Raw genomic sequence first — 57671 nt, 5'->3', positions numbered from 1 at the left:
GGTGCCGCGGATTTCCGCGTCCTTGGCGCGGGCGTCGGCGGGGGTGAACGTCGCCGGACGGGTGTTGGGCATGTCGAACACCGTGGTGACGCCGCCCGCCACGGCGGCGCGCGACGCGTGCGCCCAGTCCTCCTTTTCGGTCAGGCCCGGCGTGCGGAAGTGCACGTGGGAATCGATCAGGCCGGGCAGGACGTGCCGCCCGGCGGCGTCGATTTCCTCGGTGCCGGACACCGTGCTCCCGGCGGGGAGCACGTCGGCGATTTTCCCGCCGGTGACGGCGACGTCGGCGAGGCGGACGCCGCCGGGGCCGGTCACCCGGCCGCCCCGGACGACGAGGTCGTAGTTCTTCACGCGGCCCATGGCAGGCTCACCAGCTCTCGGCTCAGGTCGTTGGTCGGGCCCATCAGCGCGACGGCGCGGGCGTCGCGGGCCATCCGGTTGATCGGGTTCGTCACCACGTATCCGGCGCTGCCGAGCAGCCGCGCGATCGCGGCGACGACTTCCTCGGCTGTCTGCGAGGCGTGGATCTTGCTGTGCAGCGTCACCTCGCCGGGGTCGGCGCCGTCGCGGCGGCCGGCCCGTTCGACCAGCGCGCGGGCGGACTCCACCTGCCCGCGCAGGTCCACCAGCCGGTGCCGGACAGCCTGCAGGTCGAGCAGCGATTTCCGTTGCGCCGCTTGGAAACCGAGGTCCCACGCGGCTTCGGCGATCCCGGCCGACACCGCGCCGAGGGTCGCCCCGGACTGCCGGACGCCCGCGATGATCGTGCTCGCGGTGTCGCGCGGCCCGAGCAGCGCTTCCGGTCCGAGGACGCAGTCCTTCAGCTCCACGAACCCGGTCGCCGACGCGCGCATGCCGACCAGGTCCAGGCTCAGGTCCGGTTCGATGCCCGGGTTGGTCGCGGGCACCAGGAAGAAGCTCTGCCCGCCGGATCCGTACGCGGCATCGTCGGACTCCCCCGCCGGCGTGCTCTGCGCGAGCACCAGATACACATCGGTGATCCCGGCGCCGGTGGTGAAAGCCTTGCCGCCGCTGACTGTCCAGCTGCCGTCGGGCAGTTCGTCGGCGACGGTCGAGAGGTTCTTCTTCGCCGCGCCTGCCCCGGATTCGCTCCACGCGGACGCGGCCAGCCACTCGCCGGAAGCGAGTTTCGGCAGCAGTTCCTCGCGCTGGGCATCGCTTCCCCATTCGGCGATCCGGCTGCAGACGGCCATGTGCTGGAACGCGATGATCGCGGTGGACGGGTCGTGCCGCGCGATCCGCGCGATCATCCGGTTCCCCGCCAAGGCGTCCGCCCCGGCCCCGCCGTATCGGCGCGGGACGACGAGGCCGGGCAACGGCGAGTTCCGCAGCGCGGCCAGCACCTCGGCAGCCGGGCGACCGGCCTCGTCGGCAGCCGCGGCGTGCTCGGCGAGAACGTCGACCAGTTCGTCGACGCCGAGGCGCACGGGCGTGGTCAGGTCGACAGCAGACACGAATCCTCCTTCAGGGCATGGGGATCGAACGAATCGATGGTCACCGCGCCGGTGAACGACACTGCCTTCTCCTGGACGCTGACCCAGGACAGCTCGCTGTCCTGTTCGTGGCCGGACACCGCGGCGTCCGAAATGGTGCAGCCGCCGGCCGTGCGGATGCGCAGCGACGCGGTGCGCCGGGTCTCGCCGCCGGCCAGTTGGAACGGGATAGTGCCGCGGATCCGGCGGGCCGCGCCGAGGCAAACAGCGCCGGTCAGCGCGAGCGTCGGATGCCAGGACGGCACGGAGACCGCACGCGCGGCCAGGCCGTTCTCGCCGTCCGGCAGCACCGCGGCCACCTTCGGGAACGCGCCGTCGACGGGATAGCCGTACTGGCGCGCGGCCGAGCGGCGGATCGCGCTCATCGTGCGGAACAGCGGCTGCCCGGCGGCGAAAAGCTCCTCCGGGGTGTCGACGCCAAGGTCGTGGCCGGACAGGAACAGGTACGGGTTCCCGACCGAGACCGCGGAGACCCGGATCGCGCCGTCGTCAAAGGGCAGGTCCGTGGTCGTCTCGCCGAACGGCAGCAGTTCACCGAGCGGCACCGCGGGGTGGTTGAGGAAGTGCGCGGTGAACGTCGTCCGGTCGCGGACGCATTCGTCGACCTCGCACACCACGTGGTCGTCGTTGTTGAGCACGCGCACCCGGACGCGGTGTTCGGGCGCGAGCCGGCCGATCCAGCCGAGCCTGCTGGCCACGACCACCGACGAGAGCACCGAGTGCCCGCAGCTGCCGCGGAAGTCGAACCGCGCCGGGTCGCCGGGAATGACCTGCACGAACCGGTAGTCGAGGTCGAACAGCGGATGCTCGGAGACCGACACGAGCGCGATCTTCGTGACCGCGGCGAGGCCGTGCTCGGCGAGCCAGGCGACTCCGTCGGACAGCGCTTCGGCGAGCGCTTCCTCGGACGCCGGCAGCCGTTCGGCGGGCAGCACCAGCGTGGAACTCGGGCTGCCGTGGGCATGGGCGATGTGGGCGAGCATCAGGCCGCGCTCCTTTCCCCGGCGCCGCCGCTCACCAGCTGCTCGCTCCAGATCCGGTGGATGAGCAGCGACCAGATGGCCAGCGCCGATTCGTCGTTCGGCCGGGCGGCCTGCGCGTCGAACAACCCGGCCACCGCCTGCGGATCGAGCTGCCCGCGATCGGCGAGCGACGGTCCGGAAAGCAGGTCGCGGGCGTAGCTGTGCAACGGTTGCCCGGCCGCGAGCATCGAGGTGATCGGCAGGGTGAACGGCTGTTTCGGCCGCTCCAGCACCGAATCCGGCACGAGGCCCCGGCCAGCCGAATAGAGGGCGCGCTTCACCTCCCGGCCGCGCACCCGGTGCTCGGCGGGCAGCCGCCGGGCCAGCCGGGTGACCGAGCGCTGGCAGAACGGCAGCCGCACTTCGACCGAGTGCGCCATGCTCAGGTGGTCGACGCGGCGCAGATGATAGGCGGGCAGCCGTTCGTCCACTTCGAACTCGGTGATCGCGGACAGCCGGTCCGGCCCGGCTCCGCGCAGCCGCCGGGTGATCCGGTCGGCCTCGGTTCCGTTGCGCCGCAACAGGTCCCGGTATTCGTCGGTGTACAGCCGGTCCCGCAGCGCGGCGGGCACTGCCGCGAGGGCTTCGACGTATCCGTTCGGCCAGTCCTCGGCGCCGCCGACCGCGTCGCTGATCCGGCGGTAGCCGCCGAAGATCTCGTCCGCGGCGTCGCCGGAGAGCGTCACCTTGAACCCCGCGTCGTGCACGCCCTGGAACAACAGGTACGTGCTCAGCGTGATCGGGTCGGCGTTGGGCTGGCCCAGGTGCCACACGACTTCGCCGAGCAGGTCCGGGAACGTCGCCGGGTCCGCTTCGATCTGGTGGTAGGTGGCCCCGCAGCGGGCGGCGACCTCGCGGGCGTAGGCCTTCTCGTCGAACGGCCAGTCCCCGGTGTAGGCGATGTTGAACGCGTGCACGTGCGGGACCTTCTCCGCCAGCAACGCCGTCACCAGGCTGGAATCGAGCCCGCCGCTGGTGATCGTCGAGATCGGGACGTCGGCCAGCGCGAGTCTGCGGGTTTCGGCGCGCAGCGTGTCGCGCACCCGGCCGCCCGCCTCGGCGAGATCGCCGCCTTCGACCGGGAACGCGCCTTCCGCGCGCCGCGAGATCTTCAGCCCGCCCGAGCGCGTGTAGACGGCGGTGGCCGCCCGCGGCAGCACCCGGACGCGGTCGAACATCGTCCGCTCCCCGAAGGGCGTTTTGGTGGTGAGGTAGCTGTCGAGCCCCTCGTCCCGCTGCTCCCAGTCCACGCCCGGGATGCTCAGCAGCGCGGGCAGCTCCGAGGAGAAGTACAGCTCCCGGCGTTCGGGGTTTTCGTGGTGGTACAGCGGTTTCATGCCCGCGTCGTCGGTGACGAGCACGAGCTTCGGCTCGGCTCGCAGGTCCAGCACCGCGATGGCGTACATCCCGTCGAGGTGGTCGACGAAGTCCAGGCCGTACTTGTGGTACAGCGCCGGGAGCACGTTGCCGTCGCAATGGTCGTGGAAGACGTAGCCCGCCGCGTGCAGATCGCGGCGCAGCACGTCGTGGTTGTAGATCTCGCCGTTGAAGACGACCTGGATCTCGCGGCCGAGCCGGTAGGGCTGCTCGCCGCCGTCGAGGTCCACAATGGCCAGCCGGTTGTTGCCCAGCGCCCAGCCGTCGCCCGCTGCGCTGAACCGGGCGTCCGGGCCGCCGTGCCGCTGCAGCGCCGAAACCGCGCGCAGATGGTGGTGCGCGAGGCTCCCGCCCAAGTGTCCGTAGATCCGGCACATGACTACTGCTTCACCTCCGCGGAAACGCCCGCACGGGCGTAGAGAACAGGGTCGAACGGCGTCGGGCCGCCGCACGTGGCGAACCGCGCCTCGGCCGATTCCGGATTGCGCGTGCCGTGCGGCACGCCGGGGGCGGCGAACAGCACGTCGCCGGGTGAGACGTCGTGCCAGCGGTCGATCAGGTACATCTGCCCGTCGCCCTCGAAAGCGATGAACGCCTCTTCGCTCTCCGGGTGCTGGTGGACGTTGAAAGTCTGGCCGGGGTCTTGGATCCCGCAGTGCAGGCACAGCCGCGCACTGCCGGTTCCGGGCCAGAAAAGGAAATTCATGACGGCGGTCTTCTCGTCGGCGGCGACCTCGCCCGTGCCGCTGAAGCCGTGCAACTGCGTTTCGGTGTTCCACAGGTCGTTCTCCAGCCGAGGGGCGGAGCCGGTGGGTTCGTTGCCCGCCAAGCGGGTTCGCCACACGTAAGCGGTCAGGCCGTCGTCGCCTGCTTCGAGTTCGAGCGTCCGCCCGGTCGGCGAGTGCAGGGCGGAACCGCGGGCGACTTCGGTGCGGTGGCCGGTGACGTCGCCGTGGCCGGAGCCCGCGAAGACGACCGCGACGTTCTCCTCCTCCAGCGCCCAGCCGAGGCGCCACGCCTTCCCCGGCGCGACCTCCACGACGAGCAGGGTCACCTGCTGTGCCCCCATGGCCGGGCCGACGGGCTCGGCGACGCGTCCCCAGTCGAACGGCGAGAAGACGAGGTCCGCGGCGCGGACGATCGTTCCCTGAATCTGGTCGACAAGCATCCCATGTCCAATCAGGTTGCCGATAATTGCCCAGTGACGGAAGCGGAATTGATCAACGCGATTCGATTCCGCGTTTCGCTTCCGGTGGCGACCGTACTGCCGACCACAGCGGACTGCAAAGCCGTCAGCGGGCCGGTCGAATCGGCGCAAATTACGCGGCGGTCATTGACTGTATCGATCCAGTAAATTTCCCGCTACGCCGAATGCCGGAACCGGGACGGCCACTGTTGCCCAGCGGGCATCCGAAACCACAGCGCAGAAATTTCCTGTGAGCGTGGCCACAGTTTGAAGCGACGAAACAATGACACGACAGGAAATTGCTCGCGAACTCCGTTGCCACCTAAGCGAAAAACCCATCCTGGGACCACATTGGACAGTTGGCGTTTCCCCTGAAACCGGCGCGCCAGAGAGTCCGGAGCCAGAACCTTACGACATGGCCGCCCATGATCGAAAATGAACTGGCAGAGTGCCAACAACCCGTCTGTCCGGACACGAAAAAGAGGCGATCATCTTTCGATGATCGCCTACCTGAACGGAAATGGAATTATTCCGGAATAGCGTTCAGCGCGGTGTCGACGACTTGGCCCAGCAACGTCTTGTCCCGGCAGACCGCGCTCATCACGCGCAGCCCCTGAATCATCGTCACCAGGAAATTCGACAACGCGGGGATATCGGCCCCCGGCGGCAGTTCGCCCATGCTGCGGGCCAGGTGCAGCGTTCCGTAGAAGGAGTCCTGCAGCGCCGCGATCGCGTCGCACACGATCCGGTTGGCCGCCTCGTCGTGCGGCACCCGCTCGGTGATCGCCATGACGAGCAGGCATCCCGGCCGGCCCGGCTCCTCCAGCGCGTCGTCGATCCGGCCGAGCAGCAGCTCGCGCATCACCTGGCGGATCGGCACCCGCCGCATCAGCGATTCGCGGGTGGCGTCGGTGGTCTGCCGGACGTACCGCTGCAGCGCGCGCTCGTAAAGGCCGTGCTTGCTGTCGAACGCGGCGTAGAGCGAGCCGCGGCCGAGCCCGGTCGCCTCGGCGAGGTCCTGGATCGAGGTGGCTTCGTAGCCCTTGCGCCAGAAGACCTCCATGGCCTGCTGGATCACCTCGTCGGTGTCGAACTCGCGAACTCGGGGCATGCCTCCACCGTAAGGAAGCTGGAACGACAGGTCAACAATAGAGCGCTTCATCTGGACTGAACGTTCAACTATAAGTATCGATGATTTTCCTTTTTTGTTGCTATACAAGGCTTCGACCTTCGCAGTCGCGCGTGATTGCCCGTCAATAGTTTGCCGAGCGTTCCAGATTTGGTACGGTCGAGACGACCGCCGGATGCGGTCCGTGTGCGACCGGTCCCGGTGCGCACCCTCCTGTGGCCGGCGGCACCGAAGAAGACAACCGCACTCGCCAGACAAGGAGAGTTCTCATGCCTCACGTGCAGCGCCGGTCGTCCGTCAGCGACGAATTGGCCTGGCAGATCGTCCGCGCCGCCGACGAGGCCGCGAAGGCGACCGACAAGCGGTTCGCCCTCGCGGTGGTGGACGAAAGCGGCAACCTGAAGGCGTTCCTGCGCCAGGACGGCGCGAAGCTCAACGCCGTGCAGGTCGCGCAGGACAAGGCTTACACGGCGGCGTCCTCGGCGATGCCGACGGAGAAGTGGTCCGAGGTGCTCGACGCCGACCCGGTGCTGCGCACGGCCGCGCCCACCGCGATCGACCGGCTGGTCGGCATGGGCGGCGGCCTCCCGATCGTGGTCGACGGCGAACTGGCCGGCGCGATCGGCGTCTCCGGCGCGCATTGGACCGACGACGTCAAGATCGCCGAGGCCGGACTGTCGGCGCTCGAGTCCTGATCATCGCCCGAACCCTCCGGGAGTCACGATGCCCATCGCCCTGTTCGTGCTCGGGCTGACGGTGTTCAGCCTGGGCACGACCGAGTTCATGATCGCCGGCCTGCTGCCGGAACTGTCCGGCGCGTTCGGCGTCTCCCTGCCGCAGGCCGGGCTGCTCATCTCGCTGTTCGCGGTCGGCGTCGTCATCGGCGCGCCGCTGATCACCGCCGCGACCACCAAGGTGCCGCGCAAGACGGCGCTCGTCGCGCTGCTCGCGGTGTTCATCGCGGGCGAGGTGCTCGCCGCCGCCGCGCCGTCGTTCGGCGTGCTGATGGCCGCCCGCGTGGTCACCGCCGTCGCGCACGGCTCGTTCTTCGGCATCGGCGCGGTGGTGGCGTCGAACCTGGTCGAACCGGGCAAGCGCGCCCGCGCCATCGCGATCATGTTCGGCGGCCTGACCATCGCCACCATCGCCGGGGTTCCGCTCGGCACGTTCGTCGGCCAGCATTTCGGCTGGCGCGCGACGTTCCTCGCGGTCGCCATCCTCGGCGTGATCGACCTCGTCGGCGTCCTCGCGCTGGTGCCGCACCAGCCGCGGGCGGGCCACCTCGGCCTGCGCCACGAGCTGGCCGCGTTCCGCAACCCCAAGGTGTGGCTGGCGCTGGGCACGACCGCGCTCAGCCAGGCCGCGCTCTACACCGCCTACACCTACATCGCGCCGTTGCTGACCGACTTCACCGGGTTCTCCGCCGGGATGGTGCCCCCGCTGCTGGCGCTGTTCGGCTTCGGCACGTTCCTCGGCAGCGTGCTCGGCGGCAAGCTCGCCGACCGCTCGCTGATGGGCACGCTGTGCGCGGGCCTGCTGCTGCTCGCGGTCATGCTCGGCGCGTTTTCCCTTGCCGCGCACAGCAAACCGGCCATGATCGGGACGCTGTTCCTGTTCGGGATCGGCAGCTTCCTGATCAACCCGGCGCTGCAGACGCGCGTGATGAACGAGACCGAAGGCGCGCCGACGCTGGCGAGCACGAGCAACATTTCGGCGTTCAACGTCGGCAACGCGCTCGGCCCGTGGCTCGGCGGCGTCGGCCTCAGTGCGGGCGCCGGGCTGCTTTCGCCGAGCTGGATCGGCGCCGGGCTGGCCGTCGCTTCGCTGCTCGTCGCGCTCGGTGCGGTGGGCCTGGACCGCCGGACGGGAAAGGAGGTGAACAGCGATGCCGGTCGTGCACGTGAACTGGTGGAAGGGAGCCGGTGAGGCCGAACGCCGCGAGCTCGTCGAAGAAGTGACGGGCACCGTTTCGCGGCTCGCGAAGTGTCCCGAAGCCGCGGTCACGGTCATCATCACCGATGTCGAAAAGGACCACTGGGGCCTCGGCGGGAAGCTCGCCGGAGACCTCTGAGCGGAGGCCGGGGCGGGCGGCCCGCCCCGGTCTCCCCTTCCGGGAGGAGCCATGAGCGGACGCGTGATCGGGCCGGACGACCCGCGCTACGCGGACTTCACGACCGGGGTCAACCAGCGCTACACCGCGAAACCGGCATCGGTGCACCTGCCGCGGAGCACCGAAGAGGTCGCTTCGGCCGTCTCCGGCGCGCGCGGACGGCTCGCGATCCGCAGCGGCGGCCACTGCTTCGAGGATTTCGTCCACCACGAGGGGGTCGACGAAATCCTCGATCTCAGCGGACTGTCCGAAGTGGACCACGCGCACGGCCTCTACTCCGTCGGAGCCGGGGCGCGGCTGCAGGACGTCTACGAACGGCTGTACCGCGGCTGGGGCGTGACGATCCCGGGCGGCATCTGCTACTCGGTGGGCGCGGGAGGACACGTCACCGGCGGCGGCTACGGCCTGCTGTCGAGGCGGGACGGCCTCACCGTCGACCATCTGCACGGCGTCGAGGTCGTGCTGGCCGACGGCAGGACGATCGTGGCCACCCGCGATTCGTCCGGGCCGGAGGCCGATCTTTTCTGGGCGCACACTGGGGGTGGTGGCGGTTCATTCGGCGTGGTGACGCGGTTCCTGTTCCGTGCACCGCTCGTCCGCCCACCGTCCGAAGTGCTCGTCGCGGCCTTGTCGGTGCCGTGGGCCGACCTCGACGAACGACGGTTCGCCCGGCTGCTCGGCGGCTACGCGCGTTGGCACCACGAACACCGCGCGCCGGACTCGCCGGGCGCGGCGCTGTCCAGCCTGCTGATGCTGAACCACCGTTGCAACGGGACGGTCGGCTTGGTGGCGCAGATCGACGCCGACGTTTCCGGTTCGGACAGGGTGCTGAACGAGTTCCTTTCGCACGTCCTAGGCGATCTCGCGACGACCGGATTCGCGCGGGCGGGCGAGTTCGGCCCGATGCCCGGACTCGCTCCTCCGCGGCGACTCCCCTGGCTGCAGGCGACACGGCTCCTCGGCACGAACACGCCGGTGCTCACCGATCCGACTTTGCGCGCCGAGCACAAGTCGGCTTATGTCCGGAGCACGCTGCCGGAGTCGCAGCTGCGCGCTGCCTACGAGTATCTGACCCGGGCCGACGTGACGAACCCGGAGACGATGCTGGTCGCGTTCTCCTACGGCGGGGCGATTTCCGCCGTTGACCCGGCCGCTACCGCGGTGGCTCAACGCGATAGCACGTTCAAGCTGTTGTACCAGGCTTTCTGGTCCACAGTGGACGCTGATGCGGCGAACATCGGATGGGTGCGGGATTTCTACCGCGCGATGTACGCGGAGACCGGTGGGGTGCCAGTGCCGGGCGAGGTGGCCGATGGGTGCTACATCAACTATCCGGACGCTGATCTGTCCGATCCGGACTGGAACGCTTCCGGAGTTCCTTGGCACGACTTGTATTTCAAGGACAACTACGCGCGACTGCAGCGGACGAAGGCGCATTGGGATCCGGGAGACGTGTTCCGGCATCGCCAGTCGGTTCGGCCTGCCTAGCGCGGGCCGAACCACCCGGCGAGGGCTGCGGCGAGGTCGGAGTCCCGGCCAGCCCACGCGACGTATCCGTCCGGGCGCAGGAGGATCGCCGGTTCGCCGAGGTCCTCGTCGTGTGCGACCACGTCGACGCCGTCTTTCCACTTCGCCGCCGTGTCCGCAGCCCCGGCGGCATCCGGGCCGAGCAGCAGTACCGGGCGCCCCGGATGCAGCAGTTCGGCGATCGTCCCCTCGCCGAGCGGGAAGTTCGGCAGGAACTCCCCCGTCATGCCGCGTCCGTCGCCGTAGCGCACGCCCTGTGCGCTGATCCGGTCGCTCAACAGCCGGTTGCCGTCCGAAGTGGACAGGAAGTCGGCGACCAGCGCGCGCAGCGGTTCGAACTCCGGCCCCGGCCGCATCAGCGCCGCCTGGGCGCGGGTGTTCTCGATGACGGCTTCGGCGACCGGATGCCGTTCCGCGTGGTAGGTGTCCAGCAACTCGTCCGGTGCCGTGCCCGCGACAACCATCGCGAGCTTCCAGCCGAGGTTGAACGCGTCCTGCAGACCGAGGTTGAGCCCCTGCCCGCCGAGCGGGGCGTGCACGTGGGCCGCGTCGCCAGCAAGCAGGACGCGGCCGCGACGGTAAGAGTCGGCGAGCCGCGTGAAGTCGCTGAACCGGCCGACGAACGTCGCGTCGGACATCGGCACGTCGTGGCCGAGGATGCGCGAGGCGGCCGCCCACAGATCCTCGAGACCTGCCGGGGCACCGCGTTCCGGGAGCGGCTCGGTGAACTCGTGGGTGAGGATCCGGCTGTGCCCCGACGGATTGACGTTGATCAGCGTCCAGCCGGTCGGGCCCTGCGTCCAGCCGCCGGGCACCCGCGCGGGGTCGCCGAGCCTGGCCAGGCCGAGAAGTCCGGCGAACGTGGCCGGATGGGCAGTCCCGGTGAACCCTGCCGCTTCGCGGACGATGCTGCGGGCGCCGTCGCAGCCCACGACGTAGTCGGCGGTGAGTTCGCCGTGGTCGGTGGAGACGTGGACCTGCTCGCCGTCGTCCCGGACCCCGGTCACGCGGTGGCCGCGCAGGATCGTGACGCCGAGAGAAAGGGCCTGCGCCTCGAAAAAGCGCTCGATGTCGGACTGCGCCTGCCCGACCATCGGCGCGCCTTCGAGAGCGGGCGATTCCAGCGTCAGCACCGGACGTCCGCCGAAGTGAAACGGGGTCTCGACGATGGCGCGCGGGTCCCGCCGCGGTGGCACGGGGAGATAACCGCGCCGCAGCAACGACTGTGCGGTACGCGCGTGCAACGTCCCCGCGCGTGGTTCGTCGTGCGTGGCAGTGAGTTTCTCGACGACGGTGGTGGGCACGCCGTGCCTGCCGAGTTCGGTGGCCAGCAGCATGCCGACCGGCCCGCCGCCGACGACGATCGCTCCGGGCATCTTCCCTCTCCTTCGCTGCGGAGCCGAAAGGTACGAGGTCGTAATGTCCGTCATTGTAGAGTACGAGGATGGAGCGTGACTTCGTCGACGACGTCCTGGACCAATGGCGCGCGCAACGCCCGGACCTCAACCCGGCCCCGTTGTCAGTGTTGGCCCGCTTGACTCGGATCGCGCGCCGGGTGACCCGCCGCCTCGACGAAACGCTGAAGGACTACGGCGTTCTCCACGCGGACCTGGACATCCTCGCCACCCTGCGGCGCGCGGGAGCGCCGTACGAGCTGACCCTGTCCGAGATCGCGCGCTGGATGCTCGCCGGCAACAGCACGATGACCAGCAGGCTGGACCGGCTGGTCGCGGCGGGCCTGGTCGACCGCAAGCAGAACCCGGCGAACCGCCGCACCGCGCTGATCCGGCTCACCCCGGCCGGGCTGGCTCTCGTCAACGAGGCGGTCGCCGTGGAACTGGCCGAGCAGGAGAAGCTGGTGAGCGGCTTGAGCGGCGAGGACCAGCGCGAATTGGCCGATCTGCTGCGCCGGTTGTGCCGTTCGATGGGCGAAATCCCGGACTGAGCGCTCAGGATCGCCGCTGGGCGATGTTGACCATCCACGTGATCCCGAACTTGTCGACGAGCGAGCCAGCCTCGTCGCCCCAGGACTGTTTCTCCCACGGCAGCGTCACGGTGCCGCCAGCGGAGAGCTTCTCGAAGCAGTCCCGGAGTTTGCCGTCGTCTCCCCCGAGGAAGAGCGCGACGTTGTTGCCCGGTTGGAAAGGCACCCGCTCCGGGACGTCCCACGCCATCACCGTGCAGCCGTCCGGCGTGCTGAGCACCGAGTGCATGACCTGGTCCGCATCGGAGCCGGGAGCCTCCGGCGAGCCGAAATCGCCGTACGTGCCCAGGTCCAGCTCGCCGCCGAGGACTTCGCGGTAGAACTCCATCGCCTGGCGGGCGTTCCCGGTGAAGGCGAGACACGGGTTGAGCTGGGATGCCATCTGATACTCCTTTGTGCGAGCGGAAGCCGAGCCTCTCAGGCGAATCACGACACCCTGTGTCGGGTATTCCGGAAAGTCCACTGTGGACCGAGGACAACCCCTATCGCGCCCCCTGAACCCCGGGAACCACCGGTATCCTTTCAGTTACCAGCAGTAACGTCGGCCGCATGAAAATAGGACTCAACATCGGTTATTGGGGCGCCGGCAACGATGCGACGAACCTCGAGCTCGCCCAGGAGGCCGACCGGCTCGGGTTTTCCGTCGTGTGGGTGGCCGAGGCCTACGGTTCGGACGCCGCGACCGTGCTGGGCTGGCTCGCCGCGCGCACCGAACGCGTCGACCTTGGCAGCGCCATCCTGCAGATCCCGGCCCGCCGCCCGACCATGACCGCGATGACCGCGGCGACCCTGGACAACCTCTCCGGCGGCAGGTTCCGGCTCGGGCTCGGGGTTTCCGGCCCGCAGGTGTCCGAAGGCTGGTACGGCGTCCCGTTCGGGAAACCGGTCGAGCGGACCCGCGAATACGTCGACATCGTCGGCAAAGCGCTGCGCTACGAACGGGTCCGCCACCAGGGCACGCACTTCCGGCTCCCGCTGCCCGGCGGACCCGGCAAAGCGCTGCCGCTGGCCGTGCCGCCCGCCCGCGAGCACATCCCGCTCTACCTCGCCGCCCTCGGCCCGCGGAATCTCGAACTCGCCGGCGAGATCGCCGACGGCTGGCTCGGCCTGTTCTTCTCCCCCGAACACGGCCACGAGTCCCTGGACCGGATTCGCGCCGGCCGCGAGAAAACCGGCGCCACCCTCGACGGGTTCGACGTCGCGACCACCGCCCCGCTCGCCGTCGGCGACGACTGGCGCCACGCCGCCGACCACGCCCGCCCCTACGTCGCCGGATTCGTCGGCGGCGCGGGCAGCCGCAAGAACAACTTCTACCGCGACCTCATGGCCCGGATGGGATACGAGGCCGCCGCCGATAAGATCCGAGACCGGTACCTGACCATGGACTACGCCGGCGCCATGGCCGCCATCCCGGCGGAATTCCTCGACCAGACCTCGCTCCTCGGCCCGAAGGAACGGATCGCCGACCGGATGAAAGCCCTCGCCGGGAGCGGCGTCACCACACTTGCGCTCTCCCCCACGCATCCCGATCCGGAAGCCAGCAAGAACGCCCTGCGCGTCGCCGCGGAAGCTCTCGACGCGTCCGGTGTCGGCGATTGATCCACAGTGGACACAACTCCGGAATGCGTTGCCATGCCGTGCGGCGTGACTCCAGACGAGGGCTGACCGACGTGCTGTGGCGGGGCTGAACCCGTCCAGCCGCGGCACCCCGAAGCGTCAAACGCCCTTCAGCACCCGGTCAAGCGCCGCCCGGCCAGCGGGTCCCCAGTGCGGCTTGCCGCCGGGAAGGCCGCGATCGCCGTTCTGTCCCATGAGGATCAGGAAAAGGCTTTTCATCGCGGCCAACCCGCGCGCACGCCGGATCGACGACTCGTCCGCCCGCGCGTAACTGTCGAAGAACCGCGAAGCCGTGCCGTCCGGCAGCAACACCCAGGCAGCGGCGAGGTCCCACGCCGGATCGCCCGCGAACAGGTCGCCGAAATCGACGACGCCCGAGAGCGTTCCGTCCGAGACCACGACATTCGCGGGATGGAGATCGCCGTGCACCCACACCGGCGGGCCCTCCCGCAAGCCGGCCTCGGCGGCGTCGGCCCAGACAGCACGGACGTCGGCGGCGAGGTCGTCGAGACCAACAGCCTGGAGGAATTTCTCGAAGCCGGCCGTGCAATCCCGGGGATGGGCTCCGCGATCCGCGGCGACCGGGGCCTCGGCGGGCGCGGGCACATGGAGCGCCCGGAGGAAAGCCGCCAGCGTGTCGGCCGCGTGGGCGCCGCGGCTGATCGCGCCGTGGTCGAGCGGTTCGCCGGGAACCCACGTCATCACGGTCCAGTGCTTGGGGAACCGCGCGGACGGTTCGCCGAACCGCACCGGCGTCGGCACCGGGAGCGGCAGACGCGGGGCCAGCACGGGCAGCCACCGCCGCTCCTTGAGCTGGAGTTCCGGCGTGGGGTCCATGCGCTGTACCCGGACAGCCAAATCGTCCCCGAGACGCCACATCTGGTTGCCCCAACCGCCCGGCACCTCGCGGATCGCCAGCCCGGCGAGGTCGGGGTGCTGCTCCCGCAGCAGGTCGCGAACCAGGTCCGCGGTGATCACGATTTCGGGACCGGTCATGCGACGGCACAGTACCGACCCAGCGCCAGCGACGAGCGGCACGGCCTGTATCGGAAGGACTAGTACCTTCGCGGCTTCCGCGCCCACAGCCGCATCGGCAAGCTCGCCCGCATGATCCGCTTCTCCCTCTCCAGACGGGCCCGCCGCTGGTCGATCGGCGTGGCCGTCGCGCTGGTTCTGGTCCTCGTCGGCGGTTACGTGCTGTTCCGGATCGCCGATTCCCGGACGTTCCAGTTCTTCGGCGGTCTCACCGCCCGCGTGGAAACCTCGGAGAAGGCGGTCGCGCTGACTTTCGACGACGGTCCCAGCCCGGCCGGGGTGAAGCCCGTCCTCGACGCCCTGGCCGCGCGCGGCGTCCACGCGACGTTCTACCTCATCGGATCGGAGCTGGCGGCCCATCCGGATCTCGGGCGCGCCATCGCCGCGGCGGGCCACGAGATCGGCAACCACACCTACTCCCACGAACGCATGGTGCTGATCACGCCCGGCCGCGCGGCGAGCGAGATCGAGCGCACCGACGCACTGATCCGCGCCACCGGGTACACCGGCGAGATCACGGTCCGCCCGCCGAACGGCAAGAAGCTGTTCGCGTTGCCCTACTACCTGCACGAGCACGACCGGAAGACGATCACCTGGGACGTCGAACCGAATTCTTTCCCCGAAATCGACCGCAGCGCCGCGGCGATCGCCGACTACACCGTGACGCACGCGCGCCCCGGCTCGATCGTTCTGTTCCACCCCATGTACGCCGGGCGCGAGCAGACGCGCGAGGCCATCGGCCCGGCCATCGACCGGCTGCGGGCGCTCGGCTACCGGTTCGTCACCGTGTCGCAGTTGCTGGCTCTGCGGGGCAAGGGATGACCGCCACGACCGTCCACCCGCCGTCCTCGGCGGGGCCCGCCTCGAGAGAACCTCCCCGGGCGGCGAGTTGGGCGCGCAGGCTCTCCAGGCCGTATCCGGCACCTTCCGTCGGCTGCCCGCGCTGGTCGTTGCGCAGAACGAGCCGGACGGACTCCGCGGTCACCTCGACGCCGATTTCCAGCCGGACCCCGGGGCCGTTGTGCCGCAAGGCATTGATGGCCGCTTCCGAGACGATCCGGTCGGCGAGGTCCCGCGCCCGGTCCGGAATCCGGTGCAGGGCGGGCTCTTCCTCGAGGACCAGGCCGGCCGCGGACAGCTCGGCGAGAACGGCGGCGACCCCCGGCCCCGGCCGCGACTCGCCGTCGTCCCGCAACTCACGGAGGGTTTCGCGGACCTGGCTCAGCGCGTCCCGCCCGGCGGCGAGCATCGCGTCCACCCTCGCGCGGTCCGCGCCGGTCAGCTCGCCGACGGCCAGGAGCGCCTCGGCCTGCACGAGCATGACCGTGGTGGTGCGCGCGAGCGTGTCGTGCAGCTGCCGCGCGGTCTGCGCGCGCCGTTCGGCGGCCAAGCGCTCCAGCCGGAACCGCGTGCGCTGCGTCGCGAACTCCGCGCGTTCGGCAGCGTGCCGCTGTCGCTCAGTGCCGAGCAACCACGCCACAACACAAACCGCGACGGTGAGCAGCGCGCCGTCGACCGGCCCCTTCGACACGGTCATCGCCGCACCGATCGCGGCGGCGGACAATCCGCCGAGTCCCCAACGCACCGAGGCGCGGCGCGCGCTCGGCACCGTGTACAACGCGATCAGCACCGGCACGTAGTCGATGTTGTGGGGTTGGGTCGTCAGCAGCCGGGCAAGCGTGGCCGCGGTGACGACGGCGAGCACCCAACCCAGAAACCGGCGGCGGAAAACCAGCGGCAGAACCTGCCCGGTCACGAGCGCGACGCCACTCCAGCCCACCGCGGGCGGCCAGGCCCCGCCCACCCCGACCAGAACGGCGACGAGGACGGCCGTTCCGAGGTCGAGCACCGTTTTTCGGTCACGGAACCAACGCACGAAGCGAGCGTAGACTGCCGTGGTGATCAGGGTCCGCGTCGTCGACGACCACGCACTGGTGCGGGAGGGCCTCGCCCTGATCCTCGACGCCCAGCCGGACATCGACGTGCTCGGCGCGCACCCCGACGGCGCCGGACTGCTCGCCGCGCTCGACGCCGCCACCGACGTCGTCCTGCTGGACCTCTACCTCCCGGGCATGGACGGAATCGAAGTCCTGCACCGGATCCGGCGGGGCGAAGGACCGAAGGTCGTCCTGCTCACCACGATCGGCCGCGCGAGCGAAATCCGGCGCGCACTGGCCGCGGGAGCGAGCGGATTCGTGCTCAAGGACAGCACCGGAACGGAACTCGCGGCCGCGGTCCGCGCGGCGCACGAAGGCATCACGGCCATGAGCCCAGCGGTGGCCGCGGCGCTGCGCAGGCCGGCCGCCGAGGGGGTCACTCCGCGGGAACGCGACGTCCTGCTCCTGCTCGGCCGCGGTCTGTCCAATCGCGACATCGCCGCCGAACTGGGCCTGGCGGAGCGCACGGTGAAGGTCCATGTCGGCAACCTGCTGGCGAAACTTCGGGTGGACAGCCGGACACAGGCCGCGCTGCTCGCCGAAGACATCCTCGGCAACCCGGCTTGGTCGGGCGGTTCCTGCTGATCAGCCCGGGCGGCATCCGTCCGATGTGGACAGTTCGCCGCCGGGAAGCGCCTGCCTCCGCGGGAGCCGCCCCTCCGCTCGGCGGTAGCGCCCCGAGCCGGTCTGCGCCACCCTGGGTCCATCGACGACAGGGAGGTTCGCGGTGAAGGTCGTGATCGTCGGAGCGGGGATCGGCGGGCTGACCGCGGCCCTGCGGCTGCACCGCGAAGGCGTCGAGTGCGCGGTCTACGAACAAAGCGCCCGCATCGGCGAACTCGGCGTCGGCATCAACGCCCTGCCGCACGCCGTCAAGGAACTGGCCGCGCTCGGACTGCTCGACCAGCTGGACGAGATCGGGATCCGCACCCGCGAACTGTCCTATACCCATCGCCTCGGGCAGGTGATCCTGCGCAAGCCCTGCGGACTCGACGCCGGGTTCACCCTCCCCCAGTACTGCCTCCACCGGGGCAGGCTGCGGGACCTGCTGCTGCGGGCGGTCCAAACTCGGCTCGGCCCCGACGCGGTGCGGACCGGATACCGGCTGACCGGGTTCGATCAGGACGCGCAAGGCGTCCGAGCGCACTTCGGTGAGCGGGACAGCGGCCTCCCGGTCACCGCGACCGGCGACGTCCTGGTGGCGGCCGACGGAATCCACTCGGCCGCGCGGTCCCTGTTGTTCCCCGAGGAGGGACCGCCCCGCTGGAACGGCGTCCTGATGTGGCGTGGCGCCGCCGACTGGCCGGAATTCGGCGGCGGCGCTTCGATGATCGTCTCCGGCGGCACCGCGGCCAAGCTGGTGATCTACCCGATCGGACCGGGCAAGACCGCGGGCAGCAGGCTCACGAACTGGGCCGTCTGCGTCCGGACCGGGCGGCCCGGCTCCCCGCCGCCGGACCGGCAGGACTGGGCCAAACCCGGCGACCGGGCGGAGCTGGCCCGGCACCTCGGGCGGTTCCGGTGCCCCGCGGTCGACCACGCCGCACTGGTCGGGGCCACCGAGGAGATCTTCGAATTCCCGATGTGCGACCGGGATCCGCTGCCCGCGTGGTCGCACGGACGCGTGACGCTCCTGGGCGACGCCGCCCATCCGATGTACCCGATGGGTTCCAACGGCGCCGGCCAGGCCATCCTCGACGCGTCCAGCCTCGCCTGGCACCTGACGCGGCGCTCCGATCCCGTGGAGGCGCTTCGCGCGTACGAAGCCGACCGTCTCCCGGCCACCAGCGACATCGTGCTGCGCAACCGCCGGGGCGGGCCGGAAAACGTCATCGACGAGGTCGAACGGCGTGCCCCGGAAGGCTTTACGCGCCTCGAAGACGTGATCGACACGGCCACGCTCGAGGCGATCGTCTCCGGTTACGCCCAGGCTTCCGGGGCGTCCCAGCAGCAGGTGAACCGCGCCTGAGCCGGTTTCAGGCGCCCTCCACCGAACCGGGCGGCAGGAAATCGACGTCGTGCAGCGCCGACACCCGGACCACCTCGGCCGGGTCCGTCAGGTTGTGCAGCTTGTCGAACAGCGTCGCGAGCTTTCCGGCCGGGCTCACCCAGAACAGCCCGCGGGTCATGCCCTCGCCGCGGTTGTAATACGCGTGCGGAAGCCCCTTCGGCATCCGCACGGTGTCGCCGGGGCCCGCGGTCTCCCACTTGCCGTCGAGGTAAAGCGTGAAGACGCCTTCCAGGATGTAAATGTGCTCGTCCTGAGTCGGATGAACGTGCGGCGGCACCCCGGTGCCGGGCGGGTCGAGGGTCTCGAACGCGAAGCTCGACTCGCCGGCCGCCTTCATCGAGTAGGTGTGGCCGAGCACGTTCCACACCTTGTTCCGCATGCCCTCGCGGGCGGGCGTGATCCCCTTGGGCAGGGGACCGAGCACGATTTCCTCGCCGGTCATCACACCTCCTGGCCGATGTTTCGTCCGACTCTGCGCTATCGGATCGCCGGTGTACAGCCGCCAGTCCGATGCCTTTTCACGATGCTGGGCGAAAACGTGCGGCTGGATCTCGTCTGCACGACCGATCCGGAAAGCAAAGCGAACGCCCTGTCCGGAGAGGTTCTCGTCGACGTGGCTCCGGCGTAACCCGCCGAACCGGCATGATGAGGCGATGGCCGACAACGTTCCAGCTCAGACGGTGTACCCCAACCTGAAGTACGCCGATCCCAAGGCCGCCATCGCTTTCCTCGCCGAAGCGTTCGGCTTCACCGCGCACTTCGTCGTGGAGACTCCCGACGGAACGGTCGAACACGCCCAGCTTCGCGTCGGCAACCAGCTGATCTTCCTCAGCAAAGACCAGCCCGCCGACCGATACGGCATGCACAGCCCGCTGGCGCTGAAGGGCACGAGCCACGCTTTGTGCGTCTGGGTCCCCGACTCCGCCCTGGACGAACACCAGCGGCGCGCGCAGGAACGCGGGGCGAGAATCCTGAACCCTGTCCACGCGTCGATCGCCGGAGTCCGCGAATACTCCTGCGCCGACCCGGAAAACCAGGTCTGGACCTTCAGCAGCTACACCGGCGAATAACCGCTCAGTTGTACTCCGAGATCTCCACCCCGAACGTCCCCGGCTCCAGCGCCTCGAAGATGTGCGGCACATCCCCCGGGTAACAGATGTAGTCCCCCGGCAGCATCTCCACCGGATCGTCCATGATCCCGATCCGCGCCCGCCCCGCGCACAGCACCGTGTGCTCGACCACGCCGCTCATGTGCGGGTCCGACCGCCGCGGGATGCCCGGCTCCGCGCTCACCAGGTAAATGTCCCGGCGCGCCGCGGACGGGCACGCGGACAGCAGCGTGCACGCGTAGTCGGCGTGTTCGGCGAACACCGTCGGGCCCTTGCCCGCGCGGATCACCTTCACTTCTTGCCGCTCCGGCTCGACCAGCCGCGAGAATGGCACGTCCAGCGCGACGCCGAGTGCCCACAGCGTCTCCACGCTCGGGTTCCCGGACCCCGATTCCAGCTGGGACAACGTGGATTTCGCCAGGCCGGCCCGGCGCGCGACCTCGGTCAGCGAGAGGCCGGCGCGGGCCCGTTCGCGGCGCAGCGACGCCGCGATGATGTCCAGCGGCGCGCCCGTGCTCTCGTTCGGCATATGTGTTCGCTCCATCAGTCTTCTCGTTCGCCTTGACGAACAGGCCCCGACGTGTTCAGCATAGGACACTATGCGTTCGATTTGGCGAACACTCGATCGCGGCCTCGCCCGCGACATCGGTCTCGTGTGCCTGGCCGACACCCTCGTCGGCGTCTCCTACGGCGCCATCGCGGTGGGCTCCGGCTTCCCGCTGTGGGCGCCGATGCTGCTGTCCCTGCTGGTTTTCGCCGGCGCGTCGCAGTTCATGTTCGTCGGCATCGTCGCTTCGGGCGGCAATCCGCTCGCCGCGGTCGCCGCCGGGCTGCTGGTGAACGCGCGGCACGTGCCGTTCGGGTTCGCGGTCGGCGACGCGCTCGGCCGCGGCCTGCTCGGACGGCTGGCCGGGAGCCACCTGATGATCGACGAATCGGTGGCGTTCGCGCTGGCCCAGCGCGACGCGGACCGGCGGCGGGCGGCGTACTGGGCGTGCGGCATCGGGCTGTTCGTGTGCTGGAACCTGGGAGTAGTGGTCGGCGCGTTCGCCGGGTCCGCGATCAGCGACACCGACGCGTTCGGCCTGGACGCCGCCTTCCCGGCGGTGCTGCTGGCACTGGTGCTGCCGTCGCTGAAGGACCGGGCCGCCCGGCTGCCGGTGCTGATCGGCGTGGCGGTCGCGCTCGTGGCCACTCCCCTGCTCCCGGCGGGCCTGCCGGTGCTGCTGGCGCTGGTCGGAGTGGTCGCCGGAGCCGCGGCGAAGGAGCCGAAGCCACTGGAAGGAGCGCACTGATGGACGGCGCCGAACTGATCATCGCGACGCTCGTGCTGGCGGCGGGAACGTTCGCGTTCCGCCTCGCCGGACCGCTGCTGCGCACGAAAGTGCGGTTGTCCCCGCGGGCCGAACGGCTGATGACGCTGTCTGCGGTGGTACTGCTTGCCGCGCTGGTTGCGACCAGCGCGTTGACCCAGGGACACGAATTCGCCGGGATCGCGCGACCGGCCGGGGTACTCGTGGGCGGGGTGCTCGCGTGGCGGAAGGCACCGTTCGTGCTGGTGGTGATCGCCGCCGCGGCGACCGCCGCTTTGCTCAGGCTCGCCGGAGTGCCGTAACCGCGCTCGGAGAAATCGCGCTGCACCTTTCGAGGCGGAATTCACCGCAAGCGAAGAAAGATATTTTTCACCCGGCGGGCAATAACGAGCGGGAGGGGGAGACGAGTGCTCGTCTCCCCCTCCCGCCGGCGGGGAAATCAGTTTCGGGTCATCGAGCGGAAATCGCCCGCGAACCGGTCGCGCCGACGGCGCCACAGGTCGGTTCGTCCGGCTGGGCGGACACGCTCACCGCGTCCCAGGCGGCCTTCACCGTGTTGAACTCGGTGCAGCCGTTGGGGAACAGGCTCTTCGCCGCGGTCAGCGTCCAGGTGCGGTAGCTCTGGTAGGAGCTGCCGCTGGTCTTGAGCAGCATCGCGTTGTAGAAGATCTTCACCGCGGTCTGCACGCCGAGCCCGGTGACCGTCGAGTTGTTGCAGGTCGGGCTGGTCGGCTGGCCGTTGGTCGGGTTCGTGCCCTCGGCGACGAGGTAGAACCAGTGGTTGCCGGGGCCGGCCGCGGCGTGCACCTCGGTGCCCGGGATCGAGTCGTCGTAGCAGTTCGCGTGGCCGAGCTGCGACGGGTCGTACATGTTGCGGATCGGGCCGCTGCCGGTGAGGTTCACCTGGTTGCCGACGAGGAAGTCCGGGACCGCGTACGGCGAGGGCTCGTTGGCGAACCATTCGGACGCGGCGCCGTAGACGTCCGCGACGAATTCCTGGGTGCCGCTGCCGGACATGCTGCCCGGGGTGTGGTCGTCGATGCCGTGGCCGAACTCGTGCCCGACCACGTCGAGCGAGCCGATCCACTGGCCCGCGGTGTTGTTGCCGATCTGGACCTGGGTGCCGTCGTAGTAGGCGTTCTGCTCGTTGAGGCCGACGCGGATCGGCCAGGCACCGCCGTTGCCGTCGAAGCTGTTGCGGCCCAGCCATTGCGTCAGCATCTTGTTCTCTTGCTGGATGCCGTACAGGGCGTCGGCGCAGCCGGTTTCCTTGTCGGTCTCGTCGCCGTTGCCCCAGCTGTCCGTCGACTTCGTGAAGGTCTGCTGGGTGGCGACGTCCTGGCAGCTGAGGTTCGCGACGGTCGGATCGGTCATCGAGTAGCCGCCCGCGCCGTCCGAAGTCGTGTCGAGGTGCAGCGGCTCCGGTCCGTTCCACACGCCCTGCGCGTCGCCGTAGGCCACGTGCTCCTGCGTGTGCAGGACCTTGCCGGTCATCGCGTCGACGACGACGTCCAGCTTGCTCGGGCCTTCCGCGTTCCGCCCGGTCACCCTGGTCGTCCAGGCGAGTTTCGGGCTTCCGAGCGCGTACGCGGCCAGCGTCGCGGGCTGCACAGTGTCCACAGTGGGCACCTGGGTGCGGGCGATCGCTTCGGCCTGCTTCGCGGTCAGCTTCGGCGACGTGCTGGGCAGGTTGATCGCGGTCTTCTGCGCGACCGAGGTGGCGAGGACCTGGCCCGCGGAGTTCGTGGACACGACGAAGTCGCCGCCGATGACCGGAATGCCTTTGTAGGTGCGGTCGTACGGCACGTACTTCAGCCCGTTGGTCGACGAGATCACCTTGTGCTGCTGGAAAACGTCGTCCTTGCTGGCGTGCAGCGCGGCGGGCCGGGAGGCGACCAGCGCCTGCGCGGCGTTGGCGGCCATCGCCTCGGCGGCCTGCGGACTCTGCGGTTCGAGCGGCTGTGCGTGGGCGGCGGCGGCCGTGGTGACGGCCCCGGCCAAGACCCCGGCTGCGAGCAGCACGAGCGGTCGGCGCGATTTCATCGGCGGTGTTCTCCTCCGGACAGGCCGGATCAGGCCCGGGGGTGGGGGCCGGATTCGGAAGTGGAATGGGATCGAACCCCGACAAGAGTCGGGTTTTTCCCAACTCCGGACAACCGACGAAGGTCGTTAAGTTATCAACTTCGGCACATCAGCCCGGATTACCGGTCCGCGTTTTCCGGAAATTCCTCTTTACGCCCAAGAACCGCCAGCCGCCCACCATGGCAGCAGACCGGCGTTAAGGATGAATCCGACACCAATTTACTCATGAATCCTTTGTGGACAGTCGGATTCGAGTCGTCCACAATGGAATCGGCGGCCCCGGGACGCCCGGAGCCGGGGGTGAGCGAACGGCTGGTCCCGGGCCGCCCGCCTTGCTTCCCGCGGGGTCGCGGGTGTGTGATCGGGGACACAGTTGCACCATCCGCCGTCGCTGAGGAGGCCGTCATGGCCGACAAGCAGAACAGGAGTACCGACCCCGGGGCCGCCGTCGCTGTGGACGACCCCGCCAAGGTGCGCAACGTCGTCCTCGTCGGGCCTTCCGGTTCCGGGAAGACCACGCTCACCGAGGCACTGCTCGCCGCGTCCGGCACCGTGCCGCGCGCCGGTTCGGTCGTCGAGGGCACCACGGTGTGCGACCACGACCCGGCAGCCGTGCGCCAGCAGCGCTCAGTCGGGCTTTCCGTCGCCCCGGTGCTGCACGCCGGGCACAAAATCAACCTCGTCGACACCCCGGGATACGCCGATTTCGTCGGCGAGCTGCGCGCCGGCCTGCGCGCCGCGGACGCCGCGCTGTTCGTCGTGTGCGCCGCCGAGGGCGTGGACGCCGCCACCATCGCCGTGTGGGAGGAATGCGCGTCGGTGGGCATGCCGCGCGCCGTCGTGGTGTCGCGGCTCGACCACCACCGCGCCGACGCGCTCGCCGAGATCGCCGCCTGCCAAGCCGCCTTCGGCGCGGGCGTGCTGCCGCTGTACCTCCCCGCGCCGGACGGCCTGGTCGGGCTCGTCACCCAGCGCCGGTACGACTACTCCGCCGGCTGCCCGCCGCGCGTGAGCGACCCGGACCCGGCCGTCGCGCGCGAGTTCGCCGACGCCCGCAACGAGCTGATCGAGGGCATCATCGCCGAGAGCGAGGACGAGACCCTCATGGACCGCTACCTCGGCGGCGAGGAGATCGCCGAGGACGTGCTGATCGCCGACCTCGAGACGGCCGTCGCGCGCGGTTCGTTCCACCCGGTCATCCCCGTGTGCGCGACCAGCGGGATCGGGCTGGCCGAGGTGCTCGACGGCATCGTGCGGGCCTTCCCCTCGCCGCTGGAACACCAGCCGCCCGGCGTGACCAGCCCCGACGGCGCCGCGCACGACGCACTGTCCGCCGACCCGGCCGGCCCGCTCGCCGCCGAGGTCGTGCGCACCGCGGTTGACTCGTACGTGGGACGCGTTTCGCTCGTCCGGGTGTTTTCCGGGACGCTGCGCCCGGAGAACGCCGTGCACGTCTCGGGTCACGGCCTCACCGAACGCGGCCACGAAGACCACGACGCCGACGAGCGCGTCGCCCACCTCTATTCACCGCTCGGCGCGAACCTGCGCGAGGTGCCGTACTGCGTCGCGGGCGATCTGTGCGCGCTCACCAAAGTGGGCTCCGCCGAAACCGGCGACACCGTGTCGTCGCCGGAGGATCCGCTGCTGATGAAACCGTGGCGGATGCCCGAACCGCTGCTGCCCGTCGCTGTCGTCGCGAAGTCCCGCAGCGACGAGGACACGTTGTCCCGCAACCTTTCCCGCCTCGTCGCGGGCGATCCGACCCTGCGCTTGGAACGCAACGCGGAGACCGGCCAGCTCGTGCTGTGGTGCATGGGCGAGGCACACGCGGACGTCGTCCTGTCGCGCCTGCGTGCGGGCGGCGCGGACGTCGGCACCGAGCCGGTGCGGATCAGCCTGCGTTCCACTTTCGCGAAACCCGCGCGCGGCCACGGAAGGCATGTGAAGCAGTCCGGCGGGCACGGGCAGTTCGCGGTGTGCGACATCGAGGTCGAGCCGCTGCCCCGTGGCGGCGGGTTCGAATTCGTGGACAAGGTGGTCGGCGGCGCCGTCCCGCACCAGTTCATCCCGAGCGTCGAGAAGGGCGTGCGGGCGCAACTGCAGCGCGGCGTCCAGGACGGCTATCCGGTGGTGGATGTGCGGGTGACGCTGACCGACGGGAAGGCGCACAGCGTCGACTCGTCGGACGCCGCGTTCCAGACCGCAGGCGCGCTGGCCCTGCGGGAAGCCGCTGCGGCCAGCCGGATTTCGCTGCTGGAGCCACTGGACGCGGTCGAGGTGAGCCTGCCGGACGAACACCTCGGCACCGTGCTCGGCGACCTGTCGTCCCGCCGCGGCCGGGTGCTGGGCACGGAATCCGGGGAGGGCGGGCACACCGTGGTGCACGCGGAGGTGCCTGCCGCGGAACTGCTGCGGTATGCGGTGGATCTGCGATCGCTTACGTCGGGGACGGCTACTTTCACGCGTCGGCACGCCCGCTTCGAGCCGATGCCGGAGGGGGCGGTTGTTCCTACCTGACCCGGGCGAAATCCGTGAGGGGCCCTTTGAGGGAATCTGAGTCCCCATGCCGGGAACTTAATCTCCGAGACCGCGGCCTGCTTACCGTCCACAAAGGATACCAATAGTGGCGAAAAGCCCGATTTGTCACCATCAGGCTAGGTCTTGAGGTCCGTGAAGGGCCCCTTGAGGGAATCTGATTCCCGCAAGGGGCCCCTCACGGACAAACCTCGGCTAGCGCGACGGTCAGAACTCGAACCCGCCCGGCCGCCCGTTCCGATCGGCCACCAGACCCGCCAACGTCGCCACCGCGATCTCCGCCGGAGTCCGCGAACCGATGTTCAGCCCCACCGGCCGGTGCACCCGCGCGATGTCCGGTTCCGCCACGCCCAGCGCGCGCAACGCTTCGAGATGCGGGCCCGGATGCCGCGGATTGCCCAGCACGCCCACCCACCGCGTCGGCACAGCCAGCGCGGCCTGCAGGACCATCCCGAGCTCCGGCCGGTGGTGGTCCGTCACCACGACATCTGCGTCCGGCCCCGGGGAAGGCGGCGTCGTGCGGACCTCGACGCCCTCGGGAGCATCGCTGGCCCGCGCCTCATCCGGCTCGAAAAGCACGGCGCGGTAACCCAAATCGGCCGCGTAGCGCAGCAGGTACCGGGCCACCGGCGAGGCGAACACAGCCACCAAAGTCCGTTCGGCGGGCGCCTCTTCGACCTCGCCGTGTGCGACGGCGCAGGCATCGGGTTCGGTCGTCATGCGCCTCAGTCTGCCTCAGAGGTCCGGTTCGGCGAATTCGAAGTACTCCGGCAACGGCGCGGTCCCGGCCAGCTTGAAGTACCGCACCTTCCGGCGGCGCCGCAGCGCCAGCGTGTCCCGCACCGCGTCGTTGTGCACCCGGCGCGCGATGACGACCCGGTGTTCGGCGTCGGTCAGTTCCTCGGCGAGCACCACCGGCAGCCGGGAACGGTCGATCGGGGCCAGGACCAGCGTCAACTCGTTCTCGGCGGCCTCGCGGTCCGGCCGCACGGCACCCTCCGCTCGCGCGGCTGCGGCGTGCAGGTCGGCACCGTCGTGCAGTACGGCGGCGACCGCTCGCGCTACCACGGCCCGGCGTGCGAGAGCAGCTTCCAAGGCAGCCCAGCCCGCGTCGGTCCGGACGTGCAGGCGGTCGAGCCGGTTCGCGGTCGCGACCAGGAACAGCCCGCCGAGCACCACGATCGCGGCCGCCGCCACGAGCAGCCACACCAGCGCCGTCACGCGAGCTCCCGCTCCCCCGCCGCGACCAGCCGGGGATCCGCCGCGATGGCCGTTTCGTACACCCGCAGCACCTGGGTGACCACGACCGCCCAGTCGTACGCCGTCACCCGCTCGCCCGCCGCGGCCGCGAGCGACGCCCGGCGCGCCGGGTCGCCCAGCAGTTCGCGCAGGCCGTCAGCCAGCGAAGCCGGGTCGCCGGTCGTGGTGAGGAGCCCGGCATGGCCGTCGTCGAGCACGCGGCGGAACGAGTCGAGGCCGCTGGCCAGCACCGGAGTGCCCGCGGCCATCGCCTCGGTCAGGATCATCCCGAAGCTCTCGCCACCCGTGTTCGGCGCGCAGTAGACGTCCACGCTGCGCAGCGCCCGCGCCTTCGTCTCGTCGTCGACCTGGCCCAGCAGTTCGATGTGCGGCCACAGCCGCGGCCCGGCCATCCGCCGCAGCTGGTCCGGCTCGCCGCGGCCGACCACGAGCAGCCGCAGGTCCTCGAACTCCGGCAGCAGCCGCCGCGCGGCCTCCAGCAGCACGTCCATGCCCTTGCGCGGTTCGGTGAACCGCCCGACGAACCCGATCGTGCCGCCCGCGCGCGGGTAACCGTCCAGCGGCAGCGCCCGGGAGAAGAACTCGACGTCGACGCCGTTCGGGATCTCGACCGCGTCGCCGCCCGCGTGCTCCACCTGCACCCGCCGGGCCAGCGCGGACACCGCGATCCGCGCGGTGATCTTCTCCAGCAGCGGACGCAACACCGGCTGGAACGCCGCCAGCGTCCGCGAGCGCGTCGTCGCGGTGTGGAAGGTGGCCACGATCGGCCCGTCCGCGACCTTCAGCGCCAGCAGCGACAGGCTCGGCGCGGCCGGTTCGTGCAGGTGCAGCACGTCGAAGCCGTTGTCCCGGATCCACCGCCGCACGCGGGCGTAGGAAACGGGCCCGAACTGCAGCCGCGCGACCGAGCCGTTGTACGGGATCCCCAGTGCTTTGCCCGCCGGATGCACGAAATCCGGCAGCTGCGCGTCCTCGTCCGCAGGAGCCAGCACCGACACCCGGTGCCCGCGCTCGAGCAGCGCCCGCGCCAGGTCGATCACGTGCCCCTGGACCCCTCCGGGAACGTCGAACGAATACGGGCACACGATCCCGATCTTCAACCCGCGCGCCACCCGGGTCAGCTCGCTTCTTCCAGCGGCTTGGGCTCCTTTGCCGCGGCGTCGGCGGGCCAGAACGGCTGCAGCATGTGCCAGTCGGCCGGATGCGCGGCGATGTCGCCGGCGAACACGTCGGCCAGCGCCTGCGTCGCGGCGGGCACCTCGGCCCGCTGCGTGACGCGGATGCGCGGGTGGATCCGGATCTCCCAGCCGTCCTCGGTGAACCAGCAGCCGGTCGGCAGCAGCGCGGCGCCGGTGGTGGCGGCGAGCCGCGCCGGGCCGGGCGGCAGGTGCGTCTGCTCGCCGAAGAAGCGCACCGGGATCCCGGACGACGTCAGGTCCCGGTCCCCCAGCAGGACCACCACCTTGTTCTCGCGCAGCCGCCGCAGCAGCAGCCGCATCGCCGCGCTGTCGCCGGTCAGCGGCACGATCTCGAAGCCGAGCGATTCCCGGAACGACACGAACCGGCGGTACAGCGATTCGGGCTTGAGCCGCTCCGCGACGGTGGTGAAGGCGCCCGCGTAACTGGCGAGCCAGACGCCCGCGATGTCCCAGTTCCCGCTGTGCGGCAGGGTCATCACCGCGCCGTTGCCCTCGGCGAGCGCCGCGTCGATGTTCTCGGCGCCGGTCACCGTCACCTGCTTCGCGACCGCCGTGTGGTCCATCGCCGGGAGCCGGAACGTCTCGAACCAGTACCGCGCGTACGACCGCATCGCTCGCCGGACCAGCTCGTCCAGTTCCGCCTCCCCGGCCTGCGGCACCACCCGGGCGAGGTTCGCGCGCAGCTGCCGCACTCCTCCGCCGCCGCGCCGGGCGGCCATGTCGGCGCCGAAGGCGAACGTCGCCGACCCGAACGACTCCGGCAGCCGCTTGACGAGCCGCCAGCCCGTCGCGTAGCCGAATTCGCTGAGCCGCTGGGACAGTGTGCTCACGGTTGCGCCCCGCCCGCCGATGAGTCGGCCTGTTTCGCCGCGACCGCCCGCGCCGCGCTCGCCACCGCCGCCGCCCGCTGCAGCAGCGTGATCACCGACAGCACGGCGAGCAGCCACAGCGTGATCTCGACGGTGTAAGGCACGCCCAAGCCGTGCAGCCCGGTGCCGACGAGGGCGATGATGAGCCGCTCCGCGCGTTCCACCAGCCCGCCGTCGGCTTCGAGGCCGGACGCTTCGGCGCGCGCCTTGACGTAGGAAATGACCTGGGCCAGCACGAGACAGATCAGCGCGGCGGCCGCGGCCCGGTTGTTGTGGTCCTGCACGAAGCACCACCACGCGATCGCGGCGAACAGCGCGCCGTCGACCAGCCGGTCGCAGGTCGCGTCGAGCACCGCGCCGAAGGGCGTGCCGTACCCGCGGGCGCGGGCCATCGCGCCGTCGAGCAGGTCTAGCATCGCGAAGCCCCACACGGTGAAGGTGCCCCACAGCAGCATGCCCTGCGGGAAGAAGACCAGTGCGCACGCGACAGCGCCCGCGGTGCCGAGCACGGTCATCGCGTTCGGGGTCAGTCCGGCGCGGACCAGGGTGGCGCCGATCGGGTCCGTCACGCGGGAGACCGAGGCACGGGCGAAAATGTTGAGCATCTTCCTCGTCTGTGCACCTGATTCGGGGGCGGGTGGGCGACGAAAGCCTATCGACCCCGCTCACCGGACCGGACGTGCCCGCCCGCGACCCGCCGGAACGTCAGCCGGATTTCGGCAGTTCGACGACCGGCGCGGCGAATTCCGCGGCGTCTTCGGCCTCCCGGACGGCCTGGCACCTGGGCCGCAACCCGGCCAGGATCGCCTCGGAAATCTCGCCGAGCTGACGCACCTGCTCGGCGCTCAACTGGTCGAACAGCGTCTCCCGGACCGCCTCGACGTGCCCGGGCGCGGCCTCTTCGAGCGCGGCGAGCCCGGAGTCGGTGAGCACCGCCCACGACCCGCGCTTGTCCGTGGGGCACGACTCGCGCTGGACCCAGCCCTTGGCCTCCAGCCGCGCCACCGCGTGCGACAGCCTGCTGCGCGACGAACCGCGCACCGACGCGAGTTCGCTCATCCGCAGCCGCCGTCCGTCCGCTTCGGACAGCGCGACGAGCACCTCGTAGTACGTGTGCGGCATGCCCGACTCGTGCTGCAGCTGTCCTTCGAGGTGGGCGTGCAGCAGCGAGCTGGCCTGGGCGTAGGAGCGCCAGACCCGCTGCTCGTCGTCGGTCAGCCAGCGTGGTTCGGACATATCGTCATCATACGCTGGTTGAGCACTCAATTACCGCGGCGCGACGGGCCTCACCACGCGCCCGCGAGCAGGTCGCGGGTTTCGCCCAGCAGCTGCGGCAGCACCTTCGTGTGGCCGATCACCGGCATGAAGTTCGCGTCGCCGCCCCAGCGCGGCACCAGGTGCTGGTGCAGGTGCGCGGCGATGCCCGCCCCGGCGATCACGCCCTGGTTCATCCCGATGTTGAACCCGTGCGCCGCCGACACCGCCCGGATCACGCCCATCGCGTGCTGCGTGAACTCGGCCAGCTCGCGCGTCTCCTCAGGCGTGAGGTCGGGGTAGTCCGCGACGTGCCGGTACGGGACCACCATCAGGTGCCCCGGGTTGTACGGGTACAGGTTCAGGACCGCGAACACGGTTTCGCCGCGCGCGACGATCAGCGCGCGCTTGTCGTCGCCGAGCCCGGGCAGGCGGCAGAACGGACAGCCGTCGGGCTCCTCGCCCTCGGGCTTGTCCTGGCCGCGGATGTAGGCCATCCGGTGCGGGGTCCACAGCCGCTGCAGCGCGTCCGGGACCCCGACCCCGTCCTGTTCGACGAGTTCCGGCTCGGTCACTTCAGGATCTTCTCCACGGCCTCGGCCGACGGCGACGCGTTCTCCCGGCGCTCGATCCATTCGGCGATCGCCTCGACCGCCTGGTCCACCGGGACGCCGTTGATCTGGCCGCCGTCGCGGAACCGGAACGACACCGCGCCCGCCTCCGCGTCCTTCGCGCCGGCCAGCAGCAGGAACGGCACCTTCTGCGTGGTGTGCGTGCGGATCTTCTTCTGCATCCGGTCGTCGCTCGCGTCGACCTCGACGCGGATCCCCTTGGCGCGCAACGCCTTCTCCACGCCGCGCAGGTACTCGACCTGGTCGGCGGTGATCGGGATGGCGACCGTCTGCACCGGCGACAGCCACGCCGGGAACGCGCCCGCGTAGTGCTCGGTCAGCACGCCGAAGAACCGCTCGATCGACCCGAACAGCGCGCGGTGGATCATGATCGGCCGCTGGCGGCTGCCGTCGGACGCGGTGTACTCCAGGCCGAAGCGCTTGTTCTGGTTGAAGTCCAGCTGGATGGTCGACATCTGCCAGGTGCGGCCGATGGCGTCCTTCGCCTGCACCGAGATCTTCGGGCCGTAGAAGGCCGCGCCGCCCGGGTCCGGCACCAGTTCGAGGCCGGAGTCGACGGCGGCCTGGCGCAGCGTCTCGGTGGCCTCCTCCCACTCCCAGTCCTCGCCGATGAACTTGTCCGAGTCCCCTCGGGTGGACAGTTCGAGGTAGAAGTCGGACAGGCCGTAGTCGGCCAGCAGGTCCAGCACGAACTTGAGCAGCGACCGCAGTTCGGACGGCATCTGCTCCTTGGTGCAGTAGATGTGCGAGTCGTCCATCGTCAGGCCGCGCACGCGGGTGAGGCCGTGCACGACGCCGGACTTCTCGTAGCGGTAGACGGTGCCGAACTCGAACAGACGCAGCGGCAGTTCGCGGTAGGACCGCCCGCGCGAGCGGAAGATCAGGTTGTGCATCGGGCAGTTCATGGCCTTGAGGTAGTAGTCCTCTTCCTCGAACTGCACCGGCGGGAACATGGTGTCCGCGTAGTACGGCAGGTGCCCGGAGGTGTGGAACAGGTCGCCCTTGGAGATGTGCGGCGTGTTCACGAACTCGTAGCCGGCCTCCTCGTGCCTGCGGCGCGAGTAGTTCTCCAGCTCGCGGCGGATGATGCCGCCCTTGGGGTGGAACACCGGAAGCCCGGAGCCGATCTCCTCGGGGAAGGAGAACAGGTCCAGCTCCGCGCCGAGCTTGCGGTGGTCGCGGCGCTCCGCCTCGGCGATGCGCTCGAGGTGGGCGTCCTGCGCCTCGGCCGATTCCCACGCGGTGCCGTAGATCCGTTGCAGCTGCGGGTTTTTCTCGCTGCCGCGCCAGTACGCGGCGGCCACCCGGGTGAGCTTGAAGGCCGGGATGAACTTGGTGGTGGGCACGTGCGGGCCGCGGCAGAGGTCGCTCCACACGCGTTCCTTGGTGCGCGGGTCGAGGTTGTCGTAGATGGTCAGCTCGCCGCCGCCGACCTCCATCACCTCGGTGGTGTCCACATCGGACTTGATGTCCACCAGCTCGAGCTTGAACGGCTCGTCCTTCAGCTCTTCCTTTGCTTCGTCGACGGAGTCGAAGACGCGGCGCGAGAACTGCTGCGCGCCCTTGACGATCTGCTTCATCCGCTTCTCGAGCTTCTGCAGATCCTCGGGCGTGAACGGCTTTTCGACGGCGAAGTCGTAGTAGAAGCCGTCGCGCACCGGCGGGCCGATGCCGAGCTTGGCGTCCGGGAATTCCTGCTGCACGGCCTGGGCGAGCACGTGCGCGGCGGAGTGCCGGATCACGCTGCGGCCGTCCTCGGTGTTCGCCGCGACCGCTTCGACCAGCGCCTCGGCTTCCGGGCTCCACGCGAGGTCGCGGAGCTTCCCGTCGGCGTCGCGCACGACGACGATCGTGTCCGGGCCCTTGGTGGGCAGCCCGGCTTCGCGCACCGCGGCGCCCGCCGTAGTGCCCGCCGGCACCACCACGCGCGGGGCGGGTACGGCGGCTACTGACGACGGCTGGGACACGATCGGGCTCCTTCGGGAGAAGTGACTGAAACGGCTTCCGCTGATGCTAGTCGGCGGCGATGAACCCGATTCGACCGCCGTCAGCCAACACTGCCCGCGGACGCCGGAAGGCCGCCCCCGGCGTGCGGGGCGGCCTTCCGGCGGCGAAAGAAGGGTCAGAGCGTGTCGACGACCTGGTCGAAGTCGAGCCGCGGCAGGCGGTCGAACCACGGGTTCTCGCCCGGCTTGCCGACGTTCACCACGACGAGCGAACGCCAGTTGTTGCCGGAGAAGAACTCCTTGTCCACGCCCGCGGCGTCGAAGCCGGTCATCGGGCCCGCGGCCAGTCCGGCGGCGCGCACGCCGATGATGAAGTAGCCGACCTGCAGCAGCGAGTTCAGCTTGGAGAACTCGACGCGGCCGGACTCGTCGGCGAAGTTGTCCTTCACGCCCGGGTTGTGCGGGAAGATCTGCGGGATGTTCTCGTGGAAGTCGACGTCCGCGGCCAGGATCACGGTCAGCGGCGCGGCCTCGGTCTTGGCGCGGTTGCCCTCGGCCAGGTGCGGTAGCAGGCGCTGCCTCGCCTCGTCGCTGCGGATCACCAGCGCGCGCAGCGGCTGGGTGTTCATCGAGGTCGGGGCCCACTTGACGAGGTCGTAGATCGCGCGGACCTGCTCGTCGGTCACCGGCTCGGCGCTGAAGTTGTTGGCCGTGCGCGCTTCGCGGAACAGCAGGTCCTGCACCTCGGCGGGCACCTGCAGTTGCTCGGACTCTGCGAAAGTAGTCATCGGTTCGGCGTTCCTTCCCGTGCTGTCGCCTACGCACGGCACCAACATGGTTGAACGCTTGACTATTTCTCGTCCGGCGCGGTTGTGACTCAGCGCACGGGCGACAGCCGCCGGCCCGCGCGGGACCGACGGCCGTCGTCAACGGAATTCTCGCAGGTCAGTAGGCACCCTGCCCGGCCAGCACGGCACGGAAGGTCTTCCAGAGGATCACCAGATCGAGAGCCAGCGACCAGTCCTCGACGTAGCGCAGGTCGAGCCGGATGCTCTCGTCCCACGACAGATCGCTGCGCCCGCTCACCTGCCACAGCCCGGTCAGCCCCGGCTTCACCAGCAGCCTGCGGCGCGCGGCCGGGGCGTACGTCGCCGTCTCCTCCGGCAGCGGCGGCCGCGGCCCGACCAGTGACATCCGTCCCGCGACGACATTGAACAACTGCGGCAATTCGTCGAGCGAATACCGGCGCAGCAGCCCGCCGACCTTCGTGACCCGCGGGTCCTTCTTCATCTTGAACAGCGGCCCCGCGCCCTCGTTCGCCGTCTCCAGATCGTGCCGGATCAGGTGCGCGTTCACGACCATGGTGCGGAATTTGAGCATCGTGAAGGCTTCGCCGTCCTTGCCGATGCGCCGCTGCCGGTAGATCACCGGACCCCGGTCGCCCGCCTTCACCGCTACCGCGATCGCCAGCAGCAGCGGCGAAAACAGCGCGAGCAGCAACGCCGCGCCGCAGCGGTCGACGACCTCCTTGACCAGCCGGCGTCCGCCGGTGAACGCGGGCGCGGTGACCCGCAGCAGCGGCATGCCGAGCACTCCGCTGACATTCAGCCGCGGTCCGGCGACCTCCATCAGCACCGGCGCGACGACCATTTCCGACGACGTGCCTTCGAGATCCCAGGCGAGCCGCTGCAGCCGCTCCGGGTTCCAGTACTGGTCGGCCGCGATGGCGACGACGCGGTATCCGCCGCGGCGCACGTGCCGGGAAAGCTCTTCGAGCCGTCCGACGACCGGAACGCCCTCGATCTCGCCGTGCCCAGTGGACGTGCAGACCGCCTCGACCCGCCACCCGACGTGCGCTTCGGTCCGGGTCCGCCTGATGAGGTCGGCGACGGTTTCCGCGTCGCCCGCCGCCATCACCGGCAGCAGGCACAGCCCGCGCCGCCGTCTCCGGTGCAGAATCTGCCGGAGCACATAGCGCTGGGGAAACAACACCAATGCGACGGCCGGGACTACGAAAAACACCCAAGGCTGCACTTCGAGCGCACCGAACAACAATCCGCCGAACGCGACCAGCACGGCCGCGGTGATCAGCGCCCGGCCCAGCGTCCGGTACTCCTCGGGGCCCTCCCCCAGCACCCGCGCGCTCCAGGCCCGGCTGACCGGAAGGGCGCACAGGATCGCGAAAGCGGTGCCGAACGCGTGCATGTCGTGCGGAGCGACGCGGTCGATGATGAACGCGCTGATCGCGATCACCACGCAGGCCGCGACGAGATCCGACGCGATCACGGTCCGGCGGTACCGTTTCTCCCATTCCGCGGCGTGCGTTTTCGGCGGATCTCCCTCCGCCGGACAGACCGTCGCCGGGTCAAGCCGGTCGTCGGCGGCACGGCCGGGCGGCGGGGCCGCCACGTCGACCGGCGGTGCGGGGACCGCCCTGAGGTCGACCCTCGGCAGCGCCATGCCGTCCGCGGGCCAAGGCCGCACCGGTTCTTCCATCAGTCCTCCCGCGCTACGCAAGCTCCCCGGACCTGATCGCCACCAGCACACTGAGTCAGGACCGTCAATCACAATCAGTGATCATGAGACGGTTCGGCCCACTGTCGCCGAAGGTGTGACACTCGCCAAGGTATCGGGTGGTCAGCGAGCGGTGTTACAGAGATTTTCCAGCCACGGCCTGCGAGTCTTCCCCGTCAAGAAGCACCGGGAAGATAACGGGAATGTCACGATGGGTCACGCTGACTCGGCAACCGAAACTACTCGCAGTAGTCAAGTTTCCCACTACCTACACCGAACGGCCCAGCAGGCCCGCAGCCGATTCAGCTCCCCCGTGCGGGTCACCTGCCGCGGGTTAACCCGCTCCAACCGCCGTTCGGGCACAAGCTCTGCGCCGACTCGCCGATTTCCTTTGCCCGCAATGCAATCCGCTCCGAAATGCGCAGGACGTCCGGTCTTCGACCATTCGGGTGGTCTGAACCATTCTCCGCGCGCTCTCCGCCGCGCCGGGACCCCTCCCCGCACATTTCTCCCGGATTAGCCCGGAACCCGCCTTCGCGGCGGGGCCAGGTCCACACTGGACACTCGAAAAGCGCAGGTCTTCGCTCAGGCCGTCGGCGGTGCCGCGGCCGTCGCGTTGAGCGCGGTCACCACGGCTTGCTCCTCGAAGTCGAAGTGCGCCTCCAGTTCACCGGCGAGCCGCTCCAGTTCGGTCCGCAGCCTCCCCGGGTCGGATTCGCCCGGGACGAAGCCGTCGACCAGCTCCCGGATCGAGTCCCGCAGCCGCGCGACCACGTGATGCTGCTCGGCGAGCTGCGCGATGGCCGGGGCGAGCGCCGGGAACTGCGTCGCCAGCGAAGGGAACACCACCGAGTCCTCGCCGACGTGATGGCGGCGCAGCGCGGTGCAGAAGCTGAGACAGTGCGTGCGCATCTCCTGAGCCAAGTCCGGTTTCGGCCGGACAATCGCGGTCGCACGGCCGTTGACCAAGCCGTCCGCCTGCTCGCGCAGCGCCCGCAACTCGCTGCGAAACCATTGGTGCACTTCGACGAGCCAATCCCCCATTCCTTTGACGCGCTCGTCGATCCGATGCAATACGACCACCGGAATCTCACGGGTCGTCTTCGCCTGATAATCGCCGTAGCCCGGAGCTTCGGCGACCACTTGCGCGAAAAGCCTCTCGTACGCGGCTCCCCGCGGAATGGCCGCCATCGCCTGATACGTGTCGCTGCCGGTCTCGACGGTCACCCTCGGATTCCGCCGAATGTTGTGGTACCAAGCGGGATTGCGGTCCGCCCCGTTCGCCGAAGCGACGACCACGCCGTTGCCGTCGATCCGCAGGTAGCCGAGCAGCACCTCCCGGTCCAGGCCGCTCCTCGCGCCGATCGTCGTCAGCACCGCCAGCGACCATCCCTCGAACATGCCGCTCAGCACACCGCGGTTCGCGCGGAACTCGGCAATGAGCCGGCGGTGAAAATCGTTGCTCACACAATTCCTTTCGACTGTTTCCGGAAAGGAGGCATCGAGCACAGGACAGGACGCGAAAAGACCCCGCAGGCACAAGCATGGCGCAGTGATCCGGCTGACGGATCCGCGGAACTGCGAGAGACGGAGAGCCCGATCTCTGTGCTGGCTGGTTAGCCGCTACCTCCATGCGTAGGCCCATATGGGGCGCACGGCTAAGTTAGCACAGCCGCGGATCTTCGCGCGGCTGAATCCTTTCGCCGGGCCGATCGCTCTTATGGACGTGCGGCCACAAGGCCGACGCGTCGAAGGAGGTTCGATGACCGCAGTCATTGTCGCGGTAGTGGTCGTGGCGGTTCTGGTGTGCAGCTGCGTGGTGTTCCTGCGAGCGCGCGGCAGGTCGAAGCGTGGCTGAGCCGTGGCCCGCCGACCAGCTCGTCCTGGCGGCGCAACGCGGCGACGAGGCGTCGATCGCCGTACTGGTGTCCGGCGCGTACCCGCACGTCCGGCGCTTCGCGTTCTCGCTGTGCGCGAGCAGCCAGGACGCCGAGGACGCGGCGCAGGAGGCGATGATCGTCCTGTTCCGCAAGATCGGAACCCTGCGCGCGACGGCCGCGCTCGCGTCGTGGATGTTCCGCATCGTCCGCAACGAGTGCCTGCGCCGGGCGCGGGCTCTGGTGCGGCGCGACGAACCGATCCCGGACACCGCGGGCCCGTCCGCCGAGGACGACGTGCTGAGCAGGCTGGAGGTCGAACGCCTGTCCGCCGCCATCGCGTCGCTGCCCGACGACCAGCGCGGGGTGCTGATCATGCGCGACATCCAAGGCCTGCCGGGAAAGACCGTCGCCAAGTCGCTGGGCTTGAGCACCGCCGCGATGAAGTCACGGCTGCACCGCGCCCGCGCCGCCGTCCGCGCTTGCCTGGATCTCCCGGAGGAAGCCCGATGAGCACGTCGTACGCCAGCAAGTCCCTGCCGGTCCACCTCGCGCGCGGGTTCGCCGGATTCGGCCTGATCGCCACGTCGATCGCCTTGGCCCCGGTCGTCGGCTGGATCAGCCTGCTGGCGCTGCCGCTGGGCGTGCTGACCCTGCGCGGATGCCCGACGTGCTGGGCGATCGGGCTGGCGCAGACCCTGTCGCGCGGCCGGCTGGAGCGAACCTGCGAGGACGGGGTGTGCCGTCTGTCGAGGGGAGGCCCCTGACCGGCCCGCTGACGACGGCTGGCGTTGAAAATACCGGAAGTCGCCACAGCCGGTCCGACGGCGGAGCCGCCGCGGCAACGGAAAGAGAGCGACCACGACGCCTCGCCGGTTTCCGGCCACCGGCGTCGGAGCGCACCTCCCGTTGTCGTTGAATGCTGCGCTCGCCACTCCAGCCGCCCGGGCGGTGGTGAGCACTCGTCTGGGCCAGGACTTCAGCCAGGTGCGCGCGGCACAGCGGCCGGAAGGCGGCCGGACCGGCGCGGGTGCCAAGGCCCGGGCAGCCGGCCAGATTCAGGCATTGGCCAAGGCTCTTCTCGGGCCGAGCAGAAACCGCCGCCGGAAGCGCTTCGCCGCCGCCGGGCAGATTTCAGCCGGTACCGCCCCGTCTTCCGCCAGCGGGCCGCCTGCGCGCCCGGCCGTGCCATGACCGAATCGGAGGCCCGGTCCGCGTCAGCCGCCGCTCACCACGTGACCGGAACCTCGGCGACGCCGAAGATCGTCGCGTTGTCCCGGTACCTCAGTTCCGTCGCCGGGACCGTCGTCCGCAGGCCGGGGATGCGCTCGAACAGACTGCGGTACGTGACGGCCAGTTCCAGCCGCGCCAGCTGCTGCCCGACGCACTGGTGAATCCCGTGCCCGAACGCGAGATGGCCGCGGGAGTCCCGGTGGATGTCCAGCTCGTGCGGATTCCGGTAGGCCGCGCCGTCGTGGTTGGCCGCGGCCAACGGCAGGTAGAGGCCGTCGCCCGCGCCGATCACCACGTCGCCGATCTCGATGTCGGCGAGCGCCACCCGGCCGGTCACCACGTCGGCGATGCTGAAATAGCGCAGCAATTCCTCGACCGCGGCCGGCATCAGGCCGGCGTCGGCGGTGAGCGCGGCCAGCTGCTCAGGGTGCTCCAGCAGCGCGAGCACGCCGAGCGAGATCATGTTCGCGGTGGTTTCGTGTCCACCGATGAGCAGCTGGGTGGCCAGGCTGGTCAGGTGGTCGTGGTCATAGTCGCCTGCCTCTTGGTAACCGACGATCAGCCTGCTGAGCAGGTCTTCCGCCGGGTCGGTCTCCTTGTCGGCGACCAGCCGGTCCAGGTAGGCACGCACCTCTCCGAGCGCGGCGATCCGTTCTTCCATCGTGCTGTCGAAGCGCGCCGCGACGGCAGTGTTCCGCTGGAACGTGTTCCAGTCGGCGTAGGGCACGCCGAGCAGTTCGCAGATCACCAGCGACGGGACCGGCAACGACAGTTCCGCCACCAGGTCCGCCGGTCCCCCGGCGGCCAGCATCGCGTCCAGCCGTTCGTCGACGATCCGCTGGATGCGCGGCCGCATCGCCTGCACCCGCCGCACGGTGAACTCGCGCAGCACCATCCGGCGATGCGCCGTGTGCTCGGGCGGGTCCATCCAGGTGAGCCAGCCCTTCGTGTGCTCGCTCAACGCCGCCGCGCCGGGAGCCAGCGCGGGATAACCCGGGTCGGCGCGGCGCGAACTCACCCGGGGGTCGGCCAGCAACGGACGCGCGTGCTCGTAACTGGTGACCAGCCAGCAGGTCCGGCCGGTCGGCAGGACGACCCGGCTGACCGGCCGCTCGGCCCGGAGTTCGTGGTAGCCCGCGGGCGGCGCGAAGGGGCATCCGCGCGGCATCGGGAATGCGGGAATAGCCGTTTCCGCTGCTTCGGTCATGCATCGAAGGATTGACCGCAGCGCTAAAGATTCGCTTAGCGTGCTGTTCAACGGCGCGGAGCAATCGCTTGAGCCGATTCGCCCAATGCCGCCGCAAGAGGGTCTTAAGAGCGACACAAGAGGCTTTTAGCCCCTCTTCCCCATAATCCGTCGACGGCAGTGAAGTGCGGCCGGTGCCAAGTGTTCCGGCCACCCGGACGGCGAAGGAAGAATATGACACTGGAAAGCGACGCGATCCCGGCCGCGGCGGCGGACGGGGCCATCACCTACTCCGGTTTGATCGAGAAATCGTTTTATACGAAACAGCTCACCGGCGAGACCGGCGTTCCCGGTCCCGGAGTGTCCGGCGTCTACTACAACAACATCGCCGACAAGGACGGCAAGGTCATCGGCCAGGCGTACGGACTGTCGGTGGAACAGCTGCCGCGGCCGGAGGACGGCCATCTCACGGCTTCCTACCACGAGGTCGTCACCATGCCCGCCGGCACGCTCGTCGGCTACGCGGTCGTGGACTACATCGCTATGGTCAAGGGCGGCTGGGTGCAATTCCCGGTCAAGGGGCTGACCGGCGAGCTGGCCGGCAAGACCGGGTACCGGCGCTGGAAACTGATCGGCCCGCCCACCGACTTCACCGTCGAGGTCGAAATGGCCCTGTGGGACGAGCCCGGCGCCGAATCGTGACCGTCCACGTGCGTGCCGTCGGCACCGCGCTGCCCGGACCGCCGCTGAGCAACGCGCGGCTCGCCGCGCATTTCGGCACCAACGAGGCGTGGGTGCAATGGGCGGACACCTTCATCGGCACCCGCACCCGGCATCTGTCGGTCGACCTGGACACCGGAACGGTGCGCACCGACCTCGCCGGGCTCGCCGCCACCGCGGGCGGCCGGGCGCTGTCCGCCGCGAACGTGGCTCCCGCCGAGGTCGACGTGATGGTGCTGGCCACGTCCACTCCGGACGCACTGGTGCCTGCGACGGTGACGATGGCCGCCGAGCGGCTCGGCATCAACGACGTGCCCGCCTACCAGCTGCAGTCCGGCTGTTCCGGCGCGATCCAGGCGCTGGAGCTGGCCCGGCGGCTGCTCGAAGGCGGGGCGCACCGGACCGCGCTGGTGCTCGGCGGTGACATGTGCGCCAAGCACGTGGACCTGGCCATGGACATCACCGAACTACCCCCGGCGGAAACAGTGAGCACCCTGCTGTTCGGCGACGGCGTCGGCGCTGCCGTGCTGAGCACCGCCGACGACGGCGAGGCTCCGGAACTGGTCGAGGCGTTCGTCCGGCTGACCGGTCTCGGCCGGGACCCGGCCCAGGTCGTCGAGTGGTTCGGCGCGGCGGGCAACCGGGACGGCTCCGCGCCGATCACTGAGGACTACAAGGCGATCGAGGCGAACGTGCCCGCGATGTCCGCGGAGATCCTGGCCGAGCTGCTCGACCGGGCGGGCTGGGAAGAGTCCGATGTGGACTATCTGCTGCCGCCGCAGCTGTCCGGCCGGATGACCGAACGGATCGTCGAACACCTCGGGCTGCACGGGGCTGAGGAGATCAGCTGCGTGACCGAGACGGCGAACGTCGGCAACGCCACGCCGTTCTTCCAGCTGGAGCGGCTGCTGCCGCGGATCGCCGCAGGGGAACGGGCGCTCGGGGTGGCCGTGGAGTCCAGCAAGTGGATCAAATCCGGCTTCGCGGTGGCGCGGGCCTGACCCCGGGAGGTGGCACGGGAATGCGCATTCCCAAGCAGCGCAGGCATACCTTGCTGTTCCTGCGCGAGGTGCGGCCGTTCGCACCTGTGTTCCTGGACACCGAGGTGGACATGACCGCCGTGCTTGCCCACCGCGCCGCGGCGGGCAAGCGGTACTCGCTGGTGAGTTACGTCCTGCGAGCCGCGGGCGAGGTACTGGCCCGGCATCCGGAGGCCAACGCGGCGGTGCGCGGCACGCGGATCGCGCATTACCCCGCGGTACACGGGAAACTGACGCTGGACAAGCACATCGACGGGTGCCGCGTGGTGCTGTCCACCGTGGTCGAAGACGTGGACACCGCCGGGCTGGAAGAGATCCAGCGGCAGGTGGAGCGCCACCGCGACAGCGACCCGGCGACGATGCCGGACTACGCGGGGGTGCGCCTGCTGCACCGGGTGCCGGGGCCGGTGGCCGGGGTGCTCTACCGGCTCGGAGTGCGCCCGCTCGGCAGGCGGCCGCGGGTGTTCGGGACCGTCGCGGTCACCTCGCTGGGGCACCGGGCAGTGGACTCGTTCCACTCGGTCGGCGGGACGACGGTGACCCTTGGCGTCGGCCGGGTCCTGGACCGGCCGGTGGCGGCGGACGGAGCGGTCGCGGTGGCTCCGGTGATGCGGCTGAGCCTGGCGTTCGATCACCGCGTCATCGACGGGGCCGAGGCCGCGGACGTGCTGACCGAGATCAAGCAGGCGCTGGAATCCTGCCTGGAACGGCCCGAAACGGACGAGGCCGCAGCCGCGGAGGCGGCCCGGTGACCGACGTCGACGAACTCAAGCGCTACTTCGAGGTGCACGCGCGGGCGCAGCGGATCAAGCCCGTCCGCTACCGGGCCGTGCTGGACCGGGTGCACCGCGACACCGACGGCGGACCGGGCTCCTGGGTGGGCGAATGGAGCGGCGCGGCCCAGGACCTGGCCGAGCGCGGCGACCACGTGGGCGCCTGCCGGTACTACAACATGGCCCGCTTCCCGTTTGTCGACTGCGACGCGAGGGCGGAGGCGCTGAACCGGTGCGTCGCCGCGTTCGAGGTGTTCGCGGCCGACAAGGGGTTCCGGCGGCTGGAGCTGGCCGTGCCCGGCGGCCGGGTGCGGTGCTGGTCCGTGGGCCTTTCCGTCACGCAGCCCCGCCCGGTGCTGCTGGTCATGGGCGGCATCGTGAGCATCAAGGAGCAGTGGGCCCCGCTGCTGGCCCGGCTCGCCGGGCTGGGGATGGCCGGGTTGGTCGCGGAAATGCCCGGCGTCGGCGAGAACACCACGCGCTACACGGCGGACAGCTGGCAGCTGTTCCCCGCGTTGCTGGACGCGATCGCCGAGCAGGCCGACGTGACGCACACCTACGCGCTGGCGCTGAGCTTCAGCGGGCACCTCGCGCTGCGGGCCGCCGCGTCCGACCCGCGCATCCGGGGAGTGGTCACCTCCGGAGCTCCGATCGCCGAGTTCTTCACCGACGCCGAATGGCAGAGGCGGGTGCCTCGCCTGACCATGGCCACCCTGTCGCACCTCACCGGGGTGGGACAGGACCGGCTGCCCAGCGTGCTGCCCGGCTGGGCGCTGACCCCTGAACAGCTGGCCGCCCCGCGGATTCCGGTTGCCTACCTGGTCAGCGGTCGCGACGAGATCATCCCGCGGGGCGAGTCGAACCACCTGCGCGCGCACGTGCCCGAACTGTGGCTGGCCGCCAACGACGACGTGCACGGGTCTCCCGCGCACACCACCGAATCCGGGCTGTGGGCCATGCGCTCGGTGCTGCGCATGCGCGGCACCGCGAGCACCCGGGCAGCGGTGCTGGGCGCCCTGCTGCACCTGCTGCGAGTCCGACGCCGGTTGACCGGCGCGCGACCGACCCCCGTCAATGCGCGATGAGCTGGGAGCCCGTTCTGCCATGACAGCCTCACCCCCGCCACTGACCGCTGCCTCACTCGCGGTGATCGGCCTGGCCTGCCGCCTGCCCGGCGGCGCGGACCCCGCCGCGTTCTGGCAGCTGTTGCGGTCCGGCCGCGACGCCTTGCGGCCCGTCCCGCGCGACCGGTGGCCCGCGCCGGACCAAGGGCCGGGCAGGCGGGGCGGGTTCCTCGACCAGGTCGCCGAGTTCGACGCGGGGTTCTTCGGCATCGCGCCGCGCGAGGCGGCAGCCATGGACCCCCAGCAACGGCTGCTGCTGGAGCTGGCCTGGGAGGCCGTCGAGGACGCCCGGATACTGCCGGACGTGTTGCGCGGCAGCCGCACCGGTGTGTTCGTCGGCTCCACCTCGCACGATTACGCGACTCTGCTGTCCCGCGGCGGCCCCGCGGCCGCCACCCGGCACAGCTCGACGGGATTGAACAAGGGCGTCATCGCCAACCGGGTCTCCTACACGCTGGGGCTGGCCGGACCGAGCCTGACCGTGGACACCGCGCAGTCCTCGTCCCTGGTCGCGGTGCATCTGGCAGCGGAAAGCCTGTGGCGGGGAGAGTCCGAACTGGCGCTGGCCGGCGGGGTGCAGCTCAACCTGGTCGAAGACAGCGCGGTGAGCACGGCCAGGTTCGGCGGGCTGTCCCCCGACGACCGCTGCGCCGCCTTTGCCGACGGCGCCAACGGGTTCGTCCGCGGCGAGGGCGGCGCGGTGGTCCTGCTCAAGCCGCTCGCCCGCGCGCTGGCCGACGGCGATCCGGTGTGGTGTGTGCTGCGGGGCAGCGCGATGAACAACGACGGCGCCACGGACGGGCTCACCGTGCCCAGCGCCGAGGCACAGTCCTCCGTGCTGGCACGGGCTTACGCCGCTGCCGGGGTGGACCCGGCCGAGGTGCAGTACGTCGAAGCCCACGGCACCGGAACCGCTGTCGGCGATCCCGTCGAGGCAGCCGCGCTGAGTTCGGCGCTCGGCACCTCGCGCGAACCGGACGACCCGCTCCTGATCGGCTCGGTGAAGACCAACATCGGGCATCTGGAGGGCGCGGCGGGAATCGCTGGGCTGGTGAAGACGGTCCTGAGCCTGCGGCACCGGGAGCTGCCCGCGCACCTGAACTTCTCGGCGCCCAGCCCGGCCGTCCCGCTGGACGCGCTCAGCCTGCGCGTGCGGACCGAGCTCGGGGACTGGCCGCATCCGGACCGCAGGCTGATCGCCGGGGTGTCGTCGTTCGGCATGGGCGGCGCCAACTGCCATGTGGTGCTGGAAGAACGGCCGCGAATCACGTCGGAGACCGAGTCCGGACGAGGCCCGGTCTCGTGGGTGCTGTCCGCCGCGAGCCCCGGCGCGTTGCGCGGGCAGGCCGCCAAGCTCGCCGGACGGGCCGACGCGGACCCGGCCTCGATCGCCGTGTCACTCGCCGCCACCCGCACCCGGTTCGCCTGCCGCGCCGTGGTGCGGGGAGAGAACCGGCGCGATCTGCTGGACGGTCTCGCCGCGCTTGCCGAGCAACGGGAGCACCCCGCGGTGGTGACCGGCGAGGCCGCCGGATCGCCGCGGCTGGTCTATCTCCTGGCGGGTCAGGGCAGCCAGCGCACCGGCATGGGACGCGAACTCTGCGCCGCGCATCCCGAGTTCGCGGAGGCGCTGGACGAGATCTGCGCGGAGTTCGGCCCCCGTCTGCCGTTGCCGTTGCGGGACGTCATGCACGACCCGGCACACGCGGCGGCGCTCGACGAGACGCGGTACGCCCAGCCTGCACTGTTCGCGCTGGAAACCGCGCTGTACCGGTTGTTGCGGTCCCGGGGCCTGGTGCCGGACGTGTTGGTCGGGCATTCGATCGGGGAGCTGACCGCCGCGCATCTGGCCGGGGTGCTCGGACTCGCCGACGCGTGCGCGTTGGTCGCCGCCCGAGGCGAGCTGATGCAGGCCGCACCCGGCGGCGGCGCGATGATCGCGGTGGAGGCGAGCGAGGACGAGGTGCGCGCGGACCTGCTGCCGGGCGCGAACATCGCCGCGGTCAACGGCCCACGCGCGATCGTCGTTTCCGGGGATGCCAAGGCCGTGCAGCGGATCGCCGACCGGTGGGCGGGAGCGGGACGGCGGACCCGGAGGCTGCGGACCAGTCACGCGTTCCACTCCGCGCACATGGAGTCCGCGCTGACCGGGTTCCGGGCCGTCGCCACCCGGGTGTCGTACTCCCCGCCTGCGGTCCCGGTGATCTCGAACGTCACCGGCCGGGTCGCGACCGCCGCTCAGTTGTGCTCTCCGGACTACTGGGCCGAGCACATCCGCGCGGCAGTGCGGTTCGCCGACGGCGTCGCGGCCGCACTCGAACCCGCCGACCCGGTGTTCGTCGAACTCGGCCCGGACAGCACCCTGAGCACGGCGGCGCGGGCGGTCGCCACCGGCGTGCGGGCGGTCCCGACGCTGCGCGCGAACCGCCCGGAAGCCGAGTCCTTCGACACCGCACTGGCCACCGCACACGTGTTCGGGGCGCCAGTGGACTGGACCGCGCACCTGCCCGAGGCTCCGGTCTGCGCACTTCCCTCCTACGCGTTCGACCGGCAACGCCACTGGCTCGACAACGTCGCCGGGCCGGTGGCCCAGGAGGCGCCGGCGACCGAGTCCGCGGCGGAGCGAGCGCGGCCGGAGCCCGGCCGCCCCGCGCTGGACTTGGTGCGCGAGCAGATTGCCGTCGTCCTCGGGCACCGCGAAGCGGACGCTGTGCCCGCCCGGGCCCCGTTCAAGGAACTCGGTCTCGATTCGCTGGGCGCGGTCGAGCTTCGCGACCGGCTGGCCGAGCGCACCGGTCTGGCGCTGGCGCCCACTGTCGTGTTCAGCCATCCCACCGCGGAGGCGCTGGCCCGGCATGTGGCGGACTTGCGTTCCGGGTCCCCGATCGCCGAGCCGGACGCCGCGCCCGCGGTGCCCGGCGAGCCGATCGCGATCGTCGGCATGGCGTGCCGGTTTCCCGGCGCGGCCGCTTCGCCTGAAGCCCTGTGGCGGCTGGTCGCCGACGGGGTCGACGCGACCGGGCCTTTCCCCGGCAACCGGGGCTGGGACCTGCCCGGCCTCGGGACGGACACCGCCCGCGGCGGGTTCCTGGACGATGCCGACCGGTTCGACGCCGCGTTCTTCGGGATCAGCCCCCGCGAGGCCGCGGCCATGGACCCGCAGCAACGGGTGCTGGCCGAGACCGCGTGGGAGGCGCTGGAGCGCGCTGACATCCGCCCGGACGGACTGCGGGGCAGCCGCACCGGGGTGTTCGTCGGCACCACCGCGCAGGACTACGGCCCGCGACTGCACGAGCCCGCAGCCGGAGCCGAGGGCTACCTACTGACCGGCGGCACCCCGAGCGTCGCCTCCGGCCGGATCGCCTACCTGCTGGGTCTGGAAGGACCCGCGCTGACCGTCGACACCGCGTGCTCGTCCTCGCTGGTGGCGTTGCACCTGGCCGCACAGGCGCTGCGCCAGGGCGAATGCTCGCTGGCACTGGCTGGCGGCGTGACGGTGCTGTCCGGTCCCGGCATGTTCGTGGAATTCAGCAGGCAGGGCGGGCTGGCTCCGGACGGGCGGTGCAAGCCGTTCGCGGCCGGGGCGGACGGCACCGCATGGGCCGAGGGCGTCGGCGTCGTGGTGCTGCAGCGGTTGTCCGAGGCCCGCCGCGACGGCAGGCGGATCCTGGCCGTGCTGCGCGGTTCCGCGGTCAACTCGGACGGCGCCAGCAACGGGCTGACCGCACCGAACGGGGCCGCGCAGGAACGGGTGATCAGGCAAGCGCTGGCCACGGCCGGGCTGTCCGGTTCCGACATCGATGTCGTCGAAGCGCACGGCACCGGTACCCGCCTCGGCGATCCCATCGAGGCCCAGGCCCTGCTGGCGACCTACGGACGCGACCGCGACCCGGAGCGGCCGCTGCGGCTGGGTTCGCTGAAGTCGAACACCGGCCACGCCCAGGCCGCGGCGGGCATCGGCGGAGTGATCAAGATCGTCGAGGCCATGCGACACGAGCAGCTGCCGCGCACTCTCCACGTGGACCAGCCCTCGCCGCACGTCGACTGGTCGGCGGGCGCGGTCGCGTTGCTGACCGAGGCGCTGCCTTGGCCGCGCGGTTCCCGGCCTCGCCGGGCCGGGGTGTCGTCGTTCGGCATCAGCGGCACCAACGCGCACGTGATCCTGGAGGAAGGCGACAGCCCCGCCCCGGCCGCCGCGCGCACCGCTCCGACGGTGCCGTGGGCGCTGTCCGCGCGGGACGAGTCCGCGTTGCGCGCCATGGCTTCCGCATTGCACGAGACGGTTGCCCGCGATCCCGATTTCGACCAGGACGCGGCAGGGTGGGCGCTGGCCACCGGACGGGCGGCGCTGCGCGAACGCGCCCTGCTCACGGCCGAGGACCGCGACGGCATGCTGGCCGCGTTGCGGGAACTCGCCGCGGGTGGCGTCTCCCAGTCGGTGGTTCGCGGCACGGCGACCGACCGAGGCCGGGTGGTGTTCGTGTTCCCCGGTCAGGGTTCCCAGTGGGCAGGGATGGCGGTGGACCTGGCTGAGTCCAGCCCGGTGTTCCGCGCACAGATGTCCGAATGCGCGTCCGCGCTGTCGAACTGGGTGGACTGGTCGCTGGACGAGGTGCTGCGCGGCGCACCGGACGCGCCGCCGCTGGAGCGGGTGGACGTCGTGCAGCCCGCGCTGTTCGCGGTCATGGTCTCGCTGGCCGCGATGTGGCAGGCGGCGGGAGTACAGCCGGACGCGGTGATCGGTCACTCGCAAGGCGAGATCGCCGCGGCGTACGTCGCCGGCGCGCTGTCTCTCGCGGACGCGACGCGGCTGGTCGCGGTGCGCAGCCGGGCGCTGGGCGCGCTGGCCGGGCAGGGCGGCATGATGTCCGTGTCCGCACCGGCCGAGCGGGTCGGCGAACTCGCCGCGCCGTGGGGTGCACGGGTGTCGGTCGCGGCCACCAACAGCCCGGCCTCCACAGTCGTGTCCGGCGACTCGGAGGCGTTGGCCGCGCTGCGCGAGCGCTGCGGGGGCGAGGACATCCGCGCCCGGATGGTGCCGGTGGACTATGCCTCCCACTCGCCCCAGGTGGAGGTTCTGCGCGAACAGCTGCTGGAGCGATTTTCGGACCTGCGGCCGCGGCCTGCCCGGATCCCGATGTATTCGACGGTGTCCGGGAACCTGGCGGAGCAACCGCTGGACGCCGGCTACTGGTTCCGGAACCTGCGCGAGCCGGTGCTGTTCGAGCGCGCCACCCGAGCGCTGCTGGACGCGGATCACCGTACGTTCATCGAGGTCAGCCCGCACCCCGTGCTCACGCTCGGGGTGCAAGAGACAGCCGAAGCGGCCAAAGCGGGCGATGTGCTGGCGACGGGCTCGCTGCGCCGGGACCACGGCGGGCTCGGCCAATTCCGGTCAGCGCTGGGCAGAGCGCACGTGCGCGGGCTCGCGATCGACTGGCGGGCCGCGCTCGGCGAAGCCCCTGGCGCGCTGCCGGATCTGCCCACGTACCCGTTCCAGCGCGAACGGTACTGGCTGACAGGCGGGTCCGAACCGGACGTGGCAGCCGCCGGGCTGACCCCGGCCCGGCATCCGCTGGCCGGCGCGGTGCTCACGCTGGTGGACGGGACCACCCTGGTCACCGGGCGGTTGTCGCGCGACGCCCACCCGTGGCTGGCCGACCATGCCGTGGCCAGGACCGTGCTGCTCCCCGGAACGGCGATGCTGGAACTGGCGTTGTGGGCAGGCGAGCGGCTGGGGTGCGCGCAGGTCGACGAGTTGACCTTGCACGCGCCGCTGGTGCTGCCGGCGCACGGCGCGACGGACGTTCAGCTGACTGTCGAGCCCGCCGACGAGACTGGCAGGCGCCCAGTGCGCATCCACTCTCGTCCGGAGGCCGCTGACGCGAGCTGGACCGAGCACGCAGCCGGTCTGCTCCGCCCCGACGCCGTACCGATGTCGGAGGACACCGGGCCGTGGCCGCCGCCGCGAGCAGTGCCGGTGGACCTGTCGGACCGGTACGCCGTGCTGGCGGCGCGCGGGTACGATTACGGGCCTGCCTTCCAGGGCCTGACTGCCGCGTGGAGGCTAGGGCAAGAGGTGTTCGCCGAGGTCGTCCTCGCCGACGAACTGCGCTCGGACGCGGACCGCTTCCGGGTGCACCCGGCCTTGCTCGACTCGGCTCTGCATGCCGTGGGCCTGTTGCCGGGCCGGGATGGCAGCAGCGCGCCCGACCTGCCGTTCGCTTGGACCGGGATCAGTGCGGTGGCGGCCGGCGCGACGACGTTGCGAGTGCGGCTCTCCCCGGCCGGAGACGACGGCGTCGCCATCACCGCGACCGACCTGACGGGTGCCCCGGCGATATCGGTGCAAACGCTGGTGACGCGGCCCGCGGACCTGCGCGCGCTGGCCGCGGCCGACCGCAGCAGCGGCCTGCGCCGGCTGGACTGGTCCCCGGTCCCGCTGCCGGCCGCGACGCCCGGACCGGATTGGGCGGCGGTCGGTGCGGAACACCCGTGGCTGGCCGGCGTGTTCCGGCTCGCCGCCATTTCCGCGCTGCAAGCGGCGGTCAACGACGGATTGCCAGTGCCTGCCACGGTGGTGCTGACCGGCTGGACCGAAACCCCAGCCGAGCGGCCGGACCAGGCGCGAACGCTGGCACGGGAGGTACTGGCGGCGTTGCAAGCCTGGCTCGCGGACGACACGTTCGCCGAGAGCACCCTCGTCGTGCTGACCCGCGGCGCGGTCGCGGCGGGCGCGGAGGACGTTCCGGATCTGGCCGGCGCGGCGCTGTGGGGTCTGCTGCGGACCGCGCAGACCGAGCATCCCGGCCGGTTCCGGATCGTCGACGTGGACAACGATCCGACGTCGCGGGCCGCGCTGGTCTCAGCTGCGGCCGCCGACCGGCCGCAGCTGGCGGTCCGCGGCGGCGTGGCGCTCGAACCGCGTCTGGTCCCGGCAGAAGAGGCTGGCTCGAGCCCGTTCACCGATCTCCGCGGCACTGTCCTGATCACCGGTGCGACCGGGGTGCTCGGCGCCCTCGTCGCCGAGCACCTGGCCACTGTGCACCGGGTCCGGCATTTCCTGCTGATGAGCAGGAGAGGTGCGGACGCCCCGGGGGCGGCCGAGCTCGTCGACCGGCTCGCCGCGGCCGGCGCGGAGGCCGAGGTCGTGGCCTGCGACGCCGCCGACCGCGTTCGTCTGGCCGAGATGCTGGCGAACGTGCCCGCCGACCGGCCGGTCTCGGCCGTGGTCCACGCGGCCGGGGTCCTGGACGACGCCACCGTGGCAGCTCTGGGGCCGCACCAGCTGGACCGGGTGCTGCGGCCCAAGGCGGACGCCGCCTGGCATCTGCACGAGCTCACCGGCGAGCTGGCCGCGTTCGTGATGTTCTCCTCGGTGGTCGGCGTCCTCGGCGGAGCGGGCCAGGCCAGCTACGCCGCGGCGAACACCTCACTCGACGCGCTGGCCGCCCACCGCGCCGCGCACGGGCTTCCCGCGACCTCGATCGCCTGGGGTCTGTGGGCACCGGCCAGCGGCATGACCGGCGACATGGGCGTGGCCGACGTCGCTCGGATGGCCCGGCTCGGCATCGCGCCGCTTTCCGCCGAACGAGGCCTGGCGCTGTTCGACGCGGCGACCGGACCGCTGGTGGTGGCCGCCGCTTTGGACGCCGAGGCCATCCGCCGGCTGTCCGGCCGCCCAGCCTCGCCGCGGAAGAGCCCGGAGGGCTCCTCGTGGCAGCAGAAGATCGCGGCGCTGCCAGAGGCCGAGCAGGCACGGGCGATCGAGCGCGCGGTGATCGCGCACGCCGCTGAAGTGCTCGGGCACGGCGACACCGCGAGCGTGGCCGCGGACACGCCGTTCAAGGATCTCGGGTTCGACTCGCTCACCACTGTCGAATTGCGCAACGCACTGTCCGCGCGCACCGGCCTGCGGTTGCCGGCCACAGTGGCTTTCGACCATCCCACCCCGGCGGCCGTCGCGGGCTTCCTGCGAAAACAGCTGACCGGCACCGCCTCGCCCGCCCGCGCCGCCGCCGTGGTGTCCGCTTCGGACGAACCGATCGCCATTGTCTCGATGAGCTGCCGTTACCCCGGCGACGTGCGGTCGCCCGAGGATCTGTGGCAGCTGGTGGCCAACGGAGCCGACGTCATCGGAGAATTCCCCACCGACCGCGGCTGGGACGTCGAGCGGCTGCACGATCCGGACCCGGAAGCGCTCGGCAAATCCACCACCGTCTCCGGCGGCTTCCTGTCTGACGCGGCGTGGTTCGACGCCGACTTCTTCGGGATCAGCCCGAGGGAAGCGCTGTCCACCGACCCGCAGCAGCGGTTGCTGCTGGAGCTGGCATGGGAAGCGTTCGAGCGTGCTGGCCTCGACCCGCAGGCGCTGCGCGGCAGCCGGACCGGCGTGTTCACCGGCGTGATGTACGGCGACTACGGCGGCCGGCTGCCCGAAGCCCCCGGCGACGTCGAGGGATACCTGCGCAATGGCAGCTACGGCAGTGTGGCCTCCGGGCGGATCGCCTACACCTTCGGGCTGCGCGGCGCGGCGGTCACCGTCGACACCGCGTGCTCGTCCTCGCTGGTGGGCATCCACCTGGCCGGGCAGGCGCTGCGGGCAGGCGAATGCTCGATGGCGCTGGCAGGCGGAGTGACGGTGATGGCCACCCCGGCGACGTTCGTCGAATTCAGCCGGCAGCGCGGGCTCTCCTCGGACGGACGGTGCAAATCGTTCGCCGCGGCCGCGGACGGCACCGGCTTCTCCGAGGGGGCCGGGCTGGTGCTGCTCGAGCGGCTGTCCGACGCCCGCCGGAACGGACATCCAGTGCTGGCAGTGATCCGCGGCAGCGCGGTCAACCAGGACGGCGCCAGCAACGGACTGACCGCGCCGAACGGTCCCGCGCAGAATCGGGTCATCCGGGACGCGCTGGCGGTGGCGGGGCTGGACCCGGCCGGGGTGGACGCGGTGGAGGCGCACGGCACCGGAACCCGCCTCGGCGACCCGATCGAAGCCAACGCCCTGCTCGAAGTCTTCGGCGAACGAGACCGGCCGCTCTGGCTGGGATCGATCAAATCCAACATCGGCCACACCCAAGCCGCCGCCGGAGTGGCCGGAGTGATCAAGATGGTGCAAGCCATGCGGCACGCCACCCTGCCCGCCTCGCTGCACCTGGACGCGCCTACCCCGCACGTGAACTGGTCCGCGGGAGCCGTGCGGCTGCTGACCGAGTCCCGTGCGTGGGAGCACCCCGGGCGCCCGCGCCGGGCCGGGGTGTCGTCGTTCGGCATCAGCGGCACCAACGCGCACCTGGTCCTGGAAGAGGTTCCCGCCGAAGACGCTCCGCGCACCGCTCCGGCCGCGGACGCGCCGATGCCCTGGCTGCTGTCCGCGCGCTCCGAGCCGGCGTTGCGCGAGTTCGCCGCGTCGCTGACCGGACCGGCCGCCGAGGCGGACGCCGCAGACGTGGCTCGTGCTCTGCTCAACCGGGCCGGACTGCCGATCCGCGCCGCGATCGTCGCCGAGGACGAGGCGGACCGGATCGCCGCGCTGCGCGCGCTGGCCGCCGGGGACTCCTCGCCGCACCTGCTGCGCGAGCCTGCCCGGCCCGGCGGCGCGGCGTTCCTGTTCACCGGACAGGGCGGGCAGCGACCGGGCGCGGGCCGGGAACTGGCCGCGCGGATGCCCGCGTTCGCCGAGGCGCTGACCGACGTCTGCTCGCGGCTGGACCCGCACCTGTCCCGGCCGCTGACGGAGGTGTTGTTCGCCGAGCCCGGCACCTTGGAGGCGGCGCTGCTGGACCAGACCGAGTTCACCCAGCCCGCGCTGTTCGCCGTCGGGACCGCCCTCCACCGGGTGGTCACCGGACTGGGGCTGCGGGCGGACGCGGTGCTGGGCCATTCCGTCGGCGAGCTGACCGCCGCGCACGCGGCCGGAGTGCTCGACCTGGACGACGCGTGCGCGCTGGTCGCCGCCCGGGGCCGGTTGATGCAGCGGGCCCGGCCCGGCGGCGCGATGTTCGCGATCCAAGCGAGCGAGGAAGAAGTGCGCCCGGATGTGCCGGAACGGGTGAGCGTGGCCGCGCTCAACGGCCCGCACGAGACAGTCGTGTCCGGAGACGCCGACGCGGTGGAACTGGTCGCCGGGCGATGGCGCGAGCGGGGCCGCAAGTGCAAGCGACTGCGGGTGAGCCACGCGTTCCACTCCGCGCACATGGATTCGGTGACCGCGGACTTCCGGGAGATCGCCGCCGGGATGCGTTTCGCCGCGCCGAAAATTCCGCTGATCTCCAACCGGACCGGCGAACCGCTGACCGAGCGGCAGGCGCGCGATCCGGAGTACTGGGTGGCCCAGCTTCGCGAGCCGGTGCGGTTCCTCGACGGGGTGCGGTGCCTGGAAAACACGGGCGTGGCCACCTTGGTCGAGCTGGGCACCGGGGTGCTGGCTGCGCTGGCCGAAGGATGCGCGCTCGGCCCGGTGCTTTCGATCCCGGTGCTGCGCCGCGACGTGCCGGAGGGCACCGCGCTGGTGACGGCACTGGCCAGGGCGCACCTGGCTGGGTCCACAGTGGACTGGACGAAGCTGCTGTCCGCGGGCCGTCGGGTCGACCTGCCCACCTATCCCTTCCAACGGCAGCGCTATTGGCTGGCCGCGCCGGCAGCGGCCGGGAGCACTGCGGGACTGGGACTCGACGCCGCCGCGCACCCGCTGCTCGGCGCGGTGCTGGAACTGCCGGACGAGGGCGTGCTGTTCACCGGCGCGCTGTCCCTGGACACCCACCCTTGGCTGGCCGACCACGCGGTGCGGGCGACCGCACTGCTGCCCGCCGCCTGCTACGGCGAACTGATCGCCGCGACCGGCGCAAGCCTCGGCTACGACACGGTCCAGGAGATCACTCTCACCGCTCCGCTCGTGCTCGACATCAGTGGGAGCTACCAGCTGCAAGTCTCGGTCGGTCCGGACCGGAACGGCCGCCGGGAGGTGCTCGTGCGCAGCCGCCTCACCGGTCCGGGACAGCAGTGGACCCGGCATGCCGAAGGCGTGCTCGCCGCCGGGTCCGCTGCGGAGCAGCCGGACGCGCTCACCGACTGGCCGCCCCCGGACGCCGAACCGCTGCCTGTCGAAGACGCGTACGCCAGCCTGGCCGACCACGGGTACGACTACGGCCCGGCCTTTCAAGGCCTGCGCGAGGCCTGGCGGCGAGGGGACACGCTATACGCCGAGGTGAAGCTGCCCGAGGGGGTGCGCGCGGACGGTTACGGCCTGCACCCCGCGCTGCTGGACTCTTCCCTGCACGTGCTGGCTGTGGTCCACGGGCTAGGCGGGGAGATCCGGCTGCCGTTCAGCTGGTCCGGACTCCGGCTGCACGCGGCCGGAGCGACTGAGCTTCGGGTGCGCATCGACGCCAGCGACCCGGAACGGGTCTCGGTCACCGTCGCCGACGGCTCGGGAGCCCCGGTGCTGTCCGCGGACGTGCTGGTGCTGCGGCCGGTCACGACCCAGCAGCTCGGCGGTGATCCGCTGCTCGAGCCGGTCTGGCAATCGGTTCCGCTGCCCTCCGCCGCACCGGTGCGCACGAGTTGGGTGTCGGATGTGGACAGTCTGCCGGAAGCCCTGGCGGAAGAACCGGAAGCGTTGTGCTTCGAAGCCGCCGCGGCGGGCGCGGACGTCCAGGCCGTGCACACGGCGGTGCGCCGGGTTGCCGCGATGCTGCGAGGCTGGCTCGCGACCGAGTCGCCGGGCCGCCTGGTCGTGGTGACCCGGGACCTGGCCGCTCATCCGGCGGCCGCCGCCGTGGCCGGCCTGGTCCGGTCGGCGCAGGCGGAGCACCCGGACCGGATCGTGATGCTTGACCTGCCTCCCGGTGCCGAAACGGAGCCGGTGCTTCCCGGCGTTCTGGCGAGCAGCGAACCGCAGCTGGCAGTGCGCTCCGGGGCCGCGGCGGCGCCGCGGCTGACCCGGCTCGCCGCCGAACCGGTCCCGGCCGGGTGGGCAATGGGGGGCACAGTGCTGGTCACCGGGGCGACCGGGGCCCTCGGCAAGCTCGTGACCAGGCACCTCGCGACGGAACACGGTGTCCGGCGCCTGCTGCTGGCGAGCAAGCGGGGTCTCGCCGCCGAGGGAGCCGGGGAGTTCGTCGCGGAACTGGAAGAACTCGGCTGCGCCGTCACCCTGGTGGCGTGCGATGTGGCCGAAGCCTCCGAAGCGGCAGGACTGCTGGCCCGGGTGTCCGCCGAACATCCGCTCACCGCGGTACTGCACACTGCCGGTGTCGTGGCGGACGCCACCGCCGTTGCCATCACCGACGCCCGGATCGAGGCCGCACTGCGACCGAAAGCGGACGCGGCCTGGCACCTGCATCAGCTGACACGGGACCTCGAACTGTCCGCGTTCGTGCTGTTCTCCTCGATCAGCGGCACCACCGGCACCGCAGGTCAGGGCGCGTACGCGGCCGCCAATGCCTACTTGGACTCCCTTGCCCTGCACCGCCGGGCAGCCGGGCTGCCCGCGACGGCGATCGCCTGGGGATTGTGGTCCGGGACCGGCATGGGCGGCGAACTCGGCCCCGAGGACCTGCGCCGGCTGCGTCAGGGCGGCATCGCGGGCCTGGACACCACCGAGGCACTGCGGCTGTTCGACCGCGCCTTGGCATCCGGCAGTTCCGCGGTCGTCGCTGCGAAACTCGACCTCACGGCCGCGGAGCAGTTGCCCGCCGCACTGCGCGGGCTCGCACCGGCCCGCCGGGCAAGCGGCGGCGCGCCGGCGCTGCGCCGCAGACTGTCCGCACTGGACGAATCAGCGCGCGCCGAGTTGCTGCTGACGCTGGTCACCAAAGAAGTGCGCGCGGTGCTCGGGCACTCCGAAGAGTCCACAGTGGACGTCAGACGGGCGTTCAATGAACTCGGCTTCGACTCGCTCACCGGAGTCGAGTTGCGCAACCGGCTCGGGAACGCGACCGGCTTGAGGTTGCCGACGACCCTGGTGTTCGACCACCCCACTCCGCTCGCATTGGCCGGGCACCTCGACACGCTGCTGCGCGGCACCGGCCCCGCGGCCGCCGCACCGGTGCCCGCCGCACCGGTGCCCGCCGCACCGGTTGCCGACGATCCGGTGGTCGTCGTCGGCATGGGCTGCCGGTATCCCGGCGGAGTGCGCGGTCCGGACGACCTGTGGCGGCTCGTGCGGGCCGAGACGGACGCCGTGACGGGTTTCCCGGACAACCGCGGCTGGGACCTGGAGCGGCTCTACGACCCTGACCCGGACCGCACCGGTACCGCCTACGTGCGGCACGGTTCGTTCCTGCACGACGCTGACCTGTTCGACCCCGAATTCTTCGGACTGAGCCCGCGTGAGGCGTTCGCCATCGACCCGCAGCAGCGGTTGCTGCTGGAACTCGCCTGGGAAGTGTTCGAGCGGACCGGCATCGAGCCGGGCACCCTGCGCGGCAGCCGCACCGGCGTGTTCACCGGCGTCATGTACGACGACTACGGCTCGCGGCTGCACCAAGCGCCGCGTGCGCCCGAGGAGTACGAGGGATATCTGGTCAGCGGCAGTTCCGGCAGCGTGGCATCAGGCCGGGTGGCCTATACCTTCGGGCTGGAGGGCCCCGCGGTCACTGTGGACACCGCGTGCTCCTCTTCCCTGGTGGCCATCCACCTGGCGATGCAGTCGCTGCGCCAGGGCGAATCCGATCTGGCGCTGGCCGGCGGGGTGTCGGTGATGGCCACCCCCGGCGTGTTCGTCGAGTTCAGCAGGCAACGCGGCCTGGCGCCCGACGGCCGGTGCAAACCGTTCTCCGACAACGCCGACGGCACCGCCTTCGCCGAGGGGGCCGGACTCGTGCTGCTGGAACGGCTGTCCGACGCCCGCCGGAACGGGCATCCGGTGCTGGGCGTCGTACGGGGCAGTGCTGTCAACCAGGACGGCGCCAGCAACGGACTGACCGCGCCCAGCGGCCCGGCCCAGCAACGGGTCATCCGCCAGGCGCTGGCCGCGGCGGGCCTGACCGCGGACGACATCGACGCGGTGGAGGCGCACGGCACCGGCACCCGTCTCGGCGATCCGATCGAGGTCGGCGCACTGCACGAGGTCTTCGCCACCCCCGGCCGCCGGAATCCGCTGTGGCTCGGTTCGGTGAAGTCGAACATCGGCCACACCCAAGCCGCCGCCGGCGTCGCCGGGGTGATCAAGATGCTGCTGGCCATGCGAGAGGGGGTGCTCCCGCGCACCCTGCACGCGGACACCCCGAGTGCGGAAGCCCCGTGGTCGGAGCGCGGAGTGTCGTTGCTGACCGCGGAAACAGCGTGGCCGGACGGCCCCGCGCCACGCCGGGCGGGAGTGTCGTCGTTCGGGGTGTCGGGCACTAACGCGCATCTCGTGCTGGAACAGGCCGCACCGAACCCGACACGGGGCGAGACCGAGACCGGGCTGCTCGCCGGAGCCAGCTTGCCATGGCTGCTGTCGGCGCGAACCGGCCCGGCACTCCGCGACCAGGCTCGTGATCTGGCGGGGCATGTGGCGCGCAACCCGGGCCTCGAGCTCGACGACGCCGCCCGCGCCCTGGCCCGCCGCAC

General features: G+C 70.9%; 45 protein-coding genes (1 of these 45 running past the window's edge). 20 read left to right on the top strand and 25 right to left on the bottom strand.

The window, feature by feature from the left end; genetic code table 11:
* The 6 genes from ABZX37_RS30110 to ABZX37_RS30085 all read right to left on the bottom strand — a co-directional run.
* Nucleotides 1-351: the beginning of a dihydroorotase family protein gene (locus tag ABZX37_RS30110; RefSeq protein ID WP_354745206.1), read on the bottom strand. Its footprint begins 1038 nt before the window's first position; the window shows 351 of its 1389 coding nt (coding positions 1-351); the start codon lies at nucleotides 349-351; its stop codon lies off the left edge, out of view.
* Entirely contained in the window at nucleotides 348-1475 is a 1128-nt protein-coding gene (locus tag ABZX37_RS30105) for an acyl-CoA dehydrogenase family protein (protein ID WP_354745204.1), read from the bottom strand. Before ABZX37_RS30105 ends, ABZX37_RS30110 begins: the two co-directional genes overlap by 4 nt.
* Nucleotides 1457-2497 carry a PrpF domain-containing protein gene (locus tag ABZX37_RS30100; protein WP_354745202.1) on the bottom strand — a complete coding sequence of 347 codons (1041 nt, stop codon included), beginning with the start codon at nucleotides 2495-2497 and terminating at the stop codon, nucleotides 1457-1459. The genes ABZX37_RS30105 and ABZX37_RS30100 overlap by 19 nt, the downstream gene beginning before the upstream one ends.
* Nucleotides 2497-4290: an asparagine synthase (glutamine-hydrolyzing) gene (gene asnB, locus ABZX37_RS30095; RefSeq protein WP_354745200.1), complete on the bottom strand. Its 1794-nt coding sequence runs from the start codon at nucleotides 4288-4290 to the stop codon at nucleotides 2497-2499. The genes ABZX37_RS30100 and asnB overlap by 1 nt, the downstream gene beginning before the upstream one ends.
* A 2-nt stretch (nucleotides 4291-4292) precedes the next feature.
* Nucleotides 4293-5081, bottom strand: a complete 789-nt coding sequence (locus ABZX37_RS30090; protein ID WP_354745198.1) for a cupin domain-containing protein — start codon at nucleotides 5079-5081, stop codon at nucleotides 4293-4295.
* A gap of 544 nt (nucleotides 5082-5625) precedes the next feature.
* On the bottom strand, nucleotides 5626-6210 hold the full coding sequence (locus ABZX37_RS30085; RefSeq protein WP_354745196.1) for a TetR/AcrR family transcriptional regulator: 585 nt from the start codon (nucleotides 6208-6210) through the stop codon (nucleotides 5626-5628).
* A 287-nt stretch (nucleotides 6211-6497) separates the two neighbouring features.
* Here ABZX37_RS30085 and ABZX37_RS30080 point away from each other — a divergent pair, with 287 nt between their 5' ends.
* Genes ABZX37_RS30080 through ABZX37_RS30065 form a run of 4 tightly spaced genes read left to right on the top strand, consistent with a single transcriptional unit; the run spans nucleotide 6498 to nucleotide 9826 of the window.
* Nucleotides 6498-6923, top strand: a complete 426-nt coding sequence (locus ABZX37_RS30080; protein WP_354745194.1) for a heme-binding protein — start codon at nucleotides 6498-6500, stop codon at nucleotides 6921-6923.
* A 28-nt stretch (nucleotides 6924-6951) separates the two neighbouring features.
* Nucleotides 6952-8154, top strand: a complete 1203-nt coding sequence (locus ABZX37_RS30075; RefSeq protein WP_354745192.1) for a Cmx/CmrA family chloramphenicol efflux MFS transporter — start codon at nucleotides 6952-6954, stop codon at nucleotides 8152-8154.
* Complete coding sequence (locus ABZX37_RS30070; protein ID WP_344276987.1) at nucleotides 8114-8299, top strand: tautomerase family protein; 186 nt, start codon at nucleotides 8114-8116, stop codon at nucleotides 8297-8299. The genes ABZX37_RS30075 and ABZX37_RS30070 overlap by 41 nt, the downstream gene beginning before the upstream one ends.
* 51 nt (nucleotides 8300-8350) lie before the next feature.
* A complete protein-coding gene (locus tag ABZX37_RS30065) occupies nucleotides 8351-9826 on the top strand; it encodes an FAD-binding protein (protein WP_354745190.1) in 1476 nt (491 codons plus the stop codon).
* Here ABZX37_RS30065 and ABZX37_RS30060 read toward each other — a convergent pair.
* Nucleotides 9823-11241, bottom strand: a complete 1419-nt coding sequence (locus ABZX37_RS30060) for an FAD-dependent monooxygenase (protein ID WP_354745188.1) — start codon at nucleotides 11239-11241, stop codon at nucleotides 9823-9825. The two genes, ABZX37_RS30065 and ABZX37_RS30060, sit on opposite strands and share 4 nt — an antisense overlap.
* A 68-nt stretch (nucleotides 11242-11309) precedes the next feature.
* Here ABZX37_RS30060 and ABZX37_RS30055 point away from each other — a divergent pair, with 68 nt between their 5' ends.
* Nucleotides 11310-11810 (top strand): MarR family transcriptional regulator, encoded by a 501-nt coding sequence (locus tag ABZX37_RS30055; protein WP_354745186.1) that lies wholly within the window; start codon nucleotides 11310-11312, stop codon nucleotides 11808-11810.
* Between the two features lie 4 nt (nucleotides 11811-11814).
* Here the strand turns inward: ABZX37_RS30055 and ABZX37_RS30050 are convergent, their stop codons facing one another.
* Complete coding sequence (locus ABZX37_RS30050) at nucleotides 11815-12231, bottom strand: VOC family protein (protein ID WP_354745184.1); 417 nt, start codon at nucleotides 12229-12231, stop codon at nucleotides 11815-11817.
* A gap of 167 nt (nucleotides 12232-12398) precedes the next feature.
* On the opposite strand from ABZX37_RS30050, the gene ABZX37_RS30045 reads away from it, so the two are divergent.
* Nucleotides 12399-13448: an LLM class F420-dependent oxidoreductase gene (locus tag ABZX37_RS30045; RefSeq protein WP_354745182.1), complete on the top strand. Its 1050-nt coding sequence runs from the start codon at nucleotides 12399-12401 to the stop codon at nucleotides 13446-13448.
* 117 nt (nucleotides 13449-13565) lie between these two features.
* Here ABZX37_RS30045 and ABZX37_RS30040 read toward each other — a convergent pair whose 3' ends face one another.
* Complete coding sequence (locus tag ABZX37_RS30040; RefSeq protein WP_354745180.1) at nucleotides 13566-14462, bottom strand: aminoglycoside phosphotransferase family protein; 897 nt, start codon at nucleotides 14460-14462, stop codon at nucleotides 13566-13568.
* A 111-nt stretch (nucleotides 14463-14573) separates the two neighbouring features.
* Here ABZX37_RS30040 and ABZX37_RS30035 point away from each other — a divergent pair, with 111 nt between their 5' ends.
* Nucleotides 14574-15323 (top strand): polysaccharide deacetylase family protein, encoded by a 750-nt coding sequence (locus tag ABZX37_RS30035; RefSeq protein ID WP_354745178.1) that lies wholly within the window; start codon nucleotides 14574-14576, stop codon nucleotides 15321-15323.
* Here the strand turns inward: ABZX37_RS30035 and ABZX37_RS30030 are convergent.
* On the bottom strand, nucleotides 15283-16377 hold the full coding sequence (locus ABZX37_RS30030) for a histidine kinase (protein WP_354745176.1): 1095 nt from the start codon (nucleotides 16375-16377) through the stop codon (nucleotides 15283-15285). The two genes, ABZX37_RS30035 and ABZX37_RS30030, sit on opposite strands and share 41 nt — an antisense overlap.
* Nucleotides 16378-16399: 22 nt before the next feature.
* On the opposite strand from ABZX37_RS30030, the gene ABZX37_RS30025 reads away from it, so the two are divergent.
* Together ABZX37_RS30025 and ABZX37_RS30020 are read left to right on the top strand one after the other, a co-directional pair.
* Nucleotides 16400-17023 carry a response regulator transcription factor gene (locus tag ABZX37_RS30025; protein WP_354745174.1) on the top strand — a complete coding sequence of 208 codons (624 nt, stop codon included), beginning with the start codon at nucleotides 16400-16402 and terminating at the stop codon, nucleotides 17021-17023.
* A gap of 142 nt (nucleotides 17024-17165) precedes the next feature.
* Nucleotides 17166-18407 (top strand): flavin-dependent oxidoreductase, encoded by a 1242-nt coding sequence (locus ABZX37_RS30020; RefSeq protein ID WP_354745172.1) that lies wholly within the window; start codon nucleotides 17166-17168, stop codon nucleotides 18405-18407.
* Between the two features lie 7 nt (nucleotides 18408-18414).
* Here ABZX37_RS30020 and ABZX37_RS30015 read toward each other — a convergent pair whose 3' ends face one another.
* Complete coding sequence (locus tag ABZX37_RS30015; protein ID WP_354745170.1) at nucleotides 18415-18891, bottom strand: cupin domain-containing protein; 477 nt, start codon at nucleotides 18889-18891, stop codon at nucleotides 18415-18417.
* Nucleotides 18892-19102: 211 nt separating this feature from the next.
* Here ABZX37_RS30015 and ABZX37_RS30010 point away from each other — a divergent pair, with 211 nt between their 5' ends.
* The gene (locus ABZX37_RS30010; RefSeq protein WP_354745168.1) at nucleotides 19103-19519 is read left to right on the top strand and encodes a VOC family protein; all 417 of its coding nucleotides are present in this window, start codon (nucleotides 19103-19105) and stop codon (nucleotides 19517-19519) included.
* Nucleotides 19520-19523: 4 nt separating this feature from the next.
* Here the strand turns inward: ABZX37_RS30010 and ABZX37_RS30005 are convergent, their stop codons facing one another.
* Nucleotides 19524-20087: a helix-turn-helix domain-containing protein gene (locus ABZX37_RS30005; RefSeq protein WP_354745274.1), complete on the bottom strand. Its 564-nt coding sequence runs from the start codon at nucleotides 20085-20087 to the stop codon at nucleotides 19524-19526.
* A gap of 70 nt (nucleotides 20088-20157) precedes the next feature.
* On the opposite strand from ABZX37_RS30005, the gene ABZX37_RS30000 reads away from it, so the two are divergent.
* Together ABZX37_RS30000 and ABZX37_RS29995 are read left to right on the top strand one after the other, a co-directional pair.
* A complete protein-coding gene (locus ABZX37_RS30000; RefSeq protein WP_354745166.1) occupies nucleotides 20158-20853 on the top strand; it encodes an AzlC family ABC transporter permease in 696 nt (231 codons plus the stop codon).
* On the top strand, nucleotides 20853-21173 hold the full coding sequence (locus tag ABZX37_RS29995; RefSeq protein WP_354745164.1) for an AzlD domain-containing protein: 321 nt from the start codon (nucleotides 20853-20855) through the stop codon (nucleotides 21171-21173). The genes ABZX37_RS30000 and ABZX37_RS29995 overlap by 1 nt, the downstream gene beginning before the upstream one ends.
* A 148-nt stretch (nucleotides 21174-21321) precedes the next feature.
* Here ABZX37_RS29995 and ABZX37_RS29990 read toward each other — a convergent pair whose 3' ends face one another.
* Nucleotides 21322-22914 carry a M4 family metallopeptidase gene (locus ABZX37_RS29990; protein WP_354745162.1) on the bottom strand — a complete coding sequence of 531 codons (1593 nt, stop codon included), beginning with the start codon at nucleotides 22912-22914 and terminating at the stop codon, nucleotides 21322-21324.
* 444 nt (nucleotides 22915-23358) lie between these two features.
* Here ABZX37_RS29990 and ABZX37_RS29985 point away from each other — a divergent pair, with 444 nt between their 5' ends.
* On the top strand, nucleotides 23359-25470 hold the full coding sequence (locus ABZX37_RS29985; protein ID WP_354745160.1) for an elongation factor G-like protein EF-G2: 2112 nt from the start codon (nucleotides 23359-23361) through the stop codon (nucleotides 25468-25470).
* Nucleotides 25471-25695: 225 nt separating this feature from the next.
* On the opposite strand, the gene ABZX37_RS29980 is transcribed toward ABZX37_RS29985, so the two are convergent.
* The 11 genes from ABZX37_RS29980 to ABZX37_RS29930 all read right to left on the bottom strand — a co-directional run bounded on the left by ABZX37_RS29980 (nucleotide 25696) and on the right by ABZX37_RS29930 (nucleotide 36629).
* Entirely contained in the window at nucleotides 25696-26208 is a 513-nt protein-coding gene (locus tag ABZX37_RS29980) for an XdhC family protein (RefSeq protein ID WP_354745158.1), read from the bottom strand.
* 15 nt (nucleotides 26209-26223) lie between these two features.
* Nucleotides 26224-26709, bottom strand: a complete 486-nt coding sequence (locus tag ABZX37_RS29975) for an NUDIX hydrolase (protein WP_354745156.1) — start codon at nucleotides 26707-26709, stop codon at nucleotides 26224-26226.
* Nucleotides 26706-27848 (bottom strand): glycosyltransferase family 4 protein, encoded by a 1143-nt coding sequence (locus ABZX37_RS29970; RefSeq protein ID WP_354745272.1) that lies wholly within the window; start codon nucleotides 27846-27848, stop codon nucleotides 26706-26708. Before ABZX37_RS29970 ends, ABZX37_RS29975 begins: the two co-directional genes overlap by 4 nt.
* 17 nt (nucleotides 27849-27865) lie before the next feature.
* Nucleotides 27866-28777 (bottom strand): phosphatidylinositol mannoside acyltransferase, encoded by a 912-nt coding sequence (locus ABZX37_RS29965; protein WP_354745154.1) that lies wholly within the window; start codon nucleotides 28775-28777, stop codon nucleotides 27866-27868.
* A complete protein-coding gene (gene pgsA / locus ABZX37_RS29960; protein ID WP_344277063.1) occupies nucleotides 28774-29421 on the bottom strand; it encodes a phosphatidylinositol phosphate synthase in 648 nt (215 codons plus the stop codon). The genes ABZX37_RS29965 and pgsA overlap by 4 nt, the downstream gene beginning before the upstream one ends.
* A 100-nt stretch (nucleotides 29422-29521) precedes the next feature.
* A complete protein-coding gene (locus ABZX37_RS29955) occupies nucleotides 29522-30052 on the bottom strand; it encodes a MarR family transcriptional regulator (RefSeq protein WP_354745146.1) in 531 nt (176 codons plus the stop codon).
* Nucleotides 30053-30102: 50 nt separating this feature from the next.
* Nucleotides 30103-30645, bottom strand: coding sequence for an HIT domain-containing protein (locus ABZX37_RS29950; RefSeq protein WP_354745144.1), 543 nt, complete (start codon nucleotides 30643-30645; stop codon nucleotides 30103-30105).
* Nucleotides 30642-32669 carry a threonine--tRNA ligase gene (gene thrS, locus ABZX37_RS29945; protein WP_354745142.1) on the bottom strand — a complete coding sequence of 676 codons (2028 nt, stop codon included), beginning with the start codon at nucleotides 32667-32669 and terminating at the stop codon, nucleotides 30642-30644. The genes ABZX37_RS29950 and thrS overlap by 4 nt, the downstream gene beginning before the upstream one ends.
* A 155-nt stretch (nucleotides 32670-32824) precedes the next feature.
* Nucleotides 32825-33436 (bottom strand): malonic semialdehyde reductase, encoded by a 612-nt coding sequence (locus ABZX37_RS29940; RefSeq protein WP_354745140.1) that lies wholly within the window; start codon nucleotides 33434-33436, stop codon nucleotides 32825-32827.
* 157 nt (nucleotides 33437-33593) lie between these two features.
* Nucleotides 33594-35144 (bottom strand): sugar transferase, encoded by a 1551-nt coding sequence (locus tag ABZX37_RS29935; RefSeq protein ID WP_354745138.1) that lies wholly within the window; start codon nucleotides 35142-35144, stop codon nucleotides 33594-33596.
* 603 nt (nucleotides 35145-35747) lie between these two features.
* Nucleotides 35748-36629, bottom strand: a complete 882-nt coding sequence (locus ABZX37_RS29930; RefSeq protein WP_354745136.1) for a nitroreductase/quinone reductase family protein — start codon at nucleotides 36627-36629, stop codon at nucleotides 35748-35750.
* Nucleotides 36630-37012: 383 nt separating this feature from the next.
* On the opposite strand from ABZX37_RS29930, the gene ABZX37_RS29925 reads away from it, so the two are divergent.
* Nucleotides 37013-37552 carry an RNA polymerase sigma factor gene (locus ABZX37_RS29925; protein WP_354745134.1) on the top strand — a complete coding sequence of 180 codons (540 nt, stop codon included), beginning with the start codon at nucleotides 37013-37015 and terminating at the stop codon, nucleotides 37550-37552.
* On the top strand, nucleotides 37549-37806 hold the full coding sequence (locus tag ABZX37_RS29920; protein ID WP_354745132.1) for a hypothetical protein: 258 nt from the start codon (nucleotides 37549-37551) through the stop codon (nucleotides 37804-37806). Before ABZX37_RS29925 ends, ABZX37_RS29920 begins: the two co-directional genes overlap by 4 nt.
* Nucleotides 37807-38267: 461 nt before the next feature.
* On the opposite strand, the gene ABZX37_RS29915 is transcribed toward ABZX37_RS29920, so the two are convergent.
* Nucleotides 38268-39479 (bottom strand): cytochrome P450, encoded by a 1212-nt coding sequence (locus tag ABZX37_RS29915; protein WP_354745130.1) that lies wholly within the window; start codon nucleotides 39477-39479, stop codon nucleotides 38268-38270.
* A gap of 213 nt (nucleotides 39480-39692) precedes the next feature.
* Between ABZX37_RS29915 and ABZX37_RS29910 the strand changes: the two genes are divergently transcribed.
* The 5 genes from ABZX37_RS29910 to ABZX37_RS29890 all read left to right on the top strand — a co-directional run.
* Nucleotides 39693-40160, top strand: a complete 468-nt coding sequence (locus ABZX37_RS29910) for a hypothetical protein (protein ID WP_354745128.1) — start codon at nucleotides 39693-39695, stop codon at nucleotides 40158-40160.
* On the top strand, nucleotides 40157-41179 hold the full coding sequence (locus ABZX37_RS29905; protein ID WP_354745126.1) for a 3-oxoacyl-ACP synthase III family protein: 1023 nt from the start codon (nucleotides 40157-40159) through the stop codon (nucleotides 41177-41179). Before ABZX37_RS29910 ends, ABZX37_RS29905 begins: the two co-directional genes overlap by 4 nt.
* Nucleotides 41180-41199: 20 nt before the next feature.
* Nucleotides 41200-41970 (top strand): 2-oxo acid dehydrogenase subunit E2, encoded by a 771-nt coding sequence (locus ABZX37_RS29900; RefSeq protein ID WP_354745124.1) that lies wholly within the window; start codon nucleotides 41200-41202, stop codon nucleotides 41968-41970.
* Nucleotides 41967-43076 (top strand): alpha/beta hydrolase, encoded by a 1110-nt coding sequence (locus ABZX37_RS29895; RefSeq protein WP_354745122.1) that lies wholly within the window; start codon nucleotides 41967-41969, stop codon nucleotides 43074-43076. The genes ABZX37_RS29900 and ABZX37_RS29895 overlap by 4 nt, the downstream gene beginning before the upstream one ends.
* 19 nt (nucleotides 43077-43095) lie before the next feature.
* Nucleotides 43096-57671 (top strand): SDR family NAD(P)-dependent oxidoreductase (locus tag ABZX37_RS29890; RefSeq protein ID WP_354745120.1); only part of this gene is annotated, 14576 nt, incomplete at its 3' end.

It is taken from the genome of Amycolatopsis sp. NPDC004079 (assembly GCF_040610415.1).
Taxonomy (GTDB): Bacteria; Actinomycetota; Actinomycetes; order Mycobacteriales; family Pseudonocardiaceae; genus Amycolatopsis; species Amycolatopsis halotolerans.
Note: the sequence above shows the minus strand (reverse complement) of the source record. Positions and strands in the feature narration are given on the sequence as shown.

What these genes read in the sequence shown, in the direction of transcription:
- ABZX37_RS30100 (WP_354745202.1), bottom strand. Translation starts at nt 2,497, where the DNA reads ATGCTCGCCCACATCGCCCATGCCCACGGCAGCCCGAGTTCCACGCTG.
- asnB (WP_354745200.1), bottom strand. Translation starts at nt 4,290, where the DNA reads ATGTGCCGGATCTACGGACACTTGGGCGGGAGCCTCGCGCACCACCAT.
- ABZX37_RS30090 (WP_354745198.1), bottom strand. Translation starts at nt 5,081, where the DNA reads ATGCTTGTCGACCAGATTCAGGGAACGATCGTCCGCGCCGCGGACCTC.
- ABZX37_RS30085 (WP_354745196.1), bottom strand. Translation starts at nt 6,210, where the DNA reads ATGCCCCGAGTTCGCGAGTTCGACACCGACGAGGTGATCCAGCAGGCC.
- ABZX37_RS30080 (WP_354745194.1), top strand. Translation starts at nt 6,498, where the DNA reads ATGCCTCACGTGCAGCGCCGGTCGTCCGTCAGCGACGAATTGGCCTGG.
- ABZX37_RS30075 (WP_354745192.1), top strand. Translation starts at nt 6,952, where the DNA reads ATGCCCATCGCCCTGTTCGTGCTCGGGCTGACGGTGTTCAGCCTGGGC.
- ABZX37_RS30070 (WP_344276987.1), top strand. Translation starts at nt 8,114, where the DNA reads ATGCCGGTCGTGCACGTGAACTGGTGGAAGGGAGCCGGTGAGGCCGAA.
- ABZX37_RS30065 (WP_354745190.1), top strand. Translation starts at nt 8,351, where the DNA reads ATGAGCGGACGCGTGATCGGGCCGGACGACCCGCGCTACGCGGACTTC.
- ABZX37_RS30060 (WP_354745188.1), bottom strand. Translation starts at nt 11,241, where the DNA reads ATGCCCGGAGCGATCGTCGTCGGCGGCGGGCCGGTCGGCATGCTGCTG.
- ABZX37_RS30055 (WP_354745186.1), top strand. Translation starts at nt 11,310, where the DNA reads ATGGAGCGTGACTTCGTCGACGACGTCCTGGACCAATGGCGCGCGCAA.
- ABZX37_RS30050 (WP_354745184.1), bottom strand. Translation starts at nt 12,231, where the DNA reads ATGGCATCCCAGCTCAACCCGTGTCTCGCCTTCACCGGGAACGCCCGC.
- ABZX37_RS30045 (WP_354745182.1), top strand. Translation starts at nt 12,399, where the DNA reads ATGAAAATAGGACTCAACATCGGTTATTGGGGCGCCGGCAACGATGCG.
- ABZX37_RS30040 (WP_354745180.1), bottom strand. Translation starts at nt 14,462, where the DNA reads ATGACCGGTCCCGAAATCGTGATCACCGCGGACCTGGTTCGCGACCTG.
- ABZX37_RS30035 (WP_354745178.1), top strand. Translation starts at nt 14,574, where the DNA reads ATGATCCGCTTCTCCCTCTCCAGACGGGCCCGCCGCTGGTCGATCGGC.
- ABZX37_RS30015 (WP_354745170.1), bottom strand. Translation starts at nt 18,891, where the DNA reads ATGACCGGCGAGGAAATCGTGCTCGGTCCCCTGCCCAAGGGGATCACG.
- ABZX37_RS30010 (WP_354745168.1), top strand. Translation starts at nt 19,103, where the DNA reads ATGGCCGACAACGTTCCAGCTCAGACGGTGTACCCCAACCTGAAGTAC.
- ABZX37_RS30005 (WP_354745274.1), bottom strand. Translation starts at nt 20,087, where the DNA reads ATGCCGAACGAGAGCACGGGCGCGCCGCTGGACATCATCGCGGCGTCG.
- ABZX37_RS30000 (WP_354745166.1), top strand. Translation starts at nt 20,158, where the DNA reads ATGCGTTCGATTTGGCGAACACTCGATCGCGGCCTCGCCCGCGACATC.
- ABZX37_RS29995 (WP_354745164.1), top strand. Translation starts at nt 20,853, where the DNA reads ATGGACGGCGCCGAACTGATCATCGCGACGCTCGTGCTGGCGGCGGGA.
- ABZX37_RS29990 (WP_354745162.1), bottom strand. Translation starts at nt 22,914, where the DNA reads ATGAAATCGCGCCGACCGCTCGTGCTGCTCGCAGCCGGGGTCTTGGCC.
- ABZX37_RS29985 (WP_354745160.1), top strand. Translation starts at nt 23,359, where the DNA reads ATGGCCGACAAGCAGAACAGGAGTACCGACCCCGGGGCCGCCGTCGCT.
- ABZX37_RS29980 (WP_354745158.1), bottom strand. Translation starts at nt 26,208, where the DNA reads ATGACGACCGAACCCGATGCCTGCGCCGTCGCACACGGCGAGGTCGAA.
- pgsA (WP_344277063.1), bottom strand. Translation starts at nt 29,421, where the DNA reads ATGCTCAACATTTTCGCCCGTGCCTCGGTCTCCCGCGTGACGGACCCG.
- ABZX37_RS29955 (WP_354745146.1), bottom strand. Translation starts at nt 30,052, where the DNA reads ATGTCCGAACCACGCTGGCTGACCGACGACGAGCAGCGGGTCTGGCGC.
- ABZX37_RS29940 (WP_354745140.1), bottom strand. Translation starts at nt 33,436, where the DNA reads ATGACTACTTTCGCAGAGTCCGAGCAACTGCAGGTGCCCGCCGAGGTG.
- ABZX37_RS29935 (WP_354745138.1), bottom strand. Translation starts at nt 35,144, where the DNA reads ATGGAAGAACCGGTGCGGCCTTGGCCCGCGGACGGCATGGCGCTGCCG.
- ABZX37_RS29920 (WP_354745132.1), top strand. Translation starts at nt 37,549, where the DNA reads ATGAGCACGTCGTACGCCAGCAAGTCCCTGCCGGTCCACCTCGCGCGC.
- ABZX37_RS29915 (WP_354745130.1), bottom strand. Translation starts at nt 39,479, where the DNA reads ATGACCGAAGCAGCGGAAACGGCTATTCCCGCATTCCCGATGCCGCGC.
- ABZX37_RS29910 (WP_354745128.1), top strand. Translation starts at nt 39,693, where the DNA reads ATGACACTGGAAAGCGACGCGATCCCGGCCGCGGCGGCGGACGGGGCC.
- ABZX37_RS29900 (WP_354745124.1), top strand. Translation starts at nt 41,200, where the DNA reads ATGCGCATTCCCAAGCAGCGCAGGCATACCTTGCTGTTCCTGCGCGAG.